Consider the following 57,010-nt stretch of genomic DNA (forward strand, 5'->3'; position numbering starts at 1 on the left):
GCACGTCCGCGGGCACCTGAGTGAGCCCGGCGTAGACGGTGAAGGCCACGAACGGCACGCTCATCCAGACCACCACGATCCCCGCGACCACGAAGAACGACAGCTGGTTCAGCAGCCACGAGTGGCCGGCGAAGCCGTCCAGGCCGAGGGTGGTCAGCAGCCAGTTGATCACCCCGAACTGCGCGTCGAACAGCCACTGCCACACCGTCAGCGACGCCAGGTGCGGCATGGCCCAGGCCAGCAGCAGCGCCACCTGGAGGATCAGCCGCGGCAGCCGCCCGATGCGGGTCATCAGCATCGCCAGTGCGATGCCGACCACCATGCACACCGCGGAGACCGCCAGGCAGAACAGCACCGAGCGGGCCAGCACCGTCCACAGGTAGCCGTCGGTGAGCAGCTGCTCGTAGTTGTCCAGCCCGACCCACTCCGGCTCCCGGCCGAACTGCTGCGCCAGACCGTACTCCTGGAACGACATGACGATCTGGCGTGCCAGGGGGAAGCCGAGCGCGGCCAGCAGGACCACCAGCGTGGGGAGCAGGAACGCGTACGGCAGCAGGCCGCGCCGCCGCGGATCGCGTCCCTGCCGCCCGCGGGGAGCGGCGCCACCCTGCTCCGGCGGCAGGGTGGCCCGCTCGTCGGGCACCGTCGCAGCAGGTGCGGACATGACCGTCACTCGGACGAGGCGAGCTGCTTGGTGATCTCTTCGTCGGCCTTCTTGGCCAGCGCGGCCACGTCGCCGCCCTGGGCGATGCCGACGAACAAATCCTCGAGGATGCGGGCGCCCTCCACCGAGGCCCAGCCCTGCGCCGCCGGGGTGAGCTTGGCGTTGCTCACCGCCTCCGCGGTCGCCTTGGCGAACTCGTCGTCGCCCAGCTTGTCCGCCAGCGACAGCTTCGCCGGGGTCAGGCCGTTCTCGGCGTACTGGGTCTGGAACTCGTCGGACAGGATCAGCTCGACCAGCTTGCGGGCCAGTTCCTTGTGCGACGACTTGGCCGAGATCGCGATGTTGGAACCGCCGAGCAGCACCGGGGCGGGTTCACCGTCGGAACCGGGCAGCGGGAACACACCGATCTTCTTCAGCATCTCCGGGCAGCCGATCTCCTTGTCCGCCAGCGAGCCCCTGAACCAGCCGGGCCGCAGCGCCATGGCGACCTTGCCCGCGCAGAACGGCACCTCCGGCTGGGCCTCGTTGCCGTCGCGCGGTGCGCCGGACGCCTCCTGGAAGATCTCGCTCACCAGCTGCAGGCCCCGCTGCGACTCCGGCTTGCTGAGCGCGCCGACCCACTTGCCGTTCTCCTGCACCGCGAAGTCGCCGCCGGCGTCCCACAGGAAGGCGGCGCCGTCCCGCCAGTCCTGCCCGGGCAGCCAGAAGCCGGAGAACCCGGAGACGTTCGCGTTGTCCTGCTTCAGCTTCTTGGCCGCGGCGACGAACTCCTCCATCGTCTTCGGCACGTCGAGCCCGGACTTGGCGAACAGGTCCTTGCGGTAGAACACGTAGGCCGAGCCGGCGTACAGCGGGACCGCGTACACCTTGCCGTCGGCGCTGCCCGCTTCCACGAAGCTCGGCAGCAGGTCGTCCCCGCCCAGCTTGGGCACCAGGTCGGTGATGTCTTCGAACGCGCCGACGGTGGTGAACGTGGCCGCCTGGGTGTTGCCGACCTCCACCACGTCGGGTGTTTCCTTGGCGCTCCCCAGCGACGTGGTCAGCTTGTCCACCAAGCCTTCCCACTGCTGCTCTTCGATCACCAGCTTGGAGCCGGGGTTCCGCTTCTCGAACTCGGCTTTCAGCCACTGCCGCATCGGCTCGGGGGTGTCCGGCCCGTTCAGCCACAACCGGATCGTGGCGGGACCGGACTGCTGCGGCACCTCGTCGGCTTCGTTCCCGCCGCCCCCGTCGCCGCAGGCGGTCATGGCCAGGCTCGCGGCGGCGAAGAGAGCGGTGAGGACACGTGTTCTGGCCACGGCGGACCTCCAGGTCGAGGAAATGAAAGGTTTCCTTCCAGTGGGTGGATACCACTGTAAAGTTCGTTTCCAGTTTTGCTGGTCACGGTTGGGTAACAGAGCTGAACAACCCTCGCCGGGCCCGGTCCACCGCCGCCAGGACCGCGCCGCGCAGCACCGGCTCCTCGACCTCGGTCGACACCACCCGCGGATGCACCGGCGCGATGTGCCGCACGCCGCCGGCGAGCAGCCGACACAGCTGGTCGCCACCGGTGGCGCCGATCTCGCCGGACAGAATGACCAGAGCAGGATCGACGACGGCACACACCGCAGCCACCCCCAATGCGAGCCGATCGGCCAGCACGCGCAGGAAGGCCTCGTGCCCGCCCGCCAAGGCCACCCGGACCGCCGTGGCCGCGTCCGGTGCCTCGATGCCGTGGTCGGCGGCCAGCCTCATGACCGCGCCGGCACCGACCAGCCCCTGGAACGCGCCCTCCGCAGGCCGGTCGACCCGTGCGCGCGACGTGACACCCGGCATGGGCAGGTAGCCGATCTCCCCCGCCGCACCGGTGGCGCCGCGGTGGAGCCGGCCACCGAGCACGACGGCCAGACCGACACCGCGCCCGACCCACAGCAGGACCAGGTCGTCGACGTCGCGCCCGGCCCCCTCAGCACGTTCGGCCACCGCGGCCAGGTTCACGTCGTTCTCGAACGTCAGCTCGCAGCCCAGGTCGGCGGCCAGCACCTCGCGCAGCCCGCGGTGCCACCCTGGCAGGTCGAACGACAGCTGGATGTCGCCGGTCGCCGGATCGACCACGCCGGGCATGCCGATGACCACCTGGTCGACCGCCGACAGCTCCAGCCCGGCCTCGGCGGTCACCTCCGCGACCGTGTCGTGGATCAGCCCTTTCGGGTCGGTCGCGCCGTTCACCGGGCGGCGCAGCCGGGCGACCGTGGTGCCGGTGACGTCGGCGATGGCGACGTCCGCATGGTCGGGGTTCAGGTCGACCCCGACGCTGAACGAACACCCCGGCCGCACCGCGTAGACCTCGGCGCTCGGGCCACGCCCCGCCGAGCGGGAGCCGACCACCTCGACCAGCCCCCGGCGCTGCAGCCTGGCCAGCAGCTGCGAGGCGGTGACCTTGGACAGGCCGGTGCGCTTGCCGAGCTCCACGCGCGTCATCGGCCCCTCGGTGAGCAGCAGGTCGAACGCGCTGCGGTCGTTGATGGTGCGCAGCAGGCTGGGGGTAGCGGGGCGGGCGGCCACGGAAGCTCCTAGTAGGAAACAGTCTTTCCAGTACTGGCTCAGCGTAGCTCAGTCGCGCACCACGAAGGGATCGAGAAGGTCGGGAACCACTCGGCAGGCGACGGCGAGCACCTCGGCGTCATCCGCATCGTAGGCGGTGAAGGCGCCGGACCCGGCCGCGGTCGTCACCGTGAAGTCCGCCAACCCCAAGCGTCGCTGGAACGGTGACTGCCGCACGGTCACGCCGATGATCCCGCTCCGCCGCAACGCCGCTGTCCGTCGTGCCAGGAGCCCGTAGCGGACCACCAGGTAGTCCTCGGTATGGCCGTGGCCGAGATTGCGGTAGTTCTCCACCGCAGCGAACAGCGCGGCCGGGACCAGCACGATCGCGCTGATCCACGCCACATCCAGCAGCACCGACGTCACCGTCATGCCGACGACCACCAGGACGGCCTCGACGACGGCAACGGCGGCGACCGCCCAGACCAAGCGTCTGCGCAGCGCGGCTCGCGGGTGGCCGGTGATGTCCGCCGTCGTCGGTGACTCGGGTTCGCGGAGGATCTCCGCCGCGACGCGCTGGGCGATCTCCCGCGGCGCCTCGGGCAGCAGAACTTTGGTGTCCTCCCCTGGTTGGTCCGGCTTGTTGTCCCGAATGCCGGTCGCCACCGCTTCCAGCCGTCCGCCGCCGAGCAAGCGAGCGCCGTACGGTTCCACCAGCTCCACACCGCGCAACCGGTCCTCGGCCAACGACAGCGACCGATGGATGAGCAGCCCGCGGCGAACCTGGAGCGTGTCGCCGGTCCGCTGCAACCGGAAGTTCCACCACGCTTCCACGCCGAACGCCAACGACGCGACGAGCCCGACGACCAGGACGACTACCACGGCGAGGGGGATCACCGTCCACAGCGACAGCTCACGGATCAGCTCCGCCGCCTGGCCGAGGACGGAGTCGCGAAGGCCGAACCAGTCGGTGATCTGCCAGGCCACACCGCAGGCGGCAACGCCGAGCACGCCGGGCCAGATGCTCACGGGCACGTAGCGGAGCCAGCCGAGGTCGAACTCGGCGAGCACCGGCGGTGGTTCGCCGACGGGTTCGTCGCTGTCCACGGTGGGCGCGGGCCGAGTGAGCAGGTCGTCCCGCAGCATGTCTGCGAACGAACGGCTGACCGCGTCCAGGGTGAGCTGGCTCCCCTCGGACTCGGCGTGCTCGCCCGTCCCGATGTGCACCTTGGCCACGCCGAAGACGCGGTACAACGGGTGGGCGTGGACGTCGACGGTGCGGATCCGCTCGCGGTGCACCGCGCGGTGTTGCCGCCGCAGGATCCCGGTGCGCAGCTCGACCTTCTCGTCGGTCACGCGGAACCAGGTCTTGCGGATCCGCAGGTAGTCGTAGAGCACTACGGCACCGACGACCACGACGACGCCGGAGAGCACCAACAACAGCACCAGCGGCACCGGCAGGGCGTCGTTGTTGATCAATCCGCTGGTGACCGGTACACCGATCGCGACGCAGACACCCAGCATCCCGGCCGTGGTCACGCCGAGCGTGCGCTTGTCCAGCTTCTGCCAGGCGATGTCTTCGGCGTCGGTCACGTCGCGTCTCCCGGGGTGGCCTGCGCGATCGCGGTCAACCGGGCGACGAGGTCGGCGGCAAGCTCATGGTCCAGGCCGTCGATCTTGATCGCGCCCTTGGCCGACGCCGTGGTGACCGTCAGCGTGGACAACCGGAACAGCTGCTGCAGCGGACCACGGACGGTGTCGACGGTTTGGATCCGGGACATCGGCGCGACGCGCCATTCCTGCCACAGCCACCCGGACCTGGCGTAGACGGCTTCGTCGGTGCTCTCCCAGCGATGCACGCGGTAACGCCAGCGGGGCATGATCAAGACGTACGGGATGCCGACCACCAGCGTCGCGACGAGCGCGGCGACCAGCCAGGGCCGCGGCTCCTCGAGCACGGCCGCAAGCACACCGAGCACGACGGCGACCGGCACGACGTCCAGCAATGCCCGCACGGTCCACCAGGTCACCGCACGCCGGTCCACCAGATTCTTGGGCGCACGCAGCCGTAACGATTGTTCCCCAGGCACGCTGCGAGGCTACCGCACGTGATCAGCTCTCCGTCGTCTTGTCCTCCGCGCTTTCCTGGGCTTTCCGCGCGGTGCGGCGCCGGTGCGCGGTGCGCGCGATCGCGTGGCTGGACACCGGCGACGTCAACGCGACGAACACGATGGCCAGCGCGGCGAACGTGATGATCCGGATGTCCTCGGTGGCGATCGACGAAGCAAGGATGCAGATGATGCCCGGACCGGTGGCCAGGCCCTGCGCGTGCAACTGCCCGAGGACGGTGGGCAGGCGCAGGACACCCAGCACGCTGATGGTCAGCAGCACCAGCCCGATCAGCAACAGCAGACCACCGACCACCTCGAGCACGATCGAGATCATCCGAACGGACCTCCCTGGTCGAGGTAGCGGGCGGCGGCGACGGTCGACACGAACGACAGCAACGCCAGCGCCACCGCGGCATCGAAGTAGAACGGCTGACCGCGCAGGTAACACAGCAGCGCGAGCAGCGCGATGACGATGATCGCCAGCAGGTCCAGCGCCACCACGCGCTGCAGCACGTTCCGGGCGCGCACCAGCGCGACGCCACCGGCGATGAGCAGGAACGTCACCCAGAACAGCGCGGGAACGACGATGAAGTCAGGCACGGCGGATCACGGGAACACGCGGCGTTGCCGCCGTCGGTAGGTGTCGAGTTGCTCGGCGACCACCGCGTCCGGGTCGGTCGCGTCGATGACGTGCAGCAGCATGCGTCCCTTCTCCTCGTCGATCTCGACGACAACGGTGTCCGGCACGAAGCCGACCCGGACTCCCCACGCGGCGGCGGACTGCGGCCCGCCGTGCGGCGGGATCGGCACCTCGACCAGGTCCGACTTCGCCACCTCGCGGCGGATCAGCCACCGCGCTGTCTTCCACGTTCCGGTGACCAGGTCGATCAGCGTTCCGCCGATCAGCGCGGGCACGCCGGCCAGCCTGCGCGGCAACGGGGTCTGCGACCGGGTTCGGATGATCCCGACGTTGCGGCCCGCCAGCACCAGGGCCGTCGCCAGCAGCACACCGACGAGAATGTCCGCCGGGTCGATGCTGGTCAGCACCATCAGGTAGATCGCGGTGAGCACCACGATCCGCACCACCGGCCCGAGGATTCCTCCTTGTTTGCCCATCACGACGCTCCCGGGCTGGACGACGTCAACGACTCCACCGCTTGCCCGCTCAACGCCAGCAGCGGTTCCGGCCACAACGCCCCGGCCAGCACCAGCACCGCAAGCCCCGCAGCGATCAGTCGCTGCGGCAGCGGGCTGGCTTTGGCCTTCGCAGGGTCGGCTCGCCAGAAGCAGCGCTGATAGACCTGGAACATGTAGACCAGCGACAGCGCGCTGCCTGCCACCAGGAGGACGATCAAGGCGGTGCTGTCGGCCAGGATGCCGGTCCGGAACAGCTCCAGCTTGCCGACGAATCCCGCCGCGGGCGGCACCCCGGCCACACTGAGCGATCCGATGGCGAAGGCGCCGGCCACCAGCGCGCCACGCACTCCGGAGGCCAGGAACAGCAACGCCTTGTTCAGCGAGTTGACCACGCTGTACAGCACGGCGGTCACCAGGCCGACCGGCCCGGCCACCCCGAGCGCGACCAGCACATAGCCGACCTGGCCGATCGCCGAGTAGGCCAACATCTCGGCCACGTCACCACGGGAGACGGCGAGCACACCGCCGTAAAGGATCGACACCGCGCCGAGGATGATCAGCGCCAGGCCCGCCTGTTCCAGCTGCTGCGGAAACAACCCTGCACCGAAGCGCAGCAGACCGTAGGCACCGATGTTGGCCACCGCGCCGCTGAGGATGGCGGCCACCGAGGGGCGCGCGCCCGCGTACACGGTCGGCAGCCAGAAGTGGAACGGGAACAGGCCGAGCTTGACACTGAACGCGATGAAGAACCCGGTCGCGATCAGCAGCACCGCGTTCGGGTTGACTTCCAGCATCCGCTCGGCGATCTGCTCCATCGCCAGCGTTCCGGTCACCCGGTAGGCACCGGCCACCGAGAACACGAAGATGAACGAACCCAACAGGTTGACCGCGGTGAACACCAGAGCCGCACGCAGCTGCCGTCGCTTGCCGCCGTATGCGCTGAGCGCGTAGGAGGCGGTCATGGCCAGTTCGAAGAAAACGTAGAAAGAGAAGATGTCAGCGGTGACGAACAGGCCGTTCAAGCCGGCGGCGAGGATGACGACCAGGCCGGGGAACGTCCTGGTGCGCACACCGCCGACCGACTCGTAGGCGGCCGCCGCGGTCACCACCAACACCGACAGCAGCGCGAAGGTCACCCCGAGCGGGTCCGCCTCCAGCACGATGCCGATGCCTTCGGGCCAGTGGCCGGTCACCACCCGGACGTTGCCGTTGCCGTACACCTCCGCGGCGAGGAACGCCAGCACGACCAGCGTCGCGACCAGGGTGGACACGGCGAGCCAGGCGACCGCGCGGTTGCGGCCGTTGGCGATCAGCAGGACGGCTCCCGCGACCCACGGCAACAACAGAGCGATCGACAGCAGCATCAGCGCACCCGCCCCAGCTCTTCGTGCTCGATGGCCTCCGCGTCGTCCTCCTTGGCGCCTTCGACGCCCTCGACTTCTTCCCGGTCGGCCTGCCGCTTGCGCTCGAGACGGGCCTCGACCTCGGCCTCGGTCGCGGCAAGCGCATCTTGCTCGGAGGTGCGGAAGACCACCACGACGCGGTGCACCATGGCCAGCAGCAACGCCACCGTCGCCAGCCCGATGACCAGCGCGGTCAACGCCAATGCCTGCGGCAGCGGGTCGCTCGGGTCGTCATCCGGCCCGACGTGGATCACCGCCTGCCCACGGTTGAGGCTCGAGGCGATGATGGTCAGCACGGCCGCCTGGGAGATCAGCATGATGCCCGCGACCATTCGCACCAGGTCCCGCTTGAGCAGCAGGTAGGCACCGGATCCGAACAACACGGCGGTGGCCAGCGCGAAGGCGATGATCATGACTTCTCCTCTCCGCGCAACCGGCCGAACTGGTGCAACAACATCACCAGCACGCCGACCACCAGCAGGAACACGCCGATGTCCATCAGCAGCTGGGTGAACAGTTCGAGCTTGCCGAACTTGGTCAGCGGCTCGCCCGGCGCCGGCTGATGCGACACCGGTTCCTCGCCGTACACCAGCGGGAAGAAACCACTGGCCAGCGCCAGCAGCAACCCGGTGACGGCGATCTTGGGGGCATGCCGCAGCACCGGCAGCACGGCTTCCGCGCCGTCCGCACCGACCGCGACGTAGGTCAACGACACCGCGAGCGCGACGATCACGCCGGCGGCGAACCCGTCCCCGACCTCCGCGTAACCCTTGACGATCAGCGCCGCGGCCACCATCACGCTCGGGGCAGGCAGCATGCGCGCGACGACCCGGACGACCGAGTCCGGGGCCGCGCCGCGCCCGCTACGCCTCACCATGTCTTCCCCCTGCGCATCAGCGTGGCCACACCGATCACGGCGACCAGCAGCACGGTGATCTCCACCAGCGTGTCCAGGCCACGGAAGTCGGCGACGATGGCGGTCACCACGTCGCCGCCATGTGCCTCCGGAGCCAGTCGGATGTGGTCGTCGGACACACTCTCGGCAGCCGGTTTGGACAAGAAGCCCCACACCGTCACGAAGGCGGCGAGCCCCGCGATCGATCCGGCGACCACGTCACGCCTGCGGCGTTTCCTGCGCACCACCGAGCCCCGATCCTCGTCGGGTTCTTCCTGCGGCAGCCGGGCGAGCGCGGCGACAAACACCAGCGCCAGCATCGTCTCCACCATCACCGCCACCAGCGCCACGTCGGGCGCGCCGATCAGCGCGTACACGGCGGCCAGCGCGAAGCCGACGACCGACAGCGCGAGCGCGATCGCCAGTCGCGACCTGGAGCGCGCGATCACGAGCGTGACGACGGTGATGAGGCCGAGCAACGGGAGGATCACCCAGTCGGCGCCGCTGACGTGCCCGAGCGCGAAGGCACCGTCCGTGGGCGTCGCCGCGAAAGCCAGGCCGACCAGCAAACCGGCGGGCACCAGCACGGCAGCGATGCTGCTGCGCAAATCACGAACCTCGAGCCCGTGCACTCCGGCAGACGCTCGGTCCAGACCGTGCAGCATCGCTTCGTAACCGCGGCGGGGACCGAACAGATCACCGGCACGCGCCAGGGTCCGGGACAGCACAGTGGTGAGTCTCGGCGCCGCCAACAGCAGGCCGCCCAGGGTCCACGCGGCGATCGCCATCAGGTTTTCCGGGCTGAGCTCGAGGTGGTAGCCGGGATCGACCTCCACCGGCCTGCCTGCGGTCACCTCGCCCCCACTCGCCGCCAGCCGGGCGAACGGCTCCGTCACCAGCCCGCCCACGACGGTCACCGCGGCGAGGAACGCCACCGGCGCGACCATGACGACGGACCGCTCGGTGACCTGACCCTTCTCGGCGCCGAGAAACAGCGTGACCCAGAAGCGTCCGATGTAGGCAAGGGTCAGTGCGGCAGCGACCACGGCCAAAACGGTGGTGACGCTCCCTTCCTCCCAGGCCGCGGCGAAGAACAACTCGTCCTTGAAGAACCCGATGGTCAACGGCAACGCAGCCAGTGAAGCGGCCGCCACCGCGGAGGCCACGGCCAGCACCGGCATGCGCCGCCCGAGACCGCCGAGTTTCGACAGCCGATCCTCGCCGGTGGCCATGGTCACCGCTCCGGCCGTCATGAACAGGGCGCTCTTGGCGACGGCGTGCGCCATCACGTAGAAGGCGGCGGCGCCGTTGCTCGTGCTGCTGCCCATGCCGTACAGCAGCACCATGTAGCCGTACTGCGAGATCGTGGAGTAGGCCAGCACCTGCTTGAGACGGTCGCGCCGCAGCGCCAACACGCCGCCGACGACGATCGACAAAGCACCGATCACCAGCAGGCCGGTCATCACCAGTTCGCTGCGTTCCAGCAGCCGGTGCACCCGGCCGATCACCAGCACGCCCGCCGCCACCATCGCCGCCGAGTGCAGGTAGGCGGACACGGGGGTGGGCGCCGCCATGGCGCGCGGCAGCCAGAAGTGCAACGGGACCTGGGCGCTCTTGGCCAGTGCCGCGACGGCGATCAGGGCGGCCGCGACCGTCGTGGTTTCCGACGGCCCGACTCGCTCGATCAGCTCGGGGATGGCGAACGTGCCGTACGCGGCGTACAGCAGGACCGCGCCGATCAGCATGGCCACCGCGGAAACCACCGTGACCAGCAGCGCCATCACCGCCGAGGTGCGCGCCTTGCTGTCGGATCGGTCGAAGCCGATGAGGTAGTAGGAGCACACCGCGGTCAGGTCGAAGAACACGAAGACCAGCACCAGGTCCTGGGCCGTCGCCAGGCCGACCATGGCCATCGCGAACAGCAGCATCCAGGGCCAGAACCGCCAGCGTTCGACCGCGCCGCGGCGCTCGTGCTCCAGATGCAGCGTCATGTACCGCGTGCCGTAGGCGAACACCAGCGCGCCGATCCCGGTGGCCAGCAGGCCGTAGATCGCGCCGAGCCCGTCGAGTCGGAAGCTCAGATGCAGGTCGAGGCTCGGCGCCCACGGCACGGAGAACCCGCCTCCGCCTGCCAGCCAACCGACCAGACACGCAAGAAATCCGACCGCCGCCGTCGCGCACGCCACCCAGCCTGGCCAGTCCGGCGTCAACCGAGGTGCCGGCGCCGCCTCGTCGCGGGCCGCTCTACCGCGATCGAGGGCCACGGGGCAACTCCTCCAGGTCGGTAGCACGGTCTGAATGCAAACTACGTGATCGACTCGATCTCGGCAGCAACAACCCGCCCCCGCTGTTGCCGCCGTCGCACCACTGTGTCAATGTCGGCCATATGGACGTCGAGGTGCGCAGGCGGGATTTGCCAGGACTGGGAAGGCAGTTCGAGATCGAGTGCGACGACGGTACGCGGCTGGCCGTTGTGGTGATGAACGACGGTGCGCGCCACTTGTACACGTTCGCCCCAGGGGCGGAGGCCGCATCCGGCGTGATCAAGCTGGAGGAAGCGCACGCTCGGACGCTCGGCGCGGTGCTTGCCGGGGTGTACTACGAGCCGATCGGCGACAACGAGGAGGCGCCCGCGGTGCTCGGCGCGGTCGCCATCGACTGGCTGACCATCCACGCCGAGAACCACCCCGCCACGGTCGGCGAGCTGGTCGACCCGGATCACCCGACCGCGTCACTCGTGGCGCTGATGCGGGGCAGCCGGACGATCATGAAGCCGGGCCCGGACGAGAAGCTTCAGGTCGGCGACCAGGTGCTGGTCACCGGCCACCGCGCCGACATCGAGGAAGTCCGGGGCAAGGTGATCAGCAGGCAGGCCTGACCTGGGCGAACGGCGCGTCGCACCGGGACGGCCCGCCGTCGCGTCGTGCACCGAGCGACTGCGCGAAGGTCCCTTTCAACGCAGACATGCTCTGCGCCTCCCTGCGCAGAGTGGGACGTCGAAGCCGGATCAAGGCCAAGGGATCGGAGATTCGCGAAGACTGGCGAACCGCGCAGGCGCGATCGCGGCCGAGCTCGCCGCTGCGTAGGCCTCCCGAGGCAGCGCAGGCACGTCACCGAACGGATCCGGCACGAAAGAAGGCCAGTGGTCGTAGGGGCGCCCGGTCCGCCCGTCAATCCCACGGATCGGCACCACGTACCCCGGGCCGCCTTCGACAGAAGGCCTCCAGGTCCACATCTCAAGACACAGCACCCAAGTTTTGAGATGTTCACCAACATCTCAAAACTCGTGGAGACGTCGCCCAACATCTCAAAACAGCGTGTCTGCCATTTGTGATGTTGGGCGACCCCACACAACGTGGAGGGCATCCGGCACGGATGATGCCCTCTCCAGCGGAGTCTCATCCAGTCAAGTCGCCGACGACATCTCAGGACTGCCCTCGTGGATCGCGCGGGGCGGGCAGGCAGCGTCACGGCGGCCCCGCACGCGCCGACCGAGATCAACCGGCATGGGCAACTCGTCGTCATCGAACCCGGGCAACACAGAACCCGGGCAACACAAAGGCCCCGTCCCGTCTGCCGCGGAACGGGGCCTTCCTGCTGGTGGAGGTGCCGGGAATCGAACCCGGGTCCTCTGTCGCCTCACCAGGGCTTCTCCGTGCGCAGTTCACTGTGCCTCTACTCGGCCCCACCGGTCACGTGAACAAGCCGGTGTGACGGGCCCAGCCGCTGTGACTGTCCCGCTACGCAGCCGCGGCCGCCGCGAAGCGGTGAGCCTCCTCGCTGATGCCGGCTATCGGGCCGGAGGCGCTCCCGAGCCGACAACGCTTCGCGCTCGCTCAGGCGGCGAGGGCGAAGTCGCGCTGACTTGCTTTAGTCTTGGCGCTTGTTTGTTCACGACGACGCTTACGGTGGTCAGTCGCCTGCACCGGCACGCTTCCCCTGGCTCAACGTCCAGAGTCGAAACCGTTCACCCCCTTGTCCACCGGAGTGGGTTCCTGCATCGAGTCTAACGCCCGCCACCAACCGGTTTGTTCCCGCTCACGAGTCCTCCCAGGAGAACACCCGGGCGGCGATGAACCCGACGACCACCGCGAAGGCGACGAGCACCGCGCTCGGCAGCAGGATCGCCTCCAGGCCCTCGCCGCGCACCAGCACGGCGCTCAGCCCGTCGTTGAGGTGCCGCATCGGGAAGATCATCGACAGCCCCTGCATCCACTCCGGGGTCTGGTCGATCGGGAAGAACGACCCGGACAGGAACGCCATCGGCAGGATGATCAGATTGGCCGCGCCGGACGCGGACTCCTCGGTCTTGCTGAACGAGCCCACCAGCATGCCGATGGCGAAGAACGCCAGCGTGCCCAGCGCCAGCAGCGGAATGGCCAGCCACCACTGCCCGGACAGCTGCAGGCCGAACACCGGCAGCACCGCGATCGCCACGAACACGACGGCCTGCATGAACGCCACCCCGATGGCCACCGCCAGCCGCGAACCGAGGATCGCCAGCGGCGACACCGGGGCCAGCCGGAGCCTGCGCAGCACCTGGTTCTTCCGCCACATCACCAGCGTCAACGCCGAGCCGAACACCGCCCCCATGGCGACCGCCCAGGCGAGCAGCCCCGGGGTGAGGAACTGGATCGGTTCCAGCGAGGAGTCCTCCACCTGCTGTGCGTCGACCCGGAACTGCGGTTCGACGCCGGCCGCGGCCAGGTTGGCGTTGTTGACCACCCCGTCCACCAGGCCGTTGATCACGCCTGCGGTCGTCTGGTTGCTGGCGGCGTAGCGCACCGTGACCGTCGAACCGTCGACCGCCACGAACCCGGGCAGGTCACCGGACTTCACCGCCTCCAGCGCGGCGTCGGCGTCGTCGAACTTGGTGATCTCCACCGCGCCGGTCTGCTCGAGAGCGGAGATCACCGGGCCGGAGCCGACCACGCCGAGCTCGGTCTTGTTCTCCCCGCCGTCGTTGAACAGCAGGCCGAAGATGACCAGGAACATCAACGGGAACAGGATGGTCCAGAACAACGTCGCCTTGTCCCGGATGAACCCCTTGAACGCCGCCCGCGACAGCGCCCTGAACGAATGCGACGCGGGCGGCGCGGTGGCCGTGGCCTGCCCGTCCGTGGTCTGGGTGTCCTCTTTGGCGACGGTCATGCCCGGTACTCCCTCCCCGTCAGCTCGAGGAACACGTCCTCGAGGGTGGCCGTCCGCACCTGCAGGCCGTCCAACGCCCGCCGCTCGGCCAGTGCGGTGAGTACCGGGGCAGGGGTGCGAGTGCTGATGGTCAACGACAGCTCGTCGACGCTGACCGATTCGACGCCGGGCAGCCTGCGGGCTTCCTTCTCGGCGAGGATGCCCGTGTTGAGGCTGACCCGCGTGGCCGCGTCCAGGTCGCGCACCAGCGCGGTCGGCGAGTCCAGGGCAAGGATCTTGCCGTGGTCCATGATCGCCACCCGGTCGCACAGGATCTCGGCTTCGTCGAGGTAATGGGTGGTGTAGACGATGGTCTTGCCGCGCGCCTTGATCGCCCGCAGCACGTCCCACAAGTTCCGCCGGGACTGCGGGTCCAGGCCAGCGGTCGGCTCGTCCAGGAAGACGATGTCCGGGTCGTGCACCAGCGCGCAGGCGATGGACAGCCGCTGCCGCTGACCGCCGGACAGCTTGTTGTCCGGGGTGCCGGCCTTCTCCGCCAGCCCCACCAGTTCCAGCATCTCCAGCGCACGCTCCGGCGGGCAGCCGTACAGCGCCCCGAAGGTCTCCAGCTGCTCGCGCGCGGTGAGCTTCTCGAAGAACGCCGACGCCTGCAGCTGCACGCCGATCCGCGGCAGCAGCCGCACGTTGCGCGGCCAGGGCGACTCGCCGAGCAACCGCACGGTTCCGGAGTCCGGCTTGCGCAGGCCTTCGGCGATCTCCAGGGTGGTCGTCTTGCCCGCGCCGTTCGGCCCGAGGATGCCGAAGAACTCCCCCTGGCGGACGGAGAACGACACTCCGTTGACCGCCCGCACATCGCCGTAGGACATGTGGATGTCCTCGACGACGAGGGCATCACCCGGTTTGCTGTTCATGGTGGGTGATTCTGCCCGCTTGGCGGGCGGCGGCGCATCCGGGTATCTCCCCGGGGCTGCCTCCGGGAATTTCCCGCCCCCGGCGTCGGGCCGTCCACGGTCACGTCCGCCAGGATCGCCGCCGGAATTTCCCGGACCCCCCCGGGGGGGGTGGGGCTTTCCCCACCAGGAATCGGCCCGCATGCCGCATGGTCCCGCGCCGCGGAGCCGACCAGGCTGGACGCCATGAACCCGACAGCTGTGACCAACCGGATCGACGACGCAGGCCGTACCGTCACCCGGATCGAGTACGACGGCTCCCGCAGCCGCCCGCCGGTGCTCGGTGCGCTGGTCTACCTGCTGCTGAACTTCCCGCTTGGCATCGCCTGGTTCGCCGGGCTGGTCACGCTGCTGTCCCTCGGTGTCAGCACCGCGATCGTCTGGGTGGGGATCGGCGTGCTGGCCATGACCATGCTGCTGTGGTCGGCGGGTGCCCAGCTGGAACGACGCCGCGCGGAAGCACTGCTGGGCACCGTCATCGCCGACGGGCGGCGGGTGCTCCCGGACCGACCGCTCAAGCAGCGGTGGCAGGAACGGCTGCGCGACCCGCAGAGCTGGCGTGACCTGCTCTACCTGTTCGCGCTGCTCCCGCTGGGCATCGTCGAGTTCATCCTGCTGCTCGTCCCGTGGGCGCTGGGCCTGGGGTTCGCCACGCTGCCGATCCAGGTCCGCTGGCTGCCGGGCGAGCCCTGGTACTTCCCATCCAGCGACCTGCCGTGGATCGAGGTCGGCTCCGCGTTCGAGGCCATGCCGTGGGCCGCGCTCGGCCTGGTGCTGCTGGTGTTCGCCGCCCGGTACACCCAGTGGCTGGCGGGTGTCCATGCCCGGTACGCGCGATGGCTGCTCGGCCCCCGCCCCCACGGCGCGGTGGCAGGATCGTCTGCATGACCGTCGAGCAGCAGGCGAGCTACTGGGCGCGGCAGCCGGGCGTGCTGCGGTCGCTCGCGTTCATGATCACCGGCTTCCCGCTGCGTCTCGTGCAGTTCGTGACCCTGGCGGCGCTGGTGACGGTCGGGGGCCCGCCACGCTCCTCTGGGTGGGCATCCCGCTGCTCATGCTCGCCACCGTTCTGGTGCGCTGGTTCGGCGACAACGAACGACGGTGGGTGACGACCATGCTCGGCCGGGAGATCCCGCCCGCCGACCGGGTGCCCACCGAAGGCCGCGTCCTGCGCCGGTGGATGATCCAGCTCTCCGACCCCACCACGTGGCGGGACTTCGCCTACCTGCTGCTGATGCTGCCGATCGGGCTGCTGGAATTCGCCCTGGCCGTGATCGGCATCTTCATCGTGCCGATCGGGTTCTTCGTCGTGCCCGCCGTGGGCTGGCTGCACGCCAACCTCGCCTGCGCCCTGCTCGGCCCGGACAAGGCCCGGCGGGCTGAGGCCCGCGCCCAGCGTCTGCAGGCTTCCCGGGCGCGCGGGGTCGACGCGGCCGAGGCCGAACGCAGGCGCATCGAGCGCGATCTGCACGACGGGGCCCAGCAGCGGCTGGTCTCCGTGGCGATGACCTTGGGCCGGGCCAAGACCAAGCTCGACACCGATCCCGACGCGGCCCGCGCGCTGCTCGAGGAGGCGCACGCGGACGCCAAGCGGGCCGTGTCCGAACTGCGCGACCTGGCGCGCGGCATCTACCCGGCGGTGCTCGGCGACCGGGGCCTGGATGCCGCGCTGTCCGCGGTGGCGGCCAAGTGCCCGGTGCCGGTCACCGTCGAGGTGCAGCCCGACCTGATGGACAACCGTCCGCCCGACGCGGTGGAGACCACCGCCTACTTCATCGTCTGCGAGGCGCTGACCAACGTCGCCAAGCACGCCGAGGCCACCAAGGCCGAGGTCGCGGTGTGGCGGGAGGACGACAAGGTCGTGGTGCAGGTGACCGACGACGGCCGCGGCGGGGCGCAGATCCGCGAAGGCGGTGGCCTGGCCGGGCTCGCCGACCGCGCGGCCACCATCGACGGGGTCGTCACCGTGCTCAGCCCTTCGGGTGGACACAGCGGAAGCGGGACGGTGCTTCGTGCGGACCTGCCGTGCTCCTGGTGAGCGGCCGCTAGAGTGCGATGGCATGCGGGTCGTGATCGCCGAGGACGCCGCCCTGCTGCGCGAGGGAGTACAGCGGCTGCTTGCCGATGCCGGAATCGAGACCGTGGCGGCGGTCGGCGACGGCGAGAAGTTCCTGGCGGCCGTGCAGGAGCACAGGCCGGATCTGGCCATCGTGGACGTGCGCATGCCGCCGACCCACACCGACGAAGGGCTGCGCGCCGCGCTCCGCGCCCGCGAGCTCGTCCCCGGCCTGCCCGTGCTGGTGCTGTCCCAGTACGTCGAGGAGCGCTACGCGGTGGACTTGATCTCCGGTGGCACCGGAGGCGTGGGCTACTTGCTCAAGGAGCGGGTCGCGGACGTGGACGAGTTCATCGACGCCGTGCGCCGGGTCGGCCGCGGCGGCACGGTGTTCGACCAGGAAGTGATCGCGCAGCTGATGACCCGGGGCAGGCGCAACCCGCTGGACGAACTGACGCCGCGGGAACGCGAGGTGCTGGAGCTGATGGCGCAGGGATTGTCCAACTCCGCCATCGCCAGCAAGCTCGTCGTCTCGCACGGCGCGGTGGAAAAGCACATCGGCAACATCTTCGCCAAGCTCGGCCTGGACGGTTCGGGCGACGAGCACCGCAGGGTGCGGGCCGTGCTCACCTACCTCGAGCGCCGTTGAGCAGCGCCTTGGGCGTCTCGTAGAGCACTGCTCGCAGGAACGGCTCGCCCAGCCGCTCGTCCGCGTCCGCCCACTGCGCGATGGCACGCAGCTGCGTCGCGTACGGGTACGGGATGTTCGGAAAGTCCGTGCCCAAGGCGACACGATGCGGGACGTCCGCCAGCCGCGCGGCCCAGTCCGCCGGCAGCTTCATCAGGCGCTCGCTGAACGGCGTGCCGACCATCGTGGTGTCCAAGTACACGCGGGGATAGCGCTCCAGCAGCGCCAGCGCCCGGTCGAACTCCGGCATGCCTGCGTGCGCAAGCACCGCGGTGAGCCGCGGATGCTTGGCCAGCACCTCGGCGAAGACGTCCACCCCGGTGTACTCGCCGCGCAGCGGGCCGTGACCACAGTGCACGACGACCGGCACCCCGGCGTCCGCCAGCATGCCCCAGGCCGGATCGAGCACCGGGTCACGCGGATCGAAGGCGCCGACTTGGACGTGCACCTTCACGCAGCGCGCACCGGCGCGCACAGCTTCCTCGACGTAGCCGGACACATCCGGTTCCGGATACAGCGTGGCGGTCGGCACCGCGTCCGGCACCTCCTCGGCGAACTGGCGCACCCACTCGTTCAGCCACCGCGCCATGCCCGGCTTGTGCGGGTACACCAGCGGCGCGAACCGCTCGACGCCGAACTGGCGCAGCATCGCCAGCCGCCGCTGCTCGGTGTGGCGGTACCAGACCGGCCAGGAGACGCCGTAGTGCCGCTCGGCTTCGTCGAAGTACGCCCAGACCTTGCGCATCACCCGCTGCGGCAGGAAATGCACGTGGATGTCGACCAGCCCGGGCAGCCCGAGTTCCCGCGCCCAGCCGGCGATCACGCCGTCGGAAGCAGGACCGAACCTCACCGCCTGCCGTACCGTCCCTTCGCCGCGCGCCCCATCACCTTGGCGACCTCCCGCTGGGCGTCCCGCTTGGCGATGTCGTGCCGCTTGTCGTAGGCCCGCTTGCCGCGCGCCAGCGCGAGCTCCACCTTGACCTTGCCGTCCAGGAAGTACAGCGACAGCGGCACCAGCGACAGCCCGCTCTCCCGGGTCTTGCCGATCAGCTTCTCGATCTCCCGCTTGTGCAGCAGCAGCTTGCGGTTGCGGCGCACGTCGTGGTTGGTCCACGTGCCGTAGGTGTACTCCGGGATGTGCACGTTGCGCAGCCAGACCTCGCCGTCGTCGACCGTGGCGAACGCGTCGGTCAGCGACACCTTGCCCGCCCGCAGGCTCTTCACCTCGGTGCCGACCAGCACGATCCCGGCCTCGTAGGTGTCCAGGATCTCGTAGTTGTGCCGCGCCTTGCGGTTGGTCACGATGACCTTGCGACCCCGTTCCTTCGGCATTGCTCCAGCCTAACGATCGCCGCGACGCGTCAATGCCGCACGTACAGCCGCAACGTCACGTAGCCGACCAGCGCCGAGATCACCATCGAGGTGATCATCAGGATCGGGCCGACCACCACCGCGGTGTACAGCGCGTCGGGGAAGCGCAGCAGCCCTTGGATCTGCTCCTCGAACGCATCCGGCACGAACAACGGCGGGATGATCAGCAGCCCGGCGATGGCGATCACCGCGCCGATCAGCCCGGCGAACATCGCCTCGAGCAGGAACGGCAGCTGGGTGTACCAGCGGGTGGCCCCGACCAGGCGCATGATGCTCACTTCGGTGCGCCGAGTGAACGCCGACACCTGGATCATGTTCGCGATCAGCAGCAGCGCGGCGATCAACAGCACCACGGAGATGACGAACGCGCCGTTGCGGAACAGGTTCAGCCCTTCCACCAGCCGGTCGACGTCCTCGCCGCCGTCGTGGATCTTGTCCACGCCCGGCTGGTTGGCGAACTCCTGCACGATGGCCGCGGAACGCTGCGGGTCGACCAGCCGCACGTCGAGTGACGCGGGCAGCGCGGTCGGCGAGAGCAGCTCGAGCATCTCCGGGTCCTCGGCGAACAGCTCCCGCGCCTTCTCCACCGCCTCCTTCTGGCTGGTGAAGACCACGTCGTCGACCGCGGGGTGGTTCTGCAGCGCCTGCTGCAGCGCCGCGCACTGCGGGTTGGTGGTGCACTGCTCGGCGTTGCGGCTGATGTCCTTGTTGAGGAAGATCCGCACCTCGAGGTCGTCGATGAAGTTCTGCTCGGTGCGGTTCACCGTCTCGGTGAACAGCAGGCCGGCGCCGAACATCATCAGCGAGATGGCCGTGGTGAGAATCATCGCGATGGTCATCGTGACGTTCCGGCGCAGGCCGGTGACGACCTCGCTGAAGACGAACTGGGCGCGCATCTGACGGACTGTCCTCGGGTAGGGGTCGGTAGGTGGGAACTACAGGTCTATGCCGTACACACCGCGGGCGTCGTCGCGAACCACACGGCCCTGATCGAGCTCGACCACCCTGCGGCGCATCGAGTCCACGATCGTCTGGTCGTGGGTGGCCATGACGACCGTGGTGCCGGTGCGGTTGATCCGCTCCAGCAGCAACATGATGTCCTGGCTGGTGTCCGGGTCCAGGTTCCCGGTCGGCTCGTCGGCCAGCAGCACCAGCGGCCGGTTGACGAACGCGCGGGCGATGGCCACCCGCTGCTGCTCACCGCCGGACAGCTCGTGCGGCATCCGGTCCGCCTTGCCCTCCAACCCGACGAGCTCGAGCACTTCCGGCACCACCTTGCGGATGGTGTGCGCGGGCTTGCCGATGACCTCCAGCGCGAAGGCCACGTTCTCGAACACCGTCTTGTTGTTCAGCAGCCGGAAGTCCTGGAACACGCAGCCGATGGTCTGCCGCAACCGGGGGACCCTGCGGCGGGCCAGCTTGACCACGTCGTAGTTGGACACGAAGACCCTGCCCTTGGTCGGCACTTCCTCCCGCAGCAGCAGCCGCAGCAGGGTGGACTTGCCCGACCCGGACGGCCCGATGATGAACACGAACTCGCCCTTGTCGATGTCCACCGACACCGAGTCCAGGGCAGGCCTGGACGAGGTCTTGTAGAGCTTGGTCACGTTCTCCAGCCGGATCACAACGGGCAAGCCTACGCCATCGGTTCGTCAAGCCCCGGTTACCCGGGAACGCCGGTGTTGCGATTCACGGGTGACCGGGTGAACACCAGCGGAGCAGGGCACGTGCTCTTTACCGAAGACGCGGTGAACAGGGCAGGAATTGACGATGCGCGCCAAGCAGCCACGGGTACGGTTCGGGATGCGAACCCTCGGCATTGCGGCGGCCACGGTGGCCGCCGCCGTCTCCGCCGCGGTGCCCGCGACCGGTCCGGCCGATTCCACCTCCACCAACGGTGCCCCGACGGTCGGGGTCGTGGAGTACAACCTGGGCGACGACGCGTTCACCGATCGCCGCTGGCTGCACGGGTTCGGCGAGATGCGCGCGGTCGTCCACTATCCGGAGAAGCTCACCAGGGACAAGGGCACGGCCAAGCTTCCGGTGGTCGTGCTGCAGCACGGCAACCAAGTGCCCTGCTACAGCCTCGACGCCGCTGACCGCACCTGGCCGTGCCCCAGGGGCGTCGAGCCGTATCCCAGCAATCGCGGACTGGACTACCTGGGGGAGGCCCTGGCCACGTCCGGCTTCGTGGTGGTGTCGCCCAGCGCGAACGGGATCAACAACTTCATGGGCGCGGCGAGCCAGAACGCCCGCATGATCGCCGCGCACCTGCGCCTGTTGCAACAGCTGAGCACCACCGGCGGCGGTCCGCTCTCCGGCGCGTTCACCGATCCGGACACCGGATTGCCGAAGGCGGTGGACTTCACCGGCGTGCTGGACCTCAGCCGGGTCGGCGTGCTCGGACATTCCACCGCCGGAGAGGCCGCGATGTACCTGGCGTCGGAGGACAACCGGCACGAGCTGCCCGCAGGGGTCAGCATCAAGGGTGCGCTGTCGCTGGCGTCCCCCGCGCCGTCCGGGTTCTTCTCCACCTTGGTCACCGACGAACCGATCGCGGTGGTCTCCTCCGGCTGCTGGTCGCGCGGCAACGAGATGTACTTCCAGCAGGCCAGGGCCTACGGCGGGAAGCGAGGCTTCCTGCTCCGGGTACGCAAGGCCAACCACAACTTCTACAACACCGAGTGGACCGTCGGTCCTGGCCCGACCGACGGCGACGACAGCGGATGCCCTGCCGCCAAGGGCCGGCCCACCGCGGAGGACCAGCGACAGCTGGCGGTCACCTACGCACGCGCGTTCTTCCGCTACGCGCTCTACGACGACTACTCCGGCCTGCCGATCCTGACCGGAGACGAACCGGCCGGTGACGTCGAGACCGACGTCGAGACGTACTGACCGGGCTACTCGGCCTGACGTATCGACCGGGGCTACTTGGCCTGCGCCGCGGCGTTCTTCTTGCGCCAGCGGATCCCCGCCTCCAGGAAACCGTCCAGGTCGCCGTCCAGCACGCTCGCCGGGTTGCCGACCTCGTAGTCGGTCCGCAGGTCCTTGACCATCTGGTACGGGTGCAGCACGTAGGAGCGCATCTGGTTGCCCCAGCTGGAGCCGGAGTCCTTCAGCGCGTCCAGCTCGGCCCGCGCCTCCTCCCGCCGCCGCTGCAGCAGCTTGGCCTGCAGCACTTTCATCGCGGCCATCTTGTTCTGCAGCTGCGACTTCTCGTTCTGGCAGGACACCACGATGCCGGTCGGCAGGTGCGTCAACCGCACCGCCGAGTCGGTGGTGTTCACGCTCTGCCCGCCCGGCCCGGAGGACCGGAACACGTCCACCCGGATGTCCTTCTCCGGGATGTCGATGTGGTCGACCTCCTCGACCTCGGGCAGCACCTCGACGTGCGCGAACGACGTCTGGCGCCTGCTCTGGTTGTCGAACGGCGAGATGCGGACCAGCCGGTGGGTGCCCTGCTCCACCGAGAGCGTGCCGTAGACGTAGGGAGCGGTGACCTTGAACGTGGCGGACTTGATCCCGGCTTCCTCGGCGTAGGAGATGTCGTACACCTCGGTCGGGTAGTTGTGCCGCTCGCACCAGCGCAAGTACATGCGCAGCAGCATTTCCGCCCAGTCGGCGGCGTCCACTCCCCCGGCCTCGGCGCGGATCGTCACCACCGCGTTGCGGTCGTCGTACTGGCCGTCGAGCAGCGTGCGGACCTCCAGGCCGCCCGCGTCCTTGGCCAGCTGCTTCAGCTCCTGCTCGGCCTCGGCCAGGCTGCCGGCATCGCCTTCGTCCCGAGCCAGCTCGTAGAGGACCTCCAGGTCCTCGAACCGCCGACGCAAATCGGTGATCTGCCGCAGCTCGGCCTGCTTGCGGGACAGCGTGCTGGTGACCTGCTGGGCCCGCTCCTGGTCGTCCCACAGCGACGGGTCGGACGCCTCGCGCTCCAGGTCGGCCACCTCGGCGCGCAGCGCGTCGAGGTCCATCACGGCCTCGATCTGCGTCAGCTTGCCCGCGATGTCCTTGAGCTCGGCTTCGAAGTCGATACCACTACTCACAACGCACCAGGTTACCGGGACGTCGCAGACGCCACCGGCGGGCTGGAGCTGAGCGCGTCCACCAGCTTCAGTGCGGCGTTGGCGTGCGCTTGGGCGAACGCCGCCACCGCGCGCGCGGTCTCGTCCCCCGTGGCCCGTGCCGTCCTGGCCGCGGACTTGGCTTGAGCGATCGCTTCCTGGTAGTGCGCGCGCACTTCGTCGACCACCGCCGCCCGCTGCCGCCCGGTCAGCCGGTGCGCGTTGACCAGGCGCAACAGCATGGTGCTGCGCAGGTGGTCGGCCGCCGCGGCGGACTTGAGCCACTGCTTGAATGCCGTCCGCCCCGCGGGCGTAAGCACGTACTGCTGGCTGGCCCGCGCTCCGCGCTTGCCCGGCCGCACCAACCCGGCCCTGGCGAGCTCGGGCAGCTCGCGATACACCTGGCTGCGGGTGACGCTGAAGAACGCGCCGTACCGTTGCCTGGCGGCCGCGACCAGCTCGCCACCGGTGGCCGGGCCGTCGTGCAACAGCCCGAGCACCGCGGCGGAGGTGGCGTTCAGGTCGGTCACGAGATCACCGTGCCACCGGTCACCACCGATGTCCACCGGACGGACGTCGCCGACAGCCGTACCCGACGGAAATCCACTGTGGAGGGACGCTTCCGGCACGCCCGCGGTGCCGGAACGGTCACGACGGGTACGTCACCGGTAGTCGGCCACCCACTCCGCTGAGCGCCGCCACAGTTCTTCCGCCAGCTCGGTCGTCGCGTGTTCGCTGGGCTCCTTCGGCGCGCAGTCCGCGTAGTAGCGGCCGGACTCCCCGGCCAGCTCGGGCGCCGTGGCGCAGTGCACCGAGGTGGCCGCACCGGCCTCGGTCGACCGCATGAACAGCTTCATGATCGGGCGGATCGGCCACGGCACGCCGCGCCAGACGTCGGACGCCACCATGCCGGGGTGCACCGCGTAGGTGGTCACCCCGGTGCCGTCCAGTCGCCTGGCCAGCTCCTGACTGAACACCACGTTGGCCAGCTTCGACACGGTGTACTCCGGCAGGCCGGTGCGGCTGGCCGTCGGGCGGCGCACCGCGGCGAAGTCGATCCCGCGCGCGGCGAAATGCGCGTCGCTGGACACCGTGACGACGCGCGCGGGAGCGCTGTCCTTCAACCGGTCCAGCAGCAGCTCGGTCAGCAGGAAGTGGCCGACGTGGTTGATGCCGAACGCCAGCTCGAACCCGCTGGCCGTGAGGCCCCGTTGGCCACCGACCCCGGCATTGTTCAGCAGCACGTGCAACGGCTTGTCGTCGCCGAGGAACTCCAGGGCGCACGCCCGCACGGACGTCAGATCGGCCAGGTCCAGCCGCAGGAAGCGCGGCCGCCGTCCGGTGATCGCGGTGATCTGCTCGACGACCGGGCGTGCGCGTTCCTCGCTGCGGCACGCCAGGTAGAGGTCGGCGCCGCGCCTGGCCAGCTGGACCGCAGTGGCCCTGCCGATCCCGGTGTTGGCGCCGGTGATCAGCACGACCCGGCCGGACAGGTCACCGGAGACGTTCTCGTCGGACACACCCACCTCGCTTCCCGACGTCATAGGCTGGCCCGCACCAGCCTATGGTCATCGCACATCGCCTCGTGGAGGAGAACGGGGATGAGCACGCCCAGCGAACGCAGGCAGGCGATCGACGAGTGGGTGGCACGCACCGAGCGACGGGCACAGGCCTATCGCGACCTGGCCGCGGAGATCACCACGATCGCTGCCACCGCGGCGTCGCCACGCGGGGTCGCGCGGGTCACCACCGATCAGGCGGGCCTGGTGACCGGCATCCAGATCCTGGACGCACACCGGCAGCTGAGCGGCGACGAGCTGGCCAGGGAGATCATGACGGCGATGCGCAGCGCACAGTCCCGCGTTCAGCAGCAGGTGCTGGACCGGGTACGCGAGCACCTGGCCGACGATCCCGAGGCCGCGGCTTCCGTCGCCGACCAGTACCGCCGCCGGTTCGGTGCCGAGGGCGCGCCCAGGCAGCAGAACGGGCCCGCGCGCTCGGACGCCGACGACGAGGGATTCGGCAGCGTGTTCGACGACTGACGAGGCTGGGCAGGCTCCGGGCGGCGCGCGCCGCGGTCACAGCTCCTGCAGGATCGCGTTCAGCAGGTCGCGGGTGCGGCGCGGGTCCAGCGCCTGGACCGACACCCGGTCCATCACCGCCAGGTAGTTGTCGATGTCCTGGCGCTTGTCCAGGTAGAGCGCGCTGGTGAGCTGCTCCAGGTACACCACGTCCGGCAGCTCCGACTCCGGGAACCGGAGGATGGTGAACGACCCACCGGACGCCGCGTGGCCGCCCACCGAGTACGGCAGCACCTGAATGGTGACGTTCGGACGCCTGGACATCTCCACCAGGTGCTCGATCTGGCGGCGCATGATGGCCCTGCCGCCGATCGTGCGGCGCACGGCGCCCTCGTCGAGAACCGCCCACAGGTTCGCCGGCCCGGCCTGCCTGGTCAGGATCTCCTGGCGGCGCATGCGCACCGCGAGCCTGTCCTCACCCTTCTCCGGACCGTCCTCGCTGTGCGCGGACTGAATGACCGCGCGGGCGTACTCCTCCGTCTGCAGCAGGCCGGGAACGAACTGCGCCTCGAAGCAGCGGATGATCTTCGCGGCCTGCTCGAGCCCGACGTACGTCTCGAACCAGTCCGGAAGCGACTCGTCGTACTTGTGCCACCAACCGCGCTCCTTGGCCCGCCTGGCCAGCGTGACGAACGACTCGACCTGCATCGGGTCGGTGACCCCGTACAGATACAGCAGGTCGCGGATGTCGCGCTCCTTGAAGCTGACCCGGCCGCATTCCATCCGGCTGATCTTGGAGTGCGACGCACGGATGGCTTCCCCGGCCGTCTCGCGGGACACGCCCGCGGCCTCCCGCAGCCGACGCAGCTGCGCGCCGAGCGCCATCCGCAGCACGGTAGGCCCACCACCGACAGCGGCCATGGACACCGGCTCGGTGCCCTTCACCGCGAAGTGATCGTCCGGTTGGGCGAGAACCATGAAGCGACCCTCCGTCGTTGAACGCACACAGTGTGCCATGACCCCCTGCCAGCACGGCAACCCCACCGAACGGTGCCGAACCAGGGTCACCCGAATAGCGGATTGATCATTGTCAGTCGACGGCCGCGCCGTCGGCCGCCACGGCAAAGATCGCCTGCCCGTTCGCGCTCGGGCCACTCCGTCCAGCACATCGTCGAACCCGACATCCTGGTCGTCTGCCGGTTCGCGCGCGAGCCGCTCACTGCTTCGGCGCACTCGCCACACGCGTGGTTTCTCCCCGCCGCCGCGGTGTGGTTTCGCCCCTCGCCACACGCGTGGTTTCGCCCCCCCGCGACGCCGTCGAGGGCACGCCTTCCTGCCCTGTTCGCCCGCCGAACGCCGCACGTCACGGGCCACGCGACGGATCGTTGACAGCGCCGTGACTCAATTGCGATTGCCGATGCACTTGCACCGAGAGTTGATCTCCGGCCACAGTAAGTGCTGGCAACGAAGCCGTGCGAGAATCACAGCCCGAATCGGACAGCACCACCGCACCGGACGTGCCGACAAGACGGGGGGCGCAGCGCACCATGACCACCGGGGACCGCGCCGACGTATCGATTCCGCTCGATCGGCCGACGGCCGCCCGTGCCTACGGCTGGCTCCTCGGCGGCAAGGACAACTTCGCCATCGACCGGGAGCTGACGTTCCAGATTCTCGAGGGATTCCCCGAGGCACTGGACGTGGCCAGGGAGAACCGGAAGTTCCTGTACCGCGCGGTGCGCTTCCTGGTCGAGGAAGTCGGCATCTCCCAGTTCCTGGACCTCGGCTGCGGCCTGCCGACGAACCAGAACGTGCACCAGGTCGCCCAGAAGTTCAATCCGGACGCGCGCGTGGTGTACGTGGACAACGACCCGATCGTGCTGGCGCACGGCCGCGCCCTGCTGGCCGACAACGACAACACCACGGTGATCACCGCCGACTTCCGGGAGCCGGAAGCGGTGCTGGAGCACGAGGAGACGAAGCGGCTGATCGACTTCTCGCAGCCGCTGGCGATCCTGTTCCTGTCCATCGGCCACCACTTGAAGGACGTCGACGACGTCGGCAAGGGCGCCAGGTACGCACTGCGCCACATCATCGACGACATCGCCGTCCCCGGCAGCTGCCTGGCCGTCACCCAGGTGGCCTGTGACGATCCGGCGCTCGGCGCGGTCATGAGCGAGCAGTTCAATGCGGCGGGCATCCCGTGGCAGACCCGCACACCGGCGGAGTTCGACGAGCTCATGGCAGGGCTGGAGCCGGTGGAGCCCGGCCTGGTCGACATCAAGCACTGGCGGCCGGACCCCAACCAGCCGGAGCTGGACCCGGTGCCACCGGAGCTGTATCAGTACGTCGGCGCCGCCGAGCGCAACAAGAACATCTACGAGTACGGCGGCGTGCTGCGCAAGCCGTAGCGAGGGACCCCCTGCACTGTCCGGACCGCCCGACCCACCGCCGCGCTGATCGCCCCGTCCGGGCACCGGCGGAGGGTTCCGTACGCCGGTGTCGCGGTCGCTGAGCCACCCGCCGAGGGATGCCATGCCACGGACCGGGCCGACCCATCGGCTCACCGGTACGGGCACCTTGCCCGTTTCGTCCGGCCCTGCCTGACCTGCTGGGCAGTCTTGTCAGACAAGCGTGTGACCGCGATTGACCCTTCGCACGCGCAATTCCTAGCGTGCCTCCCACGCCGCGGAAGCGGGTGGATTCGAGGACGAAGGGACACCCATGCGCTTTCCCACACGGTCCGGCCGCAGGCGGTGGCGGTCGCCTCTCGCGCTCACCATCGGCGTCGCCGCCACGGTCACGGTGCTCACGGGGCCGACGAGTTCGGCCAGCGCGCCACCGATCTACACCGACAGCAGCAAGCCGGTCGCCGTCCGGGTCGACGACCTGGTCCGCCGGATGACCACCGAGGAAAAGGCAGGCCAACTGCAGCAGATCGCGGTGGCGCGGCTGCAGGGTGACTGCCAGTGGAGCGGCGGCGAGCTGAACCAGCAGTGCATGAAGGAGGTGCTCGCCGACCAGCACGTCGGATCGATCCTCTCCGGCGGCGGCATGACTCCGGCCGAGAACACGCCGGAGGAATGGGCGAAGATGGTCAACACCATCCAGCGCTACGCGATCAAGCACTCGCGCCTCGGCATCCCGATCGTCTACGGCGTCGACGCCGTGCACGGCCACAACAACGTGCTCGGCGCGACCATGTTCCAGCACCAGATCGGCCTCGGCGCGACGTGGAACCCGAAGCTGGTCGCCGACGTTGCGCGCGCCACGCAGCGCGCGACCGCCGCGACCGGCACGGTGTGGAACTTCTCCCCCGTCGCCGACCTGGCACGCGACCACCGCTGGGGCCGCTACTACGAGACCTACTCGGAAGACCCGCTGCTGGCCGGTGACCTGGCCGCCAGCGCGGTGAAAGGCACCGAGGACGGCAGCAGCGGCCGCAAGGTCGCCGCGACGGTGAAGCACTTCGCCGGCTACTCGCAGCCGCTCAACGGCCACGACCGGGTCCCGGGCGACATGTCGCTGCGCTACTTGCAGGACACCATCCTGCCCGCGTACAAGGCGGCGATCGACGCGGGCGCGGACACCATCATGGTGAACTCCGGTGCCATCAACGGCGTCCCGGCGCACGCGTCGAAGTACCTGCTCACCGACGTGCTGCGCAAGCAGTGGGGCTTCGACGGCGTGGTGATCAGCGACTGGGACGACGTGGAGTACCTGGTCACCAAGTACCGGGCGGCGGCAAGCTACCCGGAGGCGGTGGCCAAGGTGATCAACGCCGGGGTGGACATGGCGATGGTCCCGCCGGACGACCGGGAGTTCCACCAGGCGCTGCTGAAGGCGATCAAGGACGGCCTGATCCCGCGCAAGCGGATCGACGAAGCGGTGCGCCGCGTGCTGACGCTGAAGTTCAAGCTCGGGCTGTTCGACGACCCGTACGTGGACCCGGCCAAGGCCGACAAGATCGTGCTGGGTGCGGACAAGAAGCTGGCCAGGAAGGCGGCCGCGGAGTCGGCGGTGCTGCTGCGCAACGAGAACGACGTGCTGCCGCTGACCGCCAAGGCGCGCAAGATCGTGGTCACCGGGCCGAGCGCGGACAACCTGCCCAACCAGCTCGGTGGCTGGTCCATCGGCTGGCAGGGCGTGCCGGACGGCGTCGAGGTGCCCGGCACGACGGTGGTGGAAGGCCTGAAGAAGGGCGCCCCGGCGGGCACCAAGATCAGCTACGTGGCCGACGCCGACAAGGCGGTCGCGCAGGCGAAGAGCGCCGACGCGGTGGTCGTGGTGGTCGGCGAGAAGCCGGGCGCGGAAGGCGAGTCGGACGCGCCGCGGCCCGCGCTGAGCGCCGAGCAGCAGGACCTGGTGGCGCGGCTGCAGGACACCGGCACCCCGGTGATCGAGGTGGTGCTGGCGGGCCGTCCGCTGGTGCTCGGCAAGGCGAGCGAACCGGATGCGCTGCTGATGGGCTGGCTGCCGGGCACCGAAGGCGGGCACGCGATCGCCGACGTGCTGTTCGGCAAGGTCAACCCGAGCGGCAGGCTGCCGGTGTCGTGGCCGAAGGCGCTGGGCAACGACCCGCTGTTCTACCAGCAGCTGCCCGGCCCGAACTCGGGCCCCGAGTCCAGCTACCACGTGGCCTACCCGTTCGGCGCCGGCCTGTCCTACACCACGTTCGCCACGGGCACGCCGAAGCTGAACAGCAAGGTGGTCGGCCCGAAGCAGACGCTGACCGTCACGGTGCCGGTGAGCAACACCGGCAAGCGGGACGGCGTGCTGGTCGTGCCGGTGTACGCCGCTCGCCCGTCCAGTGACGTGCTCTTCCCGGACAAGAAGCTGGTCGGCTACACCCGGGTGGAGCTCAAGGCCGGGCAGAGCAAGCAGGTGTCGGTGCAGGTTCCCATCGCCCGCTTGGCGGTGACCTCGGGCGACATCACCGGCACCGGCCCGAAGAAGGTGCTGCCGGGCGCCTACCAGATCGTGGTCGGTGACGCCAAGGCCGACTTCACGGTGCGGTAGCCCACGCCGACCGGAGCACGGGCGCCAAGGGCCCGCCGGGGTGCACAGCGCACCTGGCGGGCCCTTCACCTGTCCGGCATGACGCGCCCGGCACATCCACAGTGGACTCGCAGCCCTCCAGGGTCACAGTGGACTCGCAGCCTTCAGAGGTGCCGGCGAAAGCGCTGGTCAGACGCCTGCCCGGACGACCAAGGCCGACCGCACGCCGAGATTGTCCGGCGGCAGCCGGAGACGAACGAACACAAACGAACGACGCGCCGGCTGAACGGCCCCATCACCCGCCGGCCGGATCACGCGACCGGTCCACCGAACCCTTCACGCCGCAGTGAAGATCCGAACAGTTTTCGTGAAGGTCGTTCGCGGATGCTGACCGTGACAACCGGACGGCATGCGCGGAGGAGCCATGAAACGTCTTGCCCTGACGGTGTGCGCGACCGACCCGTGGCGACAGCGCGGCGTCATCCACCTGGTGTCCGGGGAACGGACGGACACCTCCGGCGCGGGCAAGACCGTCCCCGAGATCGTCGTCCTGCCGCCGCTGCGGCTGGCCGAGGCCGACGTGGCGGTGGTGGTGGCGGAGCGGGTGGACGCCAAGACGAACGAGATGCTGGCCAAGATCGCCAAGTTCGGCAGGGCGCGCACCGTGCTGGTGCTCAACGAGCTGGAGGGCCTCGATGTGCCGTCGGCGGTGCGGTACCGGGTGATCACCGTGCTGCCCGCCGCCGGGCTGACCGGGGAGGAGCTGCGGCAGGCCGTGCGCTCCGCCGCGACCGGACCGTTGCCTCCCGAGGAGGAGACGGTGCGGCTGGTCGAACAACTCGACCGGATCCAGCGCGGCCTGCTGCAGCCGGGCGGGGAGAACGCGCCGCAGCTGACACCGCGGGAACGTGCCCTGCTGCGTTTGCTCGCCGAGGGGTGCGACACCGCCGAGATCGCCGCCAAGCTGTGCTATTCCGAGCGTACGGTGAAGAACATCGTGCACGGCCTGCTCGAGCGGCTGAACTTGCGCAACCGGACACACGCGGTCGCATACGCGATGCGGGCCGGGGTGCTGTAGGACCACCGGCCCGCATCGCGGCCACATCACGTGGCAGGAGCCGCTGGGTCGCGGCCCTGCCTGCGCCGGGGAGCGCGTCAGGAAAGACCCGGTTCCGGTCAGGATTTCGCCGCCGCCCTGGCGTCCACCGGTGTCGCCGCGGCAAGCACCCGGTCGGCTCGGCGGCGGCATTCGTCCAACGTGACCTCGGCGAGCGCGGCCCGCACGGCGGGGATGGCCGTCGGCGCCATCGACAGGCTGGTGAAACCGAACCCGGCGAGCACCGGGGCGAGCAGCGGATCGGCGGCCGCTTCCCCGCACAGGCTGACCGGCTTGCCGAGCCGGCGCAGCGCGCCTGCCACCCGGGCGATCAGCTGCAGCAACGCGGGCTGCCACGGGTCGAGCAGGTGCGCGACGTCGCCGAGGGTGCGGTCGGCGGCGAACGTGTACTGCGCCAGGTCGTTGGTGCCGATGCTGACGAAGTCCACCACCTCGGCGATCTCGTCGATCCGCAGCGCCGCCGCAGGCACCTCGATCATCACGCCCACGCTGGACAGTCCGTGCTTGCGCGCCTGCTCGACGAACGCCGCCGCCTCGTCCGGGGTGGAGATCATCGGTGCCATCACCCGCACGTTGGCCTCGGTTTCCCCGGCCGCCGACGCGATGGCCGCGAGCTGGTCGTCCAGCAGCCGCGGCTGCACCGCGGCGGTGCGGTAGCCCCGAACGCCGAGCGCGGGGTTCGGCTCGTCGCCGAGCTGCACGAACGCCAGCGGCTTGTCCGAGCCCGCGTCCAGCGTGCGGATCACCACGTCCCGCCCGGGCAGCGCGGCCAGCAGCGTGCGGTAGGCCTCGCGCTGCTCGTCGATGCCCGGCGCGGAGGCCCGGTCCAGGAACAGCACCTCGGTGCGGAACAGCCCGACACCTTCGGCGTCGGAGTCGCCGGTGAGCGCGCTCAGGTTGTCCACCGAGCCGACGTTCGCCAGCAGCTGGACCCGGTGCCCGTCCGCGGTGCTGCCCGGGCCTTTGCTGCCGGCCAGCCGGGCAGCCAGCTCGGTGCGTTCCCGCTCCACCGCCTGCACCTCGTCGTCGGTGGGGTACCGGATCACCTCGGCGGTCTCCCCGACTTCCACCCGCACGACGACCGTCTCCCCGTCGGCCACGTCGGCCGCGCCCGGGCAGCTCACCACGGCGGGGATGCCCGCCGCCCGCGCGATGATCGCGCTGTGCCCGGTCGGGCCGCCGCGTTCGGTCACGATGGCCAGCACCTTCTCCACCGGCAACGTCGCGGTGTCCGCCGGGGCCAGATCACCCGCGAACAGCACGTAGGCCTCGTCCGGGTCCTCCGGCTGCGGCAAGCCGGGCATGGCCACGCCGAGCAACTTCGCGATCGTCCGGTTGGCCAGGTCCTCCAGGTCGCTGACCCGCTCGGCGAGGTAGCCGCCGGCGGCGCGCATCATCTCCTGGGCCTCGCCGATCGCGGCCCGGACCGCCCACGGCGCGGCGCGGCCGGACTCGACGGCGCGCTGCACCGAGCCACGCAGGCTCACGTCGCGGGCCATCATCGCCTGCGCCGCCAGCACGCCCGCCGCTTCCCCGGAGGCCCGCCCTGCGGTCTCCTCCAGCTCGTCGGCCACCTCGTCCAGCGCCTCGATCGCCCGGCGCAGCTCGGCGTCCCGGTCGGTCACGCTCGGCTCGGTCGTCGGCAGTTCCGGCGGCGGCACCATGCGGCGGGCGGGGCCCACGGCGAGGCCGGGGCTGGCGGCCAGGCCGGTCAACACCCGTGGTTCGGTGGCGGTCACGACTGCGCAGGCTCCTTGCTGTCGGCAGCGGACGCCGCGCCGGCGTCCGGGGCGTCCAGGTCGCGCGCGATCAGCTCGGCGAGCTGCCGCACCTCGCGCTCGGCCTGCTCTGCGTCGGCGGCGTCGGTGGACAGCACGACCTGCTCGCCGTGCTTGGCGCCCAGGCTCATCAGGGCGAGGATGCTCGCCGCGTCGACCGGGTCGGCGCCCGGACGGCCGATGCGGATCCCGACGCCGCGCTTCGCCGCCTCGGCGGCCGCGCCCGCCACGGCGGCCGCCGGCCGGGCGTGCAAGCCGACCCGGGAGCCGACCGTGACCTCGAGTTGGAACGTGGTGCCGGCCATGGTGATTCCTTCTTCCCTAACTTCTCCGGTGCTTGTCTGGCTGCCTGTGCTTGTCACGGACCGGTGTGGCAGTTCCTGGTGTGCCACGAGCCACCGAAGGTCACCGCGACGACTCGACGGTCACCTTGATCGCGCGGCCGTCGGCCACGGTCTCGATCGCCTCCAGCACGCTCTCCAGCGGCAGCCGGTGCGTGATCAGGTCGGCGACCGGGACCTCGCCACTGGCGATCAGCTCCAGCGCGCGCTTGTTGTGCGCCGGGCTGGACCCGTTCGCACCGACGATGGTCAGCTCGCGGTAGTGCACCAGGTTCGAGTCGCACGCGATGATCGGGTTGTCCTTGGGCAGACCGCCGAAGAAGCTGATCCGGCCCCGCCTGGCCACCATCCGCAGCGCGTCCTCCTGCGCCTTGCCGGACGCTGCGGCGGTGATCACCACGCTGGCGCCGCGGCCGTCGGTCAGCTTCAGCACCTCGTCGACCGGGTCGGTCTCCGCCGAGCAGATCGCCGCGTCCGGCTCGACCAGGTCGGCGGCCACCTTGAGCCGCTCGGCGTTCAGCTCGACCAGCGTGACGTGCTTGGCCCCGCGCGAGCGGGCCAGCCGCACGTGCAGGCAGCCGATCGGCCCGGCACCGACCACGACGACCGTGTCGCCTTCGCCGACACCGGCCAGCTCCTGGCCGTTGAGCACGCAGGCCAGCGGCTCGGCGACGGAGGCCTCCTCGAACGACAGGCCGTCCGGGATCCGGTTGAGACCGTCGACCGCGAGCACTTTGCGCGGCACGATCATGTACTCGGCGAAACCACCGTCGTAGTGGTAGCCCATCGATTCCTGGTTCGGGCAGATGGTCGGCCACCCTGCCCGGCATTCGACGCACTCGCCGCACGGGATCGCCGCGATCACCTGCACCCGGTCGCCGACCGACCAGCCCGTGACGCCGTCACCGAGCTCGACGATCTCACCGGCGATCTCGTGGCCGATCACCCGTGGCGGGACGATGTGGTGGTGGCCGTGCCGGGAGATCTTGACGTCGGTGCCGCAGGTGGAGCAGTTGCGCACGCGCAGCTTCACCTCGCCCGGGCCCGGGCTGGGCTCGGGTGCGTCCTCGAGCTTGATCTCGCCTGGCGCGTAGAACCGGGCGACCTTCATGCGTGAGCCTCCTGCTGATCGTTGCCCAGCAGCGACAGGACCGTCGCCGCGTCGGTGGCGGACCGCAGCACGGCCGCCTTGTCCGAGTCCATCAACACTTTCGACAGCGCCGCGAGAACCTCGACGTGTTCGCTGCCCGAGGCCGCGATCGCCACGCACAGGTGCACCGTGCCGGCGCCCCAGTCGACGCCGTCCGGGAACTGGACGACCGCGAGCTGAGTGCGCCGCACGTACTTGCGTGCCTCGTTGGTGCCGTGCGGGATGGCCACCCCTTCGCCGACGAAGGTGGAGACGACCTGCTCCCGCTCGTGCATCGCGGCCACGTACGGTTCGTCGACCGCGCCGAGGTCGACCAGCAGACGTCCGCACTGCTCGATCGCCTCGGCGCGGTCGGCCGCCGTGGCGCCCAACCGGATGGCGTCTGCGGTGAGGGTGTCAGTACTCAAGCTGACCGCCGTCCCGAATCGCCTTCTGCAGCTTGTCGAACACCGGGTCGCCGAGGAACATCGTGAAGCCGAGCACCGGCTTGTCCGGCTTGACCGCCTTGGCCCTGGAGACCAGCCCCTGCTGGCACAGCACCAGGTCGGCGTCGTCGGGGATCTGATTCACCGGCGAGTGCTGCACCTTCACCGAGTAGGGGGCCAGCGACGACGACAGCTGGCCGGCCAGCATGACGCTGCTGCCCATGCCCGCGTCGCACGCGACGACGACTTTCTTGATGGTGGATGCGTCCAATGTGCTCATGACGTTCAGCCCTTCTGCTTCGCGTTGCCGTCGACCTGTCCGCCCGCCGCGACTTGTTCCTGCAGTTCACGAGCCTTCTCCGCGCGGCCGAAGCCCAGCAGCACGGCGGCCACCAGGAACGACACCACGGTCGCGATCGCCACGCCCGCCAGCACGCCCAGGTGCCCACCCTTCGGGGTGACCGCCATGAGGGCGATGATGCTGCCGGGAGCCGGGGTGGCGGTGGTGCCCGCCTCGAAGACGACGAAGGTCAGCACGCCTGCCGCACCACCGGCGATGGCGGCCAGGATCAGCCGCGGCCGGGCCAGCACGTACGGGAAGTAGATCTCGTGGATGCCGCCGAAGAAGTGGATGATCATCGCGCCGGGGGCGGACGCGCGCATCATCCGCGGCCCGAACAGCAGGCAGGCCAGCAGGATGCCCAGGCCGGGCCCGGGGTTGGTCTCCATCAGGAACTGGATGGCCTTGCCGGACTCGGCCGCCTCGGCCGCGCCGAGCGGGCCGAGCACGCCGTGGTTGATGGCGTTGTTCAGGAACAGCACCTTGGCCGGCTCGATGATCAGCGAGGCCAGCGGCAACAGGCCGCTGTCCACCAGGAACTGCACGCCGCTGCCCAGCCACTCGGTGAGCGTGCGGACCACCGGCCCGATGCCCAGCATGCCGAGCACCGCCAGCGCGCCACCGATGATGCCCGCGCTGAAGTTGTCCACCAGCATCTTGAACGACGAGCTGGTGCGGTGGCCGATCTTGGTGTCGAACAGCTTGATCAGCCAGCCGCCGAGCGGTCCGACGATCATCGCGCCGAGGAACATCGGCACGTCGCTGCCGACCGCGACACCCACGGTGGCCACCGCGCCGACCACGCCACCGCGCTGGTCGTGCACCAGCCTGCCGCCGGTGTAGCCGATCAGCACCGGCAACAGGAACGTGATCATCGGGCCGACCAGCTTGGCCAGGGTCTCGTTCGGCCACCAGCCGGACGGGATGAACAGCGCGGTGATCAGGCCCCACGCAATGAACGCACCGATGTTGGGCATGACCATCGCGGCCAAGTTGCCGCCGAAACGCTGCACCTTGGTCTTGAGCCGGGACAGCGTGCTCTCGGTCGGGCCGGACGAAGTAGGCGACGGTGCCTCGTCTGCTCGAGTCATGGTCTCTCCTGCCGTCGGTGAGCAGTTAGTTGTGGTCGACCAGGAGCCGGTCGGCCGCGATCGTGGGGTGGATGGTCACCACGTCGGTGGTGACGTCCTCGGGTGTCGGCATGCGGGTGCCGGGCAGCGACACCGCGGCGGCCGCCCAGGCGAGTGCGGCGGTCAGCGCCCGCGGGCCGCTGGCCCCGCCTGCCAGGAAGCCGGCCAGCATGGCGTCGCCCGCGCCGACCGAACTGCGTGGCTGGGCGACGGCTTCGCCGTGCCAGGCCGCACCGCCCGGCTCGACAAGCACGGCGCCGTCGGGGCCCAGGCTGGCCAGCACCGAGCGGGCACCGGCCTGCTGCAGCATGCGGGCGGCCGCCACGGCGTCGCCGACGGTGAGCACTTCCCGGCCGGTGGCTTCCTGCAGCTCGGCTCGGTTCGGTTTCACCAGGTCGGGCCCTTCGGCGATGGCGGCGGACAGCGCAGGCCCGCTGGTGTCGACCGCGACCTTGACGTCGTGCGCGCGCAGCTCGCGGACCAGTGAGCCGTAGTAGGAGTCCGGGACACCGTCCGGGACGCTCCCGGCCACCACGACCCAAGCGGCCGTCGGCAGCTGGCTGATGACGCCGTCGCGGATCTGGGCGAGCTCCTCCTCGGTGAGCGCGGCGCCGCGTTCGTTGATCTTGGTGAGGGTGCCGTCCGGCTCCACCACGCTGATGTTCGACCGGGTGGGCTCGGCGACCGAGATGAGCACCGAGTGGATGTCGTCGGCCTCCAGCATCGCGGCCAGGTGCCTGCCTTCCGCACCGCCGACGGCCACCACGGCGCACGACGGGATGCGATGCGCCGCCAGCGCCCTGGTGACATTGATGCCTTTGCCGCCCGCCTCGACGTGCCCGCCGATCGCACGGACCAGGCCGCCCCGCTTCAGGCTGGGCACCTCGACCGTGCGGTCCACGCTCGGGTTCAGGGTGACGGTGAGGATCGTCCGCCCCGACGTGTCCCGGTCGCCGTACGACTCAGGAACCGCTCCTCCCACGCTGCCTCCTCCGGTCCTCGCCCTCGTGGGTGGACCGACCGTAGCACCGCAGATCTGTGTTTACAAGGGTTTCGCATAGTTTTTTGTTGCATCGGATTGATTTAGTTTGTATTGCCTGGTAGACGCGTACATTGCGGGTTGCCCGTTCGGCCAAGCGGCGGGTCCGTTGCGGTGGTACGGTGCAGTAACACCACGTAAACTCACAGAACCTCACCGCGAATCACACACGGAGCTGCGATGTATGCCGAGGAGCGCCAACAGCTGATCCTGGAGCGAGCTCGCAGCCACGGCAGGGTCGACGTGACCGCGCTGGCGCAGGAGTTCAACGTCACCACCGAGACGGTGCGGCGCGACCTGACCGCGCTGGAGCGGCATGGCGTGGTCCGGCGGGTGCACGGCGGGGCGATCCCGGTCGAGCGGCTGGGTTTCGAACCGGCCGTGTCCGCCAAGGACACCGTGATGACCGAGGAGAAGGAGCGAATCGCCAAGGCGGCGGTGGCGGAGATCCCGCCGGGCGGCGCGATCCTGCTGGACGCGGGCACCACCACGGCCCGACTGGCGAACATCCTGCCGACCGACCGTGAGCTCACGGTGGTGACCCACTCGCTGATCATCGCCTCGACGCTGAGCACCCGCCGGAACCTGACGCTGATGATGGTCGGCGGCAGGCTGCGTGGCCGGACGATGGCGATGGTGGACGGCTGGGCGCTGCACGCGCTGCACGAGACGTACGTGGACGTGGCCTTCATCGCCACCAACGGCCTGTCCGTGGAACGCGGCCTGACCACGCCCGATCCCGCCGAGGCGATGGTGAAGCGGGCGGCCATCGCGGCCGCGCGGCGGGTGGTGCTGCTGGCCGACCACACCAAGGTGGGCAACGACCACTTCGCACGCTTCGGCGAGCTGTCGCAGGTGGACACGTTCATCACCGACAGCGGCATCGACGACGAGGTGGCGGCCGAGATCGAAGCGGCGGGGCCGAAGGTCGTCCAGGCCTGACCCCTCCGCCCAGCCCGGCGTGCGGCCACACGTGGCTCACCTGGCCATGAAGGGACCGGTCAGGCCGTCCAGCTGGGCCCGTTCCAGCAGCTCGAGCGACGCCCGCAGATGGTCGAGGCAGGCGGGCAGGTCGTTGCGATCCAGCGCCCGCAACGCTTCCTCTCCCCGGCTGAGCCCGGCCAGCACGTCCAGGTAGCGCTCACCGGCCTGCGCGTCCCGTTGCTGGTCCACCGACAGCTGCAGCAGCTCGATCTGCCTGGCCAGCCGGTCGGCCAGGAGGCGGTGCGGACTGAGCCCTCGTGGCGACGCGCTCATCGCCCCCTCCTTCCGCCGGCCGGGAGCGGCCCGAGACGACCTGAGACGACCACTATGCCCCGGGCACCACCGTGGGGGCCGCCCGGCGCGGCGAGTGAAAATCGACGGTACCGCGGATGTGCCCGAAAGGGCCGACCTTGCGCGCGCGCACGCGCGCGAACACCGCCGCAGACCGGGTGTCCGTGGCAGAATCGCTCGGCACGCCGCGGGAGAGAGGCTCGTCGATGAGTGCACCGCTGCGCATCAGCCGCCTGGCCGCCGCGCTGCTCCTCGTGCTGGTGCTGTCCTGCGGCTGCTCCGGCGAGTCCGGCACCATCCGCCTCACCCTGGCCACGTTCGGCGAGTTCGGCTACCGGGAGCTGGTCGAGACGTTCGAGCGGGAGAATCCCGGCATCACCGTCGTCACCCGGGTCACCGACTTCGACAGCCATCACAAGGCGCTGGCCACCGCGTTGGGTACCGGCCGGGGAGCGCCGGACGTGGTGGCCATCGAGGAGCAATACCTGCCCAGCATGCGGCAGGCCGCGGACAAGTTCGTCGACCTGAGCACGTTCGGGGCGGACAAGCTGCGCAGCCGCTGGGCGGAGTGGAAGTGGGCAGGCGGGCTGGCCGGCGACAGGGTCATCGGTCTCGGCACCGACATGGGCGGGCTGGCCATGTGCTACCGGCGGGACCTGTTCGCCGCCGCGGGCCTGCCGACCGATCGGGAGGCCGTCGCACGGCTGTGGCCGACCTGGCGCGCGTTCGCCGGGGTGGCCGAGCAGTTCGCGGCATCGGCACCGGACGGCGTGCACTTCACCGACTCCGCGGCCAACGTGTTCCAGTCGATGGTCAGCCAGCTGGACCACAACTACTTCGCCACCGACGGCTCCTACGTCGCCGGGAGGAACGAGCGGCTGAAGCAGGCGTTCACCCTCGCGGGCCTGCTGGGCGCCCGCGGCCACACCGCGAAGGTGCAGCCGTTCACCCAGGAGTGGAGCACGGCGATCCGCTCCGGGAAGGTGGCCACGGTGTCCTGCCCGTCGTGGATGCTCGCGTTGATCCGCAACGCGGCAGGCCCGCACGGGGAAGGCAGATGGGACATCGCGACGGTCCCGGGGGGCACGGGCAACCGCGGCGGCTCCTACCTGGCGATCCCGGCGCAGACCAAGCACGCCCGCCAGGCGTACCGACTCGCCGAATGGCTGACCGCGCCGGAACAACAGCGCCGCTCGTTCCTCACCACCGGGCTGTTGCCCAGCTGCCCCGAGGTGTACCGCGACCCGGCCATCCGGTCCCGCCGGGACGAGTACTTCTCCAACGCCCCGGTCGGCAAGATCTACGCCGCGGCGGCGGACAAGCTGCGGCCCACGTTCCGCGGTGTCGACGACGCCAAGGTGCGGCCGCGCTTCGACGCCGCGCTCGGCCGGATCGAGGAAGGAGCGCTCGGCGTGCCGGAGGCCTTCCGGGAAGCGGTCGAGCAGGGCCGCGAGGCGCTGGAAGGAGGCTGACCTGACCGGACCTGCGGCGAAGCACGCGCCCATGGGCGGGCGCGCCGCCGGCTACCTGCTGCTGGCGCCGTTCCTCGTCGTGTTCGCGGTGTTCGGCCTGTTGCCGATGCTGTTCACCGCGTGGGTCTCGCTGCACGACTGGCATCTGCTGGACGGCCCGCGATCGTTCACCGGGACGGGCAACTACCTCCGGCTGCTGTCCGACTGGCGCTTCTACAACGCGCTGGGCAACACGGTGAGCATCTTCCTGCTGTCCACCGTGGTGCAGCTGCTGGCCGCGCTGGGACTTGCCGCGCTGCTCAACCGTCCGCTGCGGGCTGCCACCTGGTGGCGGGCGGGCGTGCTGCTGCCCAACGTCGTCTCCGTGGTGGCGGTCGCGCTGGTGTTCGGGCAGCTGTTCGGGGACACCAGCGGCACCGTGAACGCGGTGCTGCAGTCGCTCGGGCTCGATCCGGTCGACTGGCACGGCGACCGGTTGGCGGCCCACCTGGCCGTCTCCGTGATGGTCATCTGGCGCTGGACCGGGTACAACGCCCTGCTGTACCTGGCCGCCATGCAGTCGATCCCGCAGGAGCGCTACGACGCCGCCGCGCTGGACGGGGCGTCCCGCTGGCGCGCGTTCTGGTCGATCACCGTCCCCGGCATCCGGCCCACCATCCTGTTCACGGTGGTCATCTCCACCATCGGTGGCCTGCAGCTGTTCACCGAGCCGCAGCTGTTCGACCCGCTGGGCACCGCGGGCACCGGGGGCACCGACCGGCAGTTCCAGACTCTGGTGATGTACCTGTACGAGCGCGGGTTCACCGACTACGACGCGGGGTACGCGGCCGCGGTGGCCTGGGCCGTGGTGGCCGTCTCGGGCATCGTGGTGCTGGTCAACTTCGGCCTGGTCCGGCGCATGGTGGCAAGGAGCTGACCATGACCGCGACGGTGACCAGGCAGGTCAGGGACCGGCAGAGCACGCGCCGGACCCGGGACGCGTCCGGCTCCACCCGCAGCCCGGTGCGCTGGTGGGCCTACGCCGTCCTGGTCGCCGTCGGCACCGCGTCGATCTTCCCGCTGTACTGGTCGTTCGTCGTCGCCAGCAGCGAGGGAGCTGCCGCGTCCGGACTCCCTTCCCTGGTGCCGGGGCCCCACTTCCCGGACAACCTGGCCAGGGTGGTCACCACGGTCGACTTCGCCTTCGCCATGCAGAACTCGTTGATCGTGGCGAGCACGGTGGCAGCGGCCAACGTGGCCATCTCGACACTGGCCGGGTTCGCGTTCGCGCACCTGCGCTTCCCCGGCCGCAACACGCTGTTCCTGCTGGTGCTGGGCACCGCGATGATCCCGGCCCAGCTCGGCGTCGTCCCGCTGTACCTGGTGGTGTCGGATCTCGGCTGGTACGGCAGGCTGGAAGCGGTGATCGTGCCCGCGCTGGCCGGCGCGTTCGGCGTGTTCTGGATGCGCCAGGCATGCGAGGAGGCGGTGGACCGGGACGTGGTGGACGCCGCCAGGCTGGACGGCTGCTCGCTGCTGCGGGTGATCTGGCACGTGGTGCTGCCCGCGGTCCGGCCGCAAGCGGTGGTGCTGGCCATGCTGACGTTCATGTCCGCGTGGAACGACTTCTTCTGGCCGCTGATCGTGCTGGACCCGGTGGACAGTCCGACCGTGCAGGTCGTGGTGTCCGAATTGGCCAGCGGCTACTTCACCGACTACGCGCTGATGCTCACCGGTGCCACACTGGGCGTGCTTCCGGTACTGGCGGTCTTCGTGCTGCTGGCACGGCGGATCGTCACCGGGATCATGCACGGCGCGGGACGAGGCGTGAGGTGAGGCGGGATGACTGCGGTGACCCGGCCGAGCGGCGCGAGCACGTCACCACACGGCCTGACGTTCCCCGCGGGTTTCCGGTGGGGCGCGGCCACCGCCGCGTACCAGATCGAGGGCAGCACCACGGTGGACGGCCGCGGCCCGTCGATCTGGGACACGTTCGCCGCCAAGCCGGGGGCGATCCTCAACGGCGACACCGGCGAGCAGGCCTGCGACCATTTCCGCCGCTACGCCGACGACGTGCGGCTGATGGCCGAGCTCGGGTTGCCCTGCTACCGCTTCTCGGTCGCCTGGCCACGGGTGCAGCCGGACGGCCGCACCACCAGCGCCGCGGGCCTCGGCTTCTACGACCGGCTGGTCGACCAGCTGCTCGAGCACGGCATCGAGCCGATCGCCACCCTGTACCACTGGGACCTGCCGCAGGCGCTGCAGGACGAGGGCGGGTGGCCTGCCAGGGACACCGCGCTGCGCTTCGCCGACTACGCCGAGGCGGTCTACCGGGTGCTCGGCGACCGGGTGACCGACTGGACGACGATCAACGAGCCGTTCTGCTCGGCCTACTTCGGCTACGGCACCGGGATCCACGCGCCGGGCATCCGGGACGAGGCCGCCGCGCTGCGGGCCGCGCATCACCTGTTGCTGGCGCACGGGCTGGGCACCCGGTCGCTGCGCGCGGCTGCCACCGGCCCGCTGCGGGTGAGCATCGTGTTCAACCTCGGCTCGATCCTCATCGCCAGGGACGACCCGGAACACCGGGAGGCCGCGCGCAAGGTCGACGGCATGCAGAACCGGCTGTTCCTCGACCCGGTGCTGGGCGCCGGATACCCACCGGACGTGCTGGCCGACATCGCGTTCCTCGACGCGCTGGAACCGGCGATCCAGGACGGCGACCTGGACGTCATCGCCACCCCGATCGACCACCTCGGCGTCAACTACTACGGCCCGACCCGGTATGCGCCGTCCGGTGACCCCACCGCCCGCGGCACGTGCGACTTGCCGGGTGTGCGCGGGGTCGACACGCTGCCACCGCGCGGCAGGCTCACCGGGTTCGGCTGGGAGCAGGACCCGGATGCGCTGACCGATCTGCTGCTGTCGGTGTCCGAGCGCTGCGACGTCCCACTGATCGTCGCCGAGAACGGCGCTTCGTTCGCCGACGAGGTGATCGGCGACCGGGTGCACGACGCCGAGCGCACGCGCTATCTGGCCGAGCACATCCGCGCGGTGCACCGGGCGCTGCAGCTCGGCGCGGACGTGCGGGGTTACCTGGTGTGGTCGCTGCTGGACAACTTCGAGTGGGCGATGGGCTTCAGCCAGCGGTTCGGCATCGTGCACGTCGACTTCGCGACGCAGCGGCGGCGGGTGAAGGACAGCGGGTGGATGTTCTCCGAGGTGGCCAGGTCCAACATGCTGCCCGCCTCGGTGGCCGACCCGGACCCGGGCACCTACCGCCGCCGTCCGGTGGTGGACCGGGAACGCTGGGGGCTGGTCGCGCTCGGCTGAGCCGCCCGGTGCGCGGCGACGGCCGCGCGGGTGATGCCCAGCCGGGTGGTCACTCCGAGCACCCGCTGGATGCGCTCGACGTGCTTGCGCACCGCCTGCCGGGACAGCGACAACCGGTGCGCGACGTCGTCGTCCGGCCAGCCGTCGGCGACCAGTTCGGCCACGGTGACCTCCAGCGGGGACAACGAGTCGGCCGCATCGGGCCTGCGCAGCACTTCCGCCCTGCGCAGGCCGTAGGGGCGGAGGCGTTCCTCGGCCCGCGCCACGCACCACGCGGCGCCGAGATCCGTGGCGACCAGCAGGCTGTCGCGGAGTGCGCTGCGGGCTTCGGCTTCCCGGCCGGTCCTGGCGAACAGCTCGGCGGCGTCGGCCAGCACCATCGCGTACTCGTACCGCCGCCCGGCCTGCTGGAACCCGCTGGCCAATGCCGCCAGCTCGTCCGGTTCCGTGGCGAGCAGCCCATGGCACCACGTCGCTGCCGCCGTGGCCCGTCCCGGGGCGTCCTCCTGCCGCTGCCCCGCCTCAGCCACCTCGCACACGTCCTGCGCCAGATCGGTGCGCCCGGCTCGCAGCGCCAACCGGACCACGGCGGGCAGCCACTGATGGCGCGCCGCCCACGGCCGATCGAGCTCCAGCATCGGCTGCAGCGCCGCCAGCGCCTCCTCCAGCTCGCCGCGCCGTTCGGCGGCGAGCGCACGAGCGGCCATCAGGAACTCGGCGTGGTCCTTCTCGGCCCCGACGGAGAACGGGAGGTCGGCGGCGGCCCGCAGGTGATTCTCCAGCTGACGCTCGTCGTCACGCAGGCCGGCGATCAGGGCGGTCATGCCGTGCCGCAGCACGATCGCTCCCCTGCGGCGCAGCCCGTACAGGGTCACCTCGGACGCCGCCTGCGGCACGGCGTCCAGCTCGACGATCGCCTGGTCCCACCGGCCGAGCCAGAACGCGTGCACCGCGGCGGGCACCGGCAGCCCGGCCGAGCCGCGGCCGTCCCGGCGCACGATCAGCTGCCGGGCTTCCGCCATGCACCGGTCCGCTTCGTCGAAGCGATCGAGCGCATGCAGGGTGGCGACGCGATCGTCGAGCAGACTCACGTGCACATCGACCAGGTCCGGATGATCACGCACGGCGGCGAGGGCGGCGTCGACGTGGTGCAGTGCTTGCCGATGCCTGCCGCGGGCCGACTCCACCTGCCACAGCCGCCGCAGCGCGTGCACGGTGTCCAGCGGATCCGCCCCGGCATGCTGCAACATCGCGCGCGCATCGTTCTCGGCGTCCGCCAGGTCTTCGCACCCTGGGCGCTCGATCGAGGCGAGCAGCATCCGTTGTTGCGCTCGCCATCGCGGCGGCACGTCCGCGTCGTCGGCGGCCGAACGCAGCGTCAGGCAGGCTTGCCCCGGCACCCCGCGCACCGCGTCCAGATAGGCCAAGAGCAGGCGCATCTCCGCAGCGGTACCGGCATCCGTGGTCATCGCCAGCACCGCCCGCGCCTCCGCGTCGGCCCGTCTTCCCAGCCAGAACCGGAGCCGGGCGAGCCGTGCGGTCAGCACTTCCCGGGTACGCTCGTCGGCCACGACCACCCGCACCGCACGTTCCAGCAGGTCGGCCGCCAGTTCCGGGGACCGGCGGGCGACGGTGTCGCTGTGCTGGAGCAGCCAGTCGATCGTCCATGCGTCGGGCTCCACCGGGGCGGCAAGCAACTGCTGCGCCACCCGGTCCGGATCGCTGCCGGCGGCAGCCAAGGTGCGGGCGGCTTGCCGATGCAGCGCCACGCGCACCGCTTTCGGCATGGCCTCGTGCAGGGCCTGCCGCACCAGCGGGTGACGGAACGCGAACCGGTCGCCCGCGTCCCGCAGCACCCCGGCCGCGACCGCCTCCTCGACCGGGCCGATCAGGTCGGACACCGGACGGGCCGTCGCGGCGGCGACCTCACCGAGGTCGAACTCCTGCCCGAACAGCGACGCCCAGCGCAGCACGTCGCGTGCGGGTTCGCCCAGAAAGCCGAGCAGGCCGGTCAACTCGGCCGACACCCAGCCCAGCGCCCGGGGGACCGCATCACGGTCCACCTCGGCCAGGCCGTCGTCGACGCGCAGCCCGCCTGCGCGCCGCAGCCCGTCGATCATCAGGTGGATCAGCCGCGGATTGCCCACCGCCCCGGCCACCACGTCGAGCAGCGTCACCGACGGCTCGGCACCGGCCAGCGCGCACACCAGTTCGGCGACTTCGTCCTGATCCAACGGCGGTATCCGCACCGGACCGCCGAACGCCGCGCGCACCCGGTCGACCGCGTCGCGGCGAGGCACCGGCCGGGCCGCCGCCAGCACCAGCAACGGGGCCCGCCGCGTCATGCGCACCAGACGGTGGCAGGCCAACAACGACGCTTCGTCCGCCCATTGCACGTCGTCCAGCACCACGACCAGCGGCCGGTGCGCACACAGCTGGTCCACGATGGCAAGCAGCCGCTCGATGGCGATGCGCTCGGCGTCCCCGGTCCGTCGCGCCCCGTCCCGCTGACGCAGCTCGCGAGCCAGCTCCCGGCGCTGCGGATCCGGCGACCTGGCGTCCACGCCGAAGGCTTCCAGCAGCATGCCGAGCGGGAACCGGCCGCTCAGCTCGTCCCCCGCGGCCCACACGACCGGGCAGGCGTGGCCGGCGTGGTCCAGCACGGCGGCCAGCAGCGCGGTCTTCCCGCACCCCGGCTCGCCCTCGACCCACACCGCTCCGCCCCGTCCCTCGGCGAGCCGGACGAGGTGGTCCCGTAATGCCGCCATCGCCTGCGCACGGCCGACGAACGGCGCCGGAGCCGACGGCCGCAAGCCGGCGTCCTGCCACGGCGAGAGCGACCGCATGTCTTGCTGGATCGCCTCACGCACCGAGCGCAGTGCCGGACCCGGTTCGATGCCCAGTTCGCCGGCCAGCACCCGCTCCGCGTCCGCGTAGACCGCAAGCGCCTCCTCGCTGCGGCCGCCGGCGTGCAGCGCCGACATCAGCAGGCCGCGGGTCCGTTCCCGGGTCGGATGCTCGGCGACCAGCCTGCGCAGCTCGTCGACCACCTCCTCGGCCCGCCCGGCGGCCAGCGCGGCCTCCGCCCGGCTTTCCACCGTCGCCAGCCGGATCTCCGCCAGCCGAGCTCGGTGCCGGGCGGCGAACGGCCCGCCGACGTCCGCCAGCGCTTCGCCCCGCCACAACGCCAATGCGTCGGACAGCAGCCGGTAGGCCTCCTGCCAGCGATCCTCGGCCGCACACTGGGCGGCGCGCTCGCGCATGTGCTCCAGCCGCACCACGTCGATGCGCGCCGGATCGACCCGGAGCTCGTAACCGCCGCCCGCCGAGACCAGCACTTCCCCGCTGGACCACCGTGACCGGCGCGGCTCCAGCACGCGGCGCAAGTCCGAGACGTAGGTGTAGAGGCTGCCTTCCACGGTGGCGGGCGGATCGTCACCCCACACCGCCTCGATCAGCTCCGCCCGGCTGACCGTCTGCCCGGCGCGCATCGCGAGCACGGCGAAGACCGCACGACGGCGGCCCGAGCCGAGGTCGAGCACCTGCTCGCCACGGCGGACGCGCAACGGACCGAGCAGCTCGATGTCCAGTCCGCGCTGTTCCTCCGGCATCTCGTCCCCCTCCGCGGCCGGTTCAGTATGGCCCAGCCCACAGCGGCCGGGAAGGCGCCGAGCAGAACCTCCGCCAAATTGTGAAGAAATTTCATGAAGGTGTCGTGAAGACTTCGCGGAGGACACTGCGGGCAGACTGCGGGCACCGCAGGACACCGGACGCGAGATGTCGTATGGCGACCCGTGGAGGGACGGCAATGGCGCACGTACGGGTGGCGATTTTCGCCTCGGACCCGCTCACCGAGGCCGGTCTGCGCGGCTGTCTGCGCGAACGCGGCGAGCTGAGCGTGCTGGACGACCCGCCGCCCGGGGACGCCGACGTGATCGTGGCAGCCATCGACGAGCTGAACGCGCCGATGCTGACCATGCTGCGCAGGTGGGCCGACACCGCGGGCCGCCCGGTCGTGCTGCTGGTCAGGGAGCTGTCCGAAACCGACCTGCTGCACGTCATCGAGCGGAAGGTCGTCGCGGTCGTCCCGCGGACCGCGGCACCGGACGAGCGCGTGGTCCAGGCGGTGCTGACCGCCGCCAACGGCGGCGGCCTCCTCCCACCGCGCCTGCTGGGCAGCCTGCTGCGGCACTTCGAGAAGCTGCACCGGGAAGTGCTGGCGCCACGCGGGCTCAGCTCGTCCGGCATCACCCCCCGCGAAGCCGACGTGCTGCGCCTGATGGCCGAGGGCCTGGACACCGCCGAGATCGCGGAGAAGCTGTGCTACTCCCAGCGCACGGTGAAGAACGTGCTGCACGGCCTGACCAACCGGTTGCACCTGCGCAACCGGGCGCATGCGGTGGCACACGCACTGCGAGCCGACGTGATCTGACCACGGCGTCCCGAGTCCCGGCGCGGCGGAAGAAGAACGCGGCAGGCACGTCCCGCGCAGCCGGTCAGCGGATCGACTCGGCGGGGCTGCGCGGCTTCGGCTCCCGCTCGGCGAGCACCAGCTGCGGGAGCTGCTCGGCCAGCGCGGCACGCGACTCCAGCCGGAGCGCACGCAGGATCCGCACCACGTGGGCCTGCACGGTACGTCGCGGCAGCAACAGCTCGGTGGCGATCTCCGGATTGGACTTGCCACGCGAAACCAGTTCGGCGATCCGCCGCTCCACCGGCGACAGCGACTCCCAGCCCGCGCGCGGCCGCGGCACGCTGTCCACCTGGCCGACGTGCACGTCGTAGGCGGCCAGGCGATCCGCCGCCCGGCGCTGGTCCCACCTGGCGGCCAGCCCGCGGTAGATCTCGACCGCCTCCCGCAGGCACTCCCTTGCCCGCTCCGGCCTGCCCGCTTCCGCGTGCAACTCGGCCAGGTCCTCCAAGGCCCAGGCCAGCTCGACGACCCGGCCCGCGGCGCGATGGTGCGTCACCACCGCGCTGCCCGCCTCGGCGTCCCGGTCGATGAGCGCTCGGCACCACTGCAGGGCGGCCGCGGCCCTGGCGGGCACCTTCTCCCGATCCGCTTCGTACTCGCACGCCGCCAGCGCAGCGCGCGCCGCTTCCTCGTCACCGAGCTGCCGGGCGAGCCGCGCGATGCCCGGCAACCACTGATGCCGCAGCATCATCTGCGCGTAGTCGACGTTGAGGATCGGCGAGAGGATGGCCAGCGCCCGCCGCGGCTCGCCTGCCTGTTCGGCCGCCAACGCCTGCGCCACCAGCAAAAAGTCGACGCTCTCCCGCTCGGAGCGGGTCGTGGGGTCGTGCACCGCGGCGGCGTCCAGGTGGTTGGCCGCGCGCCGCCGGTCGTCCCGGTGCCCGGCGATCAGCGCCGCCACGCCGTGCAGCAGCAGCGCAGCGGGTCCCGGCTCCCGCAGACCGTAGAACGAGATCTCCGGCCCGTCCTCGATGACCGTGTCCAGCTCGGCCATCGCCTCGTCCCAGCGGCCTTCCCAGTAGTAGTGCACCGCCGCCGACACCTGCAGTCCGCTGGGCAGCGAGTGCTGCACGGAGATCTCGCGCGCCGACCGCAGCGCCTCGCGTGCCTCGGGCAGCCGGTCGAGGTTCTGCAGCGTGAACATCCGGTTGTCCAGCAGATCGAAGTGGATGTCGGCCAGGTCGGACCGGTCGCGCACCACCTCAAGCGCCCGGTCGACGTGGCGCAGCGCCGCTTCGTGGTCGCGTCGCAGCGAGCAGATCTGCCACAGCGTCTGGTGCGCGTGTGCCAACAGGTAGGCGTCCCCGGTGCGCTCCGCCGTCGCGCACGCCGCTCGCGCGTCGGCCTCTGCGGCGTCCAAGTCGGACAGATCGCCGCGCCGGAAGTTCACCAGCAGCGCCAGGTGCCGCGAACGCCAGATGTCCGGCAGCTCCGGGTCGGCCATGGACTCGGCGATGACCTCCTGCGCCAGCGCGGTCCGCCCGCTGCGATGCAGCATCGCCGCGTACAGCTGGCGCAGCTCGGCGGTCCGCTCCGGTTCGGTGGACAGCTCGATGGCCTGCCGTACCCGTTGCAGCGTCGTCTCGGGATCGCGCGCCAGGCGGAAGAGCACCTTGGCCAGCGCCTCGCTGAGCAGTTCCCGGTGCCGGGCGTGCAGCGTCGGGATGTCGACCACCCGCTGCAGCAGGTCGACTGCGATGTGCGGGGTGCTGTGCGCCAGCTCGGCGCTGTTCGCGACCAGCCACTCCCCGACCCAGGCGTCGATCGCGTTCGGGGCGGCGATCAGCTGCTCGGCCACCCGGCGCACCGGTGCCCCGCCCGCGGCCAGCGCTTCGGCCGCCTGCCGGTGCAACGCCGACCGCATCGCCGCCGGGATGTCGGCGTAGAGCGCCTGACGCAGCAGCGGGTGCCGGAACCGCAGCTGCAGGCCCGCGTCGACGACGATGTCGGCGGCAACCGCCTCCTCGAAGACCGCGACCAGGTCGGCAGGAGTGCGACGGGTCACCGCCGCGACGTCGTCCACGGTGAACTCCGGCCCCAGCAGGGCGGCCATGCGCAACGTGTCGCGGGTGGCTTCGCTGACGCCGTCCAACGTCCTGCCCATCGCGGCGATCAGCGAGGTCGGCGGCTCGTAGGCCCGCTCGTCCACCTCCGCCACGCCGTCGACCACCTCGATGGCGCCGCTGCGCAGCAGGCCGTCGACCATCTCCCGCAAGTACAGCGGGTTGCCTTCCGCCCGGGCCGCCAGATCGAGCAGCCCGCGCCCCGGCCGGGCGCGCACCCGTGCCGCGACCAGCTCCCGGCTCGCCGCCGGGTCGAGCGGCGCCAGCGTCAGCGTGGTGTGGCCGCGGGCGCTGACCCGCTGCCGGAGCTGAACCAGATCCGGCCGGTTCGGTGCGGGCCGGGCCGCCCCGACGAGCAGCAGCGGCAGCTGGCGGCTGGCCGCCGACAACCGGTGCCACACCAGTACCGAGGCCTCGTCGGCCCACTGCATGTCGTCCAGCACCAGCACCTGCGGGGCTTCCGCGCACAGCGTGTCGACCAGGGAGAGCAGGCTGTCCACCGCCGCCAGCATGGGATCGGCAGCGCCGGTCAGGTCGGTGTGCTGGGTGCCCTGCAACTGCTTGGCCAGCGCCGCACGGCGCGGATCGGGCGAATGCACGTCGATGTCCAGGCACTCCAGGACGACCTGCAACGGGAAGCGCTGGGCCAGTTCGTCGGCGACCGCCCAGGACAGCGCGCAGCCGCGTGCTTCGACGTCGGCCAGCGCGGTGCCGAGCAGTTCCGACTTGCCGATGCCCGCCGCGCCCTCCACCCAGACGGAATGGCCGCGCCCTGCCACCAGCGCGTCGACCTTGGCCCGCAGCAACCTCAGCTCCTCGTCCCGTCCGAACAACGGAGCGGGCTCACCGGCCGGCTCCGGCGCATCTGCGGCTTCCGTTCGCGGGGAAACCTTCGCGGGCTCGCGGCGGGGCCCGGCCAGCTCCGGGTCGCCTGCCAGCATCCTGTCGTTGAGCTCCTGCAAGGCGGGTCCCGGCCGGACACCCAGCTCCTGCTGGAGCACCCGGCGTGCGTCGTGGAACACCTCCAGCGCCTCGGCCTGCCTGCCGTCGCGATACAGCGCCAGCATCAACAGCGCCCGCAGTGACTCGCGCAGCGGATGGTCGGCCACCAGTGCGGCCAGCTCGGCGGCCACGTCGGCGTGCTCGCCGACCTCGAGCAGCGCGGCGGCCCGTCGTTCGTGCACGTCGATGCGCCGCTCGAGCAGCCGCTGCCGCTCCTGCTCGGCGAACGGGCCAGGAACGCCTCCGAACGGCTCCCCGCGCCACAGGCCCAGCGCGGCGGTGTAGGTGTCGGCGGCTTCGCGGTGCGACCCGGATGCCGCGGCCTGGTCGGCGGCCTGGCGCAGCCGGTCGAACTCGGCCAGGTCCAGCGCACCGGGCGGCAGCCGCAACCGATAGCCGCCCTGGCCCTTCTCCAACGGTTCACCGGCTGGCGCCAGGCACCGGCGCAGGCCGGACACGTAGGTGTAGACGCTGCCGTCCGCGCTGGCCGGCGCCGCATCGCCCCACACCGCGTCGATCAGCTCCCGGCGGCTGACCTCCGCACCGGCTCGCGCGGCCAGCGTGGCGAACACCGCCCGCTGTCGGGCGGGCCCCAGCGACAGCTCCACGTCCCCGGCACGGGCACGAACCGGACCGAGCAAGTCCACCCTCAGCTGGCCGCCCCGTCCGTCACCGCGTGCCATGCCAGCCCTCCGACAGCCCGCACTTGTCAACCCGTCACCGGCACACCATCCGGTGAACATTGGTCCCGGCGTGCCGGAGTGTAGCGGGTGATCACCTCGACGTGACCCGACGAAAGGGTGCAAGAAAGTGCAAGCTCGATTCGATTCAGTACGGCGCGCCGGGCACCCCGGCCGTCCGGTCCGGCGGCCCGGCGGGAAGCCTGCCTGCTGGCTCGCGGCGGCTCAGCCGACGGCTCGCCAGCGCATTCGGCAGGAGCCGTCCAGCAGCACCACGTTGCCGTCGTCGGTGACCAGCAGCCACTCCACCGGCTGGCCTGCGGTGCCGCTGGACCACACCGGCCAGTCGCCTGCGTCGTAGAGCACCAGGTCCCCGTCCAGCATCAGGGTCAGGCCGCCCGCCGGAATGCCCGCGCTGCCGACCGACCACACCGGCTTGCCGGTGCTGTCGGCCAGGAGCAGCTCGCCGTCGTCCCGATGGGTCAGGGTGAACCGGCCCGCCGGGCTGGACAGCGACGACCGGCACAGCCAGTCGCCCCGCTGCAGGCAGCCCGCGCCGGAGAGCACCTGCTCGCGCCACATCGTCGCGCGGCTTGGCCGCGTCTTCGTCGACGCCGTCACGCCGTGACCCGCACGTAGTCGACCAGCATCCGCTGCGGGAACTGGGTGCTGCCGTCGGGATCGCCCGGCCAGTGCCCGCCGACCGCCACGTTGAGGATGAGGAAGAAGTCGTGGTCGAACACCCAGCGCCGACCGCCGAGGTCGGCGGGCGTGCGCACCTGGTACACGTGCCCGTCGACGGACCATGCGATGCGGTTCGGTGACCACTCGACGGCGAAGACGTGGAAGTCGTCGGCGAACTGCTGACCGTTCGGCAGCGTGTAGGCCGCGCCGATCCCGCCGCCACCGGAGTAGCCGGGTCCGTGGATGGTGCCGTGCACCGTGGACGGCTCCCTGCCGATGTTCTCCATGATGTCGATCTCGCCGCAGTCCGGCCAGCCGACCTGGCCGAAGTTGTCGCCCAGCAGCCAGAACGCGGGCCAGATGCCCTGGCCGCGGGGGATCTTGATGCGGGCTTCGAACCGCCCGTAGGTGGTGCGGAACTTGCCCGCGGTGGTCAGCCGGGCCGAGGTGTATTCGCACCGGCCGTACCAGCACCGGTAGTCCGCCGGGTTTTCCTTGCGCGCGGTGATGACCAAGTTGCCGTTGCCGTCGTGCACGGCGTTGCGGGTGCTGTCGGTGTAGTACTGCCGTTCCGCGTTGCTGGGGTTGTCGCCGGTGTCGAAGTACCACTTCGACGTGTCCACCGGGGTGCCGGCAGGGGCGTCGAACTCGTCGGAGAACACCACGTCGGCGGCCAAGGCGCGCGGCGTCCCGGACGTCACGGTGACCGGCGCGGACACCGTGGCGGTCATGACCAACGAGCTCATCACCGCGAGCGCGGAGCGGCCGATCGATTGCATGGCGGCGGGTCACCTTCCCGAGGTCGACAGCGCGCAGCGTGATTGTCCAGCCGACGGGTGATCGTCGGCGCTGGCAGCCTAGCGGTTTGCCTCGAAGGCCCGGCAGGTTTGCCCTCGGTTGCCCCGCGGCATGACCGTGGGCGAGCGCCAGGCCGGAAGCGACTTCGCCAACGGCCGCCCGCTCCAGCCCGGCCGGAAATGCGGCCACGCGGTCGCATACCCCGCGTTCCACACCCCCCGATCCGGTGGTCAGCCGCGGTCGTCACCTTCCTGCGGATCCCACGCCAGCAGCCGCACTTTGGCCACCGTCCGGACGTGTGTGCGCATGGCCTCGGCCGCCCTGTCCGGGTCGCCCGCCCGGATCGCCTCCAGGATCGCCCGGTGCTGCGCCATGGACTGGTGCGGCCGCTCCGGCTGGCGCAGCGACTCGTTCCTGCTCTCGGCGATCTGCACCGAGATCGAGCGCATGAACTCGGCCAGCAGCCCGCTGCGCGCGGCCGCGGTGATCGCCTCGTGGAACCGCCGGTCGCCCTCGATGCCGTAGCCGCCGTCCTCGATCTCGGCCGCCATGTGCTCCAGCGCGGCGTCCATCGCGGCCAGGTCCTCGTCGGTGCGCCGCATGGCGGCCAGCTCGGCCAGCTTCGTCTCCAGCGCCTCGCGCGCCTCCAGCACCTCGGGCAGCCTGCGGCGGCGTGCCATCATCTCGTCCACCGTCTCGACGGCCAGCCGGTCGGCGCGCAGGTAGGTGCCGCCGCCGTGCCGGGACTCGACCAGTCCCTGCACCTCCAGCACCACGATGGCCTGCTTGACCGATGCACGGCTGACCCCGAGCCGCTCGGCCAGCTCCCGCTCACCGGGCAGCTTGTCGCCCGCGCGCAGGCCCGCCTCCTCGACATGCGCCTTGATGCGCTCGATGACCTGCTCGTACAGCCGCAGCCGGTTCACCCGGCTCAGGGCCCCAGACACCGGAACTACCCTTCGCTCGTCGATCGGCGCAGCGCGTACCGACGCTCGACCACGGACAAACTGGATAAGCCACTCTACCAATGAGACCTTGACAGTGACGCCGCTCACGAGACAAAGTGGCTCATCCACTAATCCACTCAGCCACCAGTCCGTTGGCGACGCCAAGGAGGACGGTCGTGTCCGCGGAAATGATCTCGATCCTCGTCCTCGCCGTGATCTTCGTGCTGGCCACGACGCTGTCGATCAACATGGGCGCGCTCGCCTTCGCGGGCGCCTTCCTGGTCGGCACGCTGGCCGGTGGCCTGGATTCCGACGGCATCTTCGCCGGCTTCCCCGGCGACATCTTCGTCGTGTTGGTCGGCGTCACGTACCTGTTCGCCATCGCCCGCGCCAATGGCACGACCGACTGGCTGGTCGGCGCCGCGGTGCGCCTGGTCGGTGGCCGTATCGCGCTCATCCCGTGGGTGATGTACGTGATCACCGCGGTCCTGACCGCCATCGGCGCGCTCAGCCCGGCCGCGTGCGCGATCGTCGCCCCGATCGCCCTCGGGTTCGCCGCCCGGTACGACATCAGCCCGCTGCTGATGGGTGCCATGGTGGTGCACGGCGCGCAGGGCGGCGGCTTCTCCCCGATCAGCGTCTACGGCTCGATCGTCAACGGCATCGTCGAGCGCAACGACCTGCCCGGCAGCCCGACGGTGCTGTTCCTGGCGTCGCTGATCATGAACACCGCCATCGCGGCCGTGCTGTACGTGGTGCTCGGTGGCACCAGGCTGCCGCGGCGGGAGCTGGCCAAGGTCGGCGCCGGTTCGGACGTGCCGTCCGGCGGGTCGGCCGGTTCCGGCGGTGACGGGCAGGACGACCCGCTGCCGCACGAGCGCCGCATCCCGCTGGACGCGCCGAAGATCGCCACGCTGCTCGGCCTGGTGGCACTGGTGGTCAGCACCCTGGTGTTCGAGCTGGACGCCGGCCTGACCGCGATCACGATCGCCGTGGTGTTGAGCGTGCTGTGGCCGAACAGCACCAGGAAGGCGGTCAGCGAGATCACCTGGCCGACCGTGCTGCTGATCTGCGGTGTGCTCACCTACGTCGGCGTGCTGCAGGAGATCGGCACGATCGAGTACGTCGGCAACGCGGTCAGCAACGTCGGCATCCCGCTGCTGGCGGCCGTGCTGTTGTGCTACATCGGCGGCATCGTCTCGGCGTTCGCCTCGTCGGTCGGGCTGATGGGCGCGCTGATCCCGCTCGCCCTGCCGTTCCTGGCGCAAGGCACCATCGGCCCCATCGGCATGGTGGCCGCGATCGCCGTCGCGTCGACCATGGTGGACGTCAGCCCGTTCTCCACCAACGGCGCGCTGGTGCTCGCCAACGCCAAGAACGTCGACCGTGACCGCTTCTTCAAACAGTTGATGGGCTACGGCGCGATCGTCGTCGCGGTGGCGCCGCTGGCCGCTTGGCTGGTTCTCGTCGTCCCCGGCTGGGGCTAGGAGGAATGTGCATGACCACGCACCTGCTACCCGATTTGGCCGACGTCTCCCGTCGCGGTGACCGCGTTGCCCTGCGGTTCGGCGACACGGCGTTGACCTACCGGGAGCTCGCCGCCGTCGCCGCCGGCACGGCGAGCCGGCTGGCCGGACTGCGCCGTGTGGCGGTCTGGGCCACTCCCACGGCCGAGACGTGCGCCGCGGTGGTCGCCGCGCTCGCCGCGGGCGTGGCGGTGGTGCCGATCAACCCCAAGATCGGCAAGCGGGAAATGTCGCACATCGTCGGCGACGCCGAGCCGGACCGGGTGCTGGCCGCTCCCGGTGCCGAGCTCCCGGGCGAGCTGGCCGGCCTGCCGCGCATCGACGTGACGCTGACCCCGCCCGCGCAGCCGGGTCCGTGGCCTGCCGAGCCGCCTGCCTCCACTCCCGCGTTCATCGTCTACACCTCGGGGACGACCGGCCCGCCGAAGGGTGTGGTGCTGCCCCGGCGCGCCCTCACCTCGAACCTGGACGCGCTGGCCGAGGTGTGGGAGTGGACGGCGGACGACGTGCTGGTGCACGGGTTGCCGCTGTTCCACGTGCACGGGCTGATCCTCGGCGTGGTCGGCCCGCTGCGGCGTGGCTGCACCCTGCACCACGTCGGGAAATTCTCCACCGAGGCGGTCGCGGCCGAGCTGGCCGGTGACGCCACCATGCTGTTCGGCGTCCCGACCATGTACCACCGGCTGGCCGAGGACTGCGCCGCCGACCGGGAGATGGCCGAGGCGATCGGGCGGGCCCGGCTGCTGGTGTCCGGCTCGGCCGCCCTGCCCGCCACCGAGCACCAGCGCATCGAGCAACTCACCGGACAGCGGGTCATCGAGCGCTACGGGATGACCGAGACGCTGATGAACTGCAGCGTCCGGTTCTCCGGCGACCGCCGTCCCGGCACGGTCGGGCTGCCGTTGCCGGGTGTCGACCTCCGCCTGGTCGACGACGACGGCAACCCCATCCCGGAGCAGGACACCGACGCCGTCGGCGAGATCGAGGTGCGGGGCCCGAACCTGTTCCTCGGCTACCTCAACCGGCCGGACGCCACGGCGGAGGCCATGCACGACGGGTGGTTCCGCACCGGGGACATGGCCAGGCGCGACCCGGACGGCTACGTCCGCATCGTCGGCAGGCGTGCCACCGACCTGATCAAGAGCGGCGGGTACAAGATCGGCGCGGGCGAGATCGAGAACGTGCTGCTCGACCACCCGCAGGTCGCCGAGGTCGCGGTGACCGGGGAGCCGGATCCCGACCTGGGCGAGCGCATCGTCGCCTGGGTGGTGGCCAGGGACGAGCGGCCGAGCGCCGACGAGCTCATCGCCCACGTGGCCGAGCAGCTCGCCGCCCACAAGCGCCCGCGCGAGGTGCGCTTCCTGTCCGCGCTCCCCCGCAACGACATGGGCAAGGTGATGAAGCGTGCGCTCCGTGCTTGACCAC

At 70.6% G+C, this 57,010-nt stretch carries 52 protein-coding genes, 1 other RNA gene and 1 pseudogene (2 of these 54 running past the window's edge); 18 read left to right on the forward strand and 36 right to left on the reverse strand.

Annotated elements, in window-relative coordinates; translation table 11 throughout:
- From YWY_RS20455 to mbhE, 12 genes are all read right to left on the reverse strand, one after another.
- Positions 1-664: the 5' portion of a carbohydrate ABC transporter permease gene (locus tag YWY_RS20455; RefSeq protein WP_038044630.1), read on the reverse strand. It extends 323 nt beyond the left edge of the window; only the first 664 of its 987 coding nucleotides appear in the window; the start codon lies at positions 662-664; its stop codon lies off the left edge, out of view.
- A 5-nt stretch (positions 665-669) separates the two neighbouring features.
- On the reverse strand, positions 670-1,962 hold the full coding sequence (locus YWY_RS0105580; RefSeq protein ID WP_038044550.1) for an extracellular solute-binding protein: 1,293 nt from the start codon (positions 1,960-1,962) through the stop codon (positions 670-672).
- A gap of 82 nt (positions 1,963-2,044) precedes the next feature.
- A complete protein-coding gene (locus YWY_RS0105585) occupies positions 2,045-3,208 on the reverse strand; it encodes an ROK family transcriptional regulator (RefSeq protein WP_038044551.1) in 1,164 nt (387 codons plus the stop codon).
- 48 nt (positions 3,209-3,256) lie between these two features.
- The gene (locus tag YWY_RS0105590) at positions 3,257-4,780 is read right to left on the reverse strand and encodes a PH domain-containing protein (RefSeq protein WP_028846807.1); all 1,524 of its coding nucleotides are present in this window, start codon (positions 4,778-4,780) and stop codon (positions 3,257-3,259) included.
- Positions 4,777-5,277: a PH domain-containing protein gene (locus YWY_RS0105595; protein WP_028846808.1), complete on the reverse strand. Its 501-nt coding sequence runs from the start codon at positions 5,275-5,277 to the stop codon at positions 4,777-4,779. The genes YWY_RS0105590 and YWY_RS0105595 overlap by 4 nt, the downstream gene beginning before the upstream one ends.
- Before the next feature lie 22 nt (positions 5,278-5,299).
- A complete protein-coding gene (locus tag YWY_RS0105600; RefSeq protein ID WP_028846809.1) occupies positions 5,300-5,632 on the reverse strand; it encodes a cation:proton antiporter in 333 nt (110 codons plus the stop codon).
- Positions 5,629-5,898 (reverse strand): MrpF/PhaF family protein, encoded by a 270-nt coding sequence (locus tag YWY_RS0105605; RefSeq protein WP_028846810.1) that lies wholly within the window; start codon positions 5,896-5,898, stop codon positions 5,629-5,631. The genes YWY_RS0105600 and YWY_RS0105605 overlap by 4 nt, the downstream gene beginning before the upstream one ends.
- 6 nt (positions 5,899-5,904) lie before the next feature.
- Complete coding sequence (locus tag YWY_RS0105610) at positions 5,905-6,414, reverse strand: Na+/H+ antiporter subunit E (RefSeq protein WP_051309803.1); 510 nt, start codon at positions 6,412-6,414, stop codon at positions 5,905-5,907.
- On the reverse strand, positions 6,414-7,799 hold the full coding sequence (locus YWY_RS0105615; RefSeq protein WP_028846812.1) for a complex I subunit 5 family protein: 1,386 nt from the start codon (positions 7,797-7,799) through the stop codon (positions 6,414-6,416). Before YWY_RS0105615 ends, YWY_RS0105610 begins: the two co-directional genes overlap by 1 nt.
- Positions 7,799-8,251: a sodium:proton antiporter gene (locus YWY_RS20460; RefSeq protein ID WP_051309806.1), complete on the reverse strand. Its 453-nt coding sequence runs from the start codon at positions 8,249-8,251 to the stop codon at positions 7,799-7,801. Before YWY_RS20460 ends, YWY_RS0105615 begins: the two co-directional genes overlap by 1 nt.
- Entirely contained in the window at positions 8,248-8,715 is a 468-nt protein-coding gene (locus YWY_RS20465) for an MnhB domain-containing protein (protein ID WP_038044552.1), read from the reverse strand. Before YWY_RS20465 ends, YWY_RS20460 begins: the two co-directional genes overlap by 4 nt.
- Complete coding sequence (gene mbhE / locus YWY_RS20470) at positions 8,709-10,997, reverse strand: hydrogen gas-evolving membrane-bound hydrogenase subunit E (RefSeq protein WP_084608999.1); 2,289 nt, start codon at positions 10,995-10,997, stop codon at positions 8,709-8,711. Before mbhE ends, YWY_RS20465 begins: the two co-directional genes overlap by 7 nt.
- 122 nt (positions 10,998-11,119) lie before the next feature.
- Between mbhE and YWY_RS0105635 the strand changes: the two genes are divergently transcribed.
- Positions 11,120-11,611: a cation:proton antiporter regulatory subunit gene (locus YWY_RS0105635; protein ID WP_028846813.1), complete on the forward strand. Its 492-nt coding sequence runs from the start codon at positions 11,120-11,122 to the stop codon at positions 11,609-11,611.
- Positions 11,612-12,331: 720 nt separating this feature from the next.
- Here YWY_RS0105635 and ssrA read toward each other — a convergent pair.
- The 3 genes from ssrA to YWY_RS0105645 all read right to left on the reverse strand — a co-directional run bounded on the left by ssrA (position 12,332) and on the right by YWY_RS0105645 (position 14,795).
- Positions 12,332-12,708: a transfer-messenger RNA gene (ssrA, locus tag YWY_RS23600) on the reverse strand.
- 63 nt (positions 12,709-12,771) lie between these two features.
- Complete coding sequence (locus YWY_RS0105640; RefSeq protein ID WP_038044557.1) at positions 12,772-13,884, reverse strand: ABC transporter permease; 1,113 nt, start codon at positions 13,882-13,884, stop codon at positions 12,772-12,774.
- The gene (locus YWY_RS0105645; protein WP_028846815.1) at positions 13,881-14,795 is read right to left on the reverse strand and encodes an ABC transporter ATP-binding protein; all 915 of its coding nucleotides are present in this window, start codon (positions 14,793-14,795) and stop codon (positions 13,881-13,883) included. Before YWY_RS0105645 ends, YWY_RS0105640 begins: the two co-directional genes overlap by 4 nt.
- 225 nt (positions 14,796-15,020) lie before the next feature.
- Here YWY_RS0105645 and YWY_RS0105650 point away from each other — a divergent pair, with 225 nt between their 5' ends.
- The 3 genes and pseudogenes from YWY_RS0105650 to YWY_RS0105660 all read left to right on the forward strand — a co-directional run bounded on the left by YWY_RS0105650 (position 15,021) and on the right by YWY_RS0105660 (position 17,539).
- On the forward strand, positions 15,021-15,722 hold the full coding sequence (locus YWY_RS0105650) for a sensor domain-containing protein (RefSeq protein ID WP_084609001.1): 702 nt from the start codon (positions 15,021-15,023) through the stop codon (positions 15,720-15,722).
- Positions 15,719-16,872 (forward strand): annotated as a pseudogene (locus tag YWY_RS20475) (sensor histidine kinase). The gene YWY_RS0105650 and the pseudogene YWY_RS20475 overlap by 4 nt, the downstream one beginning before the upstream one ends.
- 22 nt (positions 16,873-16,894) lie before the next feature.
- Positions 16,895-17,539 carry a response regulator transcription factor gene (locus YWY_RS0105660; protein WP_028846817.1) on the forward strand — a complete coding sequence of 215 codons (645 nt, stop codon included), beginning with the start codon at positions 16,895-16,897 and terminating at the stop codon, positions 17,537-17,539.
- On the opposite strand, the gene YWY_RS20480 is transcribed toward YWY_RS0105660, so the two are convergent.
- From YWY_RS20480 to ftsE, 4 genes are read right to left on the reverse strand one after another with little or no spacing between them, the layout of a single operon-like run.
- Positions 17,517-18,428 (reverse strand): amidohydrolase family protein, encoded by a 912-nt coding sequence (locus tag YWY_RS20480; protein ID WP_038044559.1) that lies wholly within the window; start codon positions 18,426-18,428, stop codon positions 17,517-17,519. The genes YWY_RS0105660 and YWY_RS20480 overlap by 23 nt on opposite strands.
- Positions 18,425-18,910 (reverse strand): SsrA-binding protein SmpB, encoded by a 486-nt coding sequence (smpB, locus tag YWY_RS0105670; RefSeq protein ID WP_028846818.1) that lies wholly within the window; start codon positions 18,908-18,910, stop codon positions 18,425-18,427. Before smpB ends, YWY_RS20480 begins: the two co-directional genes overlap by 4 nt.
- Positions 18,911-18,939: 29 nt before the next feature.
- The gene (gene ftsX, locus YWY_RS0105675; RefSeq protein ID WP_028846819.1) at positions 18,940-19,845 is read right to left on the reverse strand and encodes a permease-like cell division protein FtsX; all 906 of its coding nucleotides are present in this window, start codon (positions 19,843-19,845) and stop codon (positions 18,940-18,942) included.
- Between the two features lie 39 nt (positions 19,846-19,884).
- Positions 19,885-20,574: a cell division ATP-binding protein FtsE gene (gene ftsE, locus YWY_RS0105680; RefSeq protein ID WP_028846820.1), complete on the reverse strand. Its 690-nt coding sequence runs from the start codon at positions 20,572-20,574 to the stop codon at positions 19,885-19,887.
- 145 nt (positions 20,575-20,719) lie between these two features.
- On the opposite strand from ftsE, the gene YWY_RS23080 reads away from it, so the two are divergent.
- Positions 20,720-21,844 carry an alpha/beta hydrolase gene (locus YWY_RS23080; RefSeq protein ID WP_051309813.1) on the forward strand — a complete coding sequence of 375 codons (1,125 nt, stop codon included), beginning with the start codon at positions 20,720-20,722 and terminating at the stop codon, positions 21,842-21,844.
- A gap of 32 nt (positions 21,845-21,876) precedes the next feature.
- On the opposite strand, the gene prfB is transcribed toward YWY_RS23080, so the two are convergent.
- The 3 genes from prfB to YWY_RS0105700 all read right to left on the reverse strand — a co-directional run bounded on the left by prfB (position 21,877) and on the right by YWY_RS0105700 (position 24,533).
- Positions 21,877-22,983: a peptide chain release factor 2 gene (gene prfB, locus YWY_RS0105690; protein WP_038044635.1), complete on the reverse strand. Its 1,107-nt coding sequence runs from the start codon at positions 22,981-22,983 to the stop codon at positions 21,877-21,879.
- Positions 22,984-23,006: 23 nt separating this feature from the next.
- The gene (locus YWY_RS0105695) at positions 23,007-23,534 is read right to left on the reverse strand and encodes a PadR family transcriptional regulator (RefSeq protein WP_038044637.1); all 528 of its coding nucleotides are present in this window, start codon (positions 23,532-23,534) and stop codon (positions 23,007-23,009) included.
- A gap of 141 nt (positions 23,535-23,675) precedes the next feature.
- Positions 23,676-24,533: an SDR family oxidoreductase gene (locus YWY_RS0105700; protein ID WP_169725217.1), complete on the reverse strand. Its 858-nt coding sequence runs from the start codon at positions 24,531-24,533 to the stop codon at positions 23,676-23,678.
- A gap of 81 nt (positions 24,534-24,614) precedes the next feature.
- On the opposite strand from YWY_RS0105700, the gene YWY_RS23975 reads away from it, so the two are divergent.
- A complete protein-coding gene (locus YWY_RS23975; protein ID WP_028846824.1) occupies positions 24,615-25,055 on the forward strand; it encodes a hypothetical protein in 441 nt (146 codons plus the stop codon).
- 36 nt (positions 25,056-25,091) lie between these two features.
- On the opposite strand, the gene YWY_RS0105710 is transcribed toward YWY_RS23975, so the two are convergent.
- Entirely contained in the window at positions 25,092-26,012 is a 921-nt protein-coding gene (locus YWY_RS0105710; RefSeq protein ID WP_084609005.1) for a helix-turn-helix domain-containing protein, read from the reverse strand.
- Between the two features lie 569 nt (positions 26,013-26,581).
- Between YWY_RS0105710 and YWY_RS0105715 the strand changes: the two genes are divergently transcribed.
- From YWY_RS0105715 to YWY_RS0105725, 3 genes are all read left to right on the forward strand, one after another.
- Positions 26,582-27,445 (forward strand): SAM-dependent methyltransferase, encoded by an 864-nt coding sequence (locus tag YWY_RS0105715; RefSeq protein ID WP_028846826.1) that lies wholly within the window; start codon positions 26,582-26,584, stop codon positions 27,443-27,445.
- A 313-nt stretch (positions 27,446-27,758) separates the two neighbouring features.
- On the forward strand, positions 27,759-30,053 hold the full coding sequence (locus tag YWY_RS0105720; protein ID WP_028846827.1) for a glycoside hydrolase family 3 N-terminal domain-containing protein: 2,295 nt from the start codon (positions 27,759-27,761) through the stop codon (positions 30,051-30,053).
- Between the two features lie 403 nt (positions 30,054-30,456).
- The gene (locus YWY_RS0105725; protein WP_084609006.1) at positions 30,457-31,110 is read left to right on the forward strand and encodes a helix-turn-helix transcriptional regulator; all 654 of its coding nucleotides are present in this window, start codon (positions 30,457-30,459) and stop codon (positions 31,108-31,110) included.
- A gap of 98 nt (positions 31,111-31,208) precedes the next feature.
- Here YWY_RS0105725 and ptsP read toward each other — a convergent pair whose 3' ends face one another.
- From ptsP to pfkB, 7 genes are all read right to left on the reverse strand, one after another.
- Positions 31,209-32,888: a phosphoenolpyruvate--protein phosphotransferase gene (gene ptsP / locus YWY_RS0105730; RefSeq protein WP_028846829.1), complete on the reverse strand. Its 1,680-nt coding sequence runs from the start codon at positions 32,886-32,888 to the stop codon at positions 31,209-31,211.
- Positions 32,885-33,232, reverse strand: a complete 348-nt coding sequence (locus YWY_RS0105735; protein WP_028846830.1) for an HPr family phosphocarrier protein — start codon at positions 33,230-33,232, stop codon at positions 32,885-32,887. The genes ptsP and YWY_RS0105735 overlap by 4 nt, the downstream gene beginning before the upstream one ends.
- A 100-nt stretch (positions 33,233-33,332) precedes the next feature.
- Positions 33,333-34,379, reverse strand: coding sequence for a zinc-dependent dehydrogenase (locus YWY_RS0105740; RefSeq protein ID WP_028846831.1), 1,047 nt, complete (start codon positions 34,377-34,379; stop codon positions 33,333-33,335).
- Positions 34,376-34,825 (reverse strand): PTS mannitol transporter subunit IIA, encoded by a 450-nt coding sequence (locus YWY_RS0105745; protein WP_028846832.1) that lies wholly within the window; start codon positions 34,823-34,825, stop codon positions 34,376-34,378. Before YWY_RS0105745 ends, YWY_RS0105740 begins: the two co-directional genes overlap by 4 nt.
- Positions 34,815-35,123, reverse strand: a complete 309-nt coding sequence (locus YWY_RS0105750; protein WP_028846833.1) for a PTS lactose transporter subunit IIB — start codon at positions 35,121-35,123, stop codon at positions 34,815-34,817. Before YWY_RS0105750 ends, YWY_RS0105745 begins: the two co-directional genes overlap by 11 nt.
- Positions 35,124-35,128: 5 nt before the next feature.
- Positions 35,129-36,274 carry a mannitol-specific PTS transporter subunit IIC gene (gene mtlA / locus YWY_RS0105755; protein WP_028846834.1) on the reverse strand — a complete coding sequence of 382 codons (1,146 nt, stop codon included), beginning with the start codon at positions 36,272-36,274 and terminating at the stop codon, positions 35,129-35,131.
- 25 nt (positions 36,275-36,299) lie between these two features.
- Positions 36,300-37,295, reverse strand: a complete 996-nt coding sequence (gene pfkB, locus YWY_RS0105760; protein WP_245566565.1) for a 1-phosphofructokinase — start codon at positions 37,293-37,295, stop codon at positions 36,300-36,302.
- Between the two features lie 237 nt (positions 37,296-37,532).
- On the opposite strand from pfkB, the gene YWY_RS0105765 reads away from it, so the two are divergent.
- Positions 37,533-38,294, forward strand: coding sequence for a DeoR/GlpR family DNA-binding transcription regulator (locus YWY_RS0105765; RefSeq protein WP_028846836.1), 762 nt, complete (start codon positions 37,533-37,535; stop codon positions 38,292-38,294).
- Between the two features lie 36 nt (positions 38,295-38,330).
- Here the strand turns inward: YWY_RS0105765 and YWY_RS0105770 are convergent, their stop codons facing one another.
- Positions 38,331-38,609 (reverse strand): hypothetical protein, encoded by a 279-nt coding sequence (locus tag YWY_RS0105770; RefSeq protein WP_028846837.1) that lies wholly within the window; start codon positions 38,607-38,609, stop codon positions 38,331-38,333.
- Between the two features lie 224 nt (positions 38,610-38,833).
- Here YWY_RS0105770 and YWY_RS0105775 point away from each other — a divergent pair, with 224 nt between their 5' ends.
- The 4 genes from YWY_RS0105775 to YWY_RS20490 are packed head-to-tail and all read left to right on the forward strand — an operon-like array spanning position 38,834 to position 43,411.
- Positions 38,834-40,099 carry an extracellular solute-binding protein gene (locus YWY_RS0105775; RefSeq protein ID WP_038044641.1) on the forward strand — a complete coding sequence of 422 codons (1,266 nt, stop codon included), beginning with the start codon at positions 38,834-38,836 and terminating at the stop codon, positions 40,097-40,099.
- Between the two features lie 31 nt (positions 40,100-40,130).
- Positions 40,131-41,015 carry a carbohydrate ABC transporter permease gene (locus YWY_RS0105780; protein WP_028846839.1) on the forward strand — a complete coding sequence of 295 codons (885 nt, stop codon included), beginning with the start codon at positions 40,131-40,133 and terminating at the stop codon, positions 41,013-41,015.
- Positions 41,016-41,017: 2 nt separating this feature from the next.
- Positions 41,018-41,914, forward strand: a complete 897-nt coding sequence (locus YWY_RS0105785; protein ID WP_084609007.1) for a carbohydrate ABC transporter permease — start codon at positions 41,018-41,020, stop codon at positions 41,912-41,914.
- Between the two features lie 6 nt (positions 41,915-41,920).
- A complete protein-coding gene (locus YWY_RS20490) occupies positions 41,921-43,411 on the forward strand; it encodes a GH1 family beta-glucosidase (protein ID WP_084609008.1) in 1,491 nt (496 codons plus the stop codon).
- On the opposite strand, the gene YWY_RS20495 is transcribed toward YWY_RS20490, so the two are convergent.
- Positions 43,354-47,022: an ATP-binding protein gene (locus tag YWY_RS20495; protein ID WP_051309817.1), complete on the reverse strand. Its 3,669-nt coding sequence runs from the start codon at positions 47,020-47,022 to the stop codon at positions 43,354-43,356. The two genes, YWY_RS20490 and YWY_RS20495, sit on opposite strands and share 58 nt — an antisense overlap.
- A gap of 197 nt (positions 47,023-47,219) precedes the next feature.
- Here YWY_RS20495 and YWY_RS0105800 point away from each other — a divergent pair, with 197 nt between their 5' ends.
- A complete protein-coding gene (locus tag YWY_RS0105800; RefSeq protein ID WP_028846841.1) occupies positions 47,220-47,843 on the forward strand; it encodes a helix-turn-helix transcriptional regulator in 624 nt (207 codons plus the stop codon).
- Between the two features lie 64 nt (positions 47,844-47,907).
- On the opposite strand, the gene YWY_RS20500 is transcribed toward YWY_RS0105800, so the two are convergent.
- From YWY_RS20500 to YWY_RS0105820, 4 genes are all read right to left on the reverse strand, one after another.
- A complete protein-coding gene (locus YWY_RS20500; RefSeq protein ID WP_051309819.1) occupies positions 47,908-51,633 on the reverse strand; it encodes an ATP-binding protein in 3,726 nt (1,241 codons plus the stop codon).
- 222 nt (positions 51,634-51,855) lie between these two features.
- A complete protein-coding gene (locus YWY_RS20505; RefSeq protein WP_051309822.1) occupies positions 51,856-52,212 on the reverse strand; it encodes a hypothetical protein in 357 nt (118 codons plus the stop codon).
- Positions 52,213-52,247: 35 nt separating this feature from the next.
- Entirely contained in the window at positions 52,248-53,093 is an 846-nt protein-coding gene (locus YWY_RS0105815) for a glycoside hydrolase family 16 protein (RefSeq protein WP_028846842.1), read from the reverse strand.
- A 249-nt stretch (positions 53,094-53,342) separates the two neighbouring features.
- Positions 53,343-54,059 (reverse strand): FadR/GntR family transcriptional regulator, encoded by a 717-nt coding sequence (locus YWY_RS0105820; protein WP_028846843.1) that lies wholly within the window; start codon positions 54,057-54,059, stop codon positions 53,343-53,345.
- Positions 54,060-54,235: 176 nt separating this feature from the next.
- Between YWY_RS0105820 and YWY_RS0105825 the strand changes: the two genes are divergently transcribed.
- The 3 genes in view from YWY_RS0105825 to YWY_RS20510 are tightly spaced (at most 11 nt apart) and all read left to right on the forward strand, a layout consistent with a single transcriptional unit that may run on beyond the window.
- Complete coding sequence (locus YWY_RS0105825; protein ID WP_028846844.1) at positions 54,236-55,546, forward strand: SLC13 family permease; 1,311 nt, start codon at positions 54,236-54,238, stop codon at positions 55,544-55,546.
- An 11-nt stretch (positions 55,547-55,557) separates the two neighbouring features.
- Positions 55,558-57,006: an acyl-CoA synthetase gene (locus tag YWY_RS0105830; protein WP_038044647.1), complete on the forward strand. Its 1,449-nt coding sequence runs from the start codon at positions 55,558-55,560 to the stop codon at positions 57,004-57,006.
- Positions 56,990-57,010 carry the 5' portion of a carboxyl transferase domain-containing protein gene (locus YWY_RS20510; protein ID WP_051309824.1) on the forward strand. Its footprint extends 1,341 nt past the window's final position, so the window shows 21 of its 1,362 coding nt (coding positions 1-21); its start codon is at positions 56,990-56,992; its stop codon lies beyond the right edge, outside the window. Before YWY_RS0105830 ends, YWY_RS20510 begins: the two co-directional genes overlap by 17 nt.

Source organism: Thermocrispum agreste DSM 44070 (assembly GCF_000427905.1).
Classification (GTDB): Bacteria; Actinomycetota; Actinomycetes; order Mycobacteriales; family Pseudonocardiaceae; genus Thermocrispum; species Thermocrispum agreste.

Bases quoted from the DNA above. Each gene is read 5' to 3' on its own strand.
- YWY_RS0105600 (WP_028846809.1), bottom strand. From the start codon at position 5,632: ATGATCTCGATCGTGCTCGAGGTGGTCGGTGGTCTGCTGTTGCTGATC.
- YWY_RS0105610 (WP_051309803.1), bottom strand. From the start codon at position 6,414: ATGGGCAAACAAGGAGGAATCCTCGGGCCGGTGGTGCGGATCGTGGTG.
- YWY_RS0105615 (WP_028846812.1), bottom strand. From the start codon at position 7,799: ATGCTGCTGTCGATCGCTCTGTTGTTGCCGTGGGTCGCGGGAGCCGTC.
- YWY_RS20460 (WP_051309806.1), bottom strand. From the start codon at position 8,251: ATGATCATCGCCTTCGCGCTGGCCACCGCCGTGTTGTTCGGATCCGGT.
- YWY_RS20465 (WP_038044552.1), bottom strand. From the start codon at position 8,715: ATGGTGAGGCGTAGCGGGCGCGGCGCGGCCCCGGACTCGGTCGTCCGG.
- YWY_RS0105635 (WP_028846813.1), top strand. From the start codon at position 11,120: ATGGACGTCGAGGTGCGCAGGCGGGATTTGCCAGGACTGGGAAGGCAG.
- YWY_RS0105640 (WP_038044557.1), bottom strand. From the start codon at position 13,884: ATGACCGTCGCCAAAGAGGACACCCAGACCACGGACGGGCAGGCCACG.
- YWY_RS0105645 (WP_028846815.1), bottom strand. From the start codon at position 14,795: ATGAACAGCAAACCGGGTGATGCCCTCGTCGTCGAGGACATCCACATG.
- YWY_RS0105650 (WP_084609001.1), top strand. From the start codon at position 15,021: ATGAACCCGACAGCTGTGACCAACCGGATCGACGACGCAGGCCGTACC.
- YWY_RS0105660 (WP_028846817.1), top strand. From the start codon at position 16,895: ATGCGGGTCGTGATCGCCGAGGACGCCGCCCTGCTGCGCGAGGGAGTA.
- smpB (WP_028846818.1), bottom strand. From the start codon at position 18,910: ATGCCGAAGGAACGGGGTCGCAAGGTCATCGTGACCAACCGCAAGGCG.
- ftsX (WP_028846819.1), bottom strand. From the start codon at position 19,845: ATGCGCGCCCAGTTCGTCTTCAGCGAGGTCGTCACCGGCCTGCGCCGG.
- YWY_RS23080 (WP_051309813.1), top strand. From the start codon at position 20,720: ATGCGCGCCAAGCAGCCACGGGTACGGTTCGGGATGCGAACCCTCGGC.
- YWY_RS23975 (WP_028846824.1), top strand. From the start codon at position 24,615: ATGAGCACGCCCAGCGAACGCAGGCAGGCGATCGACGAGTGGGTGGCA.
- YWY_RS0105710 (WP_084609005.1), bottom strand. From the start codon at position 26,012: ATGGTTCTCGCCCAACCGGACGATCACTTCGCGGTGAAGGGCACCGAG.
- YWY_RS0105715 (WP_028846826.1), top strand. From the start codon at position 26,582: ATGACCACCGGGGACCGCGCCGACGTATCGATTCCGCTCGATCGGCCG.
- YWY_RS0105720 (WP_028846827.1), top strand. From the start codon at position 27,759: ATGCGCTTTCCCACACGGTCCGGCCGCAGGCGGTGGCGGTCGCCTCTC.
- YWY_RS0105725 (WP_084609006.1), top strand. From the start codon at position 30,457: ATGAAACGTCTTGCCCTGACGGTGTGCGCGACCGACCCGTGGCGACAG.
- YWY_RS0105735 (WP_028846830.1), bottom strand. From the start codon at position 33,232: ATGGCCGGCACCACGTTCCAACTCGAGGTCACGGTCGGCTCCCGGGTC.
- YWY_RS0105740 (WP_028846831.1), bottom strand. From the start codon at position 34,379: ATGAAGGTCGCCCGGTTCTACGCGCCAGGCGAGATCAAGCTCGAGGAC.
- YWY_RS0105750 (WP_028846833.1), bottom strand. From the start codon at position 35,123: ATGAGCACATTGGACGCATCCACCATCAAGAAAGTCGTCGTCGCGTGC.
- mtlA (WP_028846834.1), bottom strand. From the start codon at position 36,274: ATGACTCGAGCAGACGAGGCACCGTCGCCTACTTCGTCCGGCCCGACC.
- YWY_RS0105765 (WP_028846836.1), top strand. From the start codon at position 37,533: ATGTATGCCGAGGAGCGCCAACAGCTGATCCTGGAGCGAGCTCGCAGC.
- YWY_RS0105770 (WP_028846837.1), bottom strand. From the start codon at position 38,609: ATGAGCGCGTCGCCACGAGGGCTCAGTCCGCACCGCCTCCTGGCCGAC.
- YWY_RS0105775 (WP_038044641.1), top strand. From the start codon at position 38,834: ATGAGTGCACCGCTGCGCATCAGCCGCCTGGCCGCCGCGCTGCTCCTC.
- YWY_RS0105780 (WP_028846839.1), top strand. From the start codon at position 40,131: ATGGGCGGGCGCGCCGCCGGCTACCTGCTGCTGGCGCCGTTCCTCGTC.
- YWY_RS0105785 (WP_084609007.1), top strand. From the start codon at position 41,018: ATGACCGCGACGGTGACCAGGCAGGTCAGGGACCGGCAGAGCACGCGC.
- YWY_RS20490 (WP_084609008.1), top strand. From the start codon at position 41,921: ATGACTGCGGTGACCCGGCCGAGCGGCGCGAGCACGTCACCACACGGC.
- YWY_RS20495 (WP_051309817.1), bottom strand. From the start codon at position 47,022: ATGCCGGAGGAACAGCGCGGACTGGACATCGAGCTGCTCGGTCCGTTG.
- YWY_RS0105800 (WP_028846841.1), top strand. From the start codon at position 47,220: ATGGCGCACGTACGGGTGGCGATTTTCGCCTCGGACCCGCTCACCGAG.
- YWY_RS20500 (WP_051309819.1), bottom strand. From the start codon at position 51,633: ATGGCACGCGGTGACGGACGGGGCGGCCAGCTGAGGGTGGACTTGCTC.
- YWY_RS20505 (WP_051309822.1), bottom strand. From the start codon at position 52,212: ATGTGGCGCGAGCAGGTGCTCTCCGGCGCGGGCTGCCTGCAGCGGGGC.
- YWY_RS0105815 (WP_028846842.1), bottom strand. From the start codon at position 53,093: ATGCAATCGATCGGCCGCTCCGCGCTCGCGGTGATGAGCTCGTTGGTC.
- YWY_RS0105830 (WP_038044647.1), top strand. From the start codon at position 55,558: ATGACCACGCACCTGCTACCCGATTTGGCCGACGTCTCCCGTCGCGGT.